This window comes from Acinetobacter sichuanensis (assembly GCF_003024515.2).
Classification (GTDB): domain Bacteria; phylum Pseudomonadota; class Gammaproteobacteria; order Pseudomonadales; family Moraxellaceae; genus Acinetobacter; species Acinetobacter sichuanensis.
The window spans coordinates 1-57,671 of the sequence record NZ_PYIX02000011.1 but is presented as its reverse complement, the minus strand read 5'-3'; the positions used below and the strand labels follow the sequence as shown (position 1 = coordinate 57,671).

The following is a 57,671-nucleotide window of genomic DNA, read 5'->3' as shown; positions in this document are numbered from 1 at the left end:
ACGTTACGACAATCTTCACCTGCCTGATTGGTATTGCCTAAAATCACATCTTCAATTTCATGTCCTGAAAGCCCTGTTTTTTCAATCAGCTTTTGAATGACTAAACCTGCTAGATCATCAGGGCGAATGCTACTGAGTGCACCACCATGACGACCAATCGGTGAGCGAATACCATCGTAAATATAAGCATTTAACATGTTTAAAATCCTTTTAAGCTGGTGAAAATGTAAGTGGTAAATTCAGGGCAACACGACGTTGTAACCATGGGCTAGGGCGGTAACGTGGGTCAAAAGTAATAGTGCTTATACGCTGTAAGATCAGTAAAATTTTTTCTGCCCCTAAATGATCTCCCCATGCAATTGGACCCAATGGATAACCTAAGCCTAGCCGCACAGCGTCATTTATGTCGTCAACAGAAGCAATCTGTTGTTGGGCAATATCACAGCCGAGGTTAATGATCATAGCTAAAACCCGTTGTGCGACAAAACCTACACTTTCCTGAATAATGGTCAGGGAAGTTTGATCTGCGCTGAAAATGGCATGTGCTGCTTCAGTAGATTCTGATGATGTGAGTAACGAAGGCATCAACGTACGGTGTTGGGTAAAATCATAGAGCATGTCAATTGCCACGCTCTTTGCAGGGTCAGTGGCATAACGCAGACAGGCATGTGTGGTGTCTTCACCATAAAATGCCAAAATACATAAGCTCTTTGGATTTGGAATTTCCGCAGCATTTATGGCGATGTTTAAATCTGTTAAATATTTTTCTAAAATTTGACGATCTTTCAGGAAGTCTGCACCAATCCATATTGTTGGAAAGTTTGCTGAGATATGGACCGATACGGTCGAGTCGATCGATTCTTTTTCCTGTGCAGGATAAGTATAAAAACCTTGCTGTGTCTTTCGCCCGAGTGTGCCTGCTTCCAACATCTGACGGGTCAAAGGATTGGGCTTATAACGTGGTTCTTCATAGTATTGATGATAAATCGACTCCATCACAGGATGAGAAACATCTAGACCTGTTAAGTCGAGTAACTCAAATGGTCCCATTTTAAAGCCTGCACCATCTCTTAAAATACGATCAATGTCCTCAATAGTACTGACATTTTCATTTAAAATTTTTAAGGCTTCGGTACCATAAGCACGCCCTGCATGGTTAATAATAAAACCCGGTGTATCTTTGGCAATGACTGCACGATGCCCGAGTTTTTCTGTGAGCAACTTTAATTGCTGAACAATGTTCGGTGCTGTTTTTAAACCACCAATCACTTCAGCAACTTTCATGAGTGGAACAGGATTAAAAAAATGTAATCCTGCCACACGTTCAGGCTGAGCACATTTGGCTGCAATACTAGTGATTGAAAGTGATGATGTATTTGAAGCTAAAATGGTTTGCGGTGAAACAAGGCTTTCAAGTTCTTGAAAAAGCTGTTGTTTGACTGTCAGATTTTCAACAATCGCTTCAATAATCAAATCACAATCTGAAAGTTCTGCTAATGCATTCGCAACAGACAGATGTTGAATAGCGGTCTGACACTGTGTTTCTGAAATTTTATTTTTTACGCATAATTTTTCAAAAGTTTGGCTGAGTTTGTCTTTGGCAAGCTGCGCCGAACCTTGCTGAGCATCATATAAAACAGTAGAAAAATGGGCTTGTGCAAAAAGTTGTGCAATCCCACTGCCCATAATTCCTGTGCCAATAATGGCGACTTTTTTAATGTCATACGTCATTGCATAGTACTCATTATATTTTAAGACTAATTTTTTAAACGTTTGTTTAATCAGTTTTTATTGACCTGAATAGTGCGGACGACGTTTTTCTAAAAAGGCATTCGCCCCTTCTTTTTGATCTTCGGTGGAAAACATCAATTGAAACGCTTTACGTTCCATTGCCAAACCCGCTTGCAAAGGCACGTCTTCGCTCCATAGCGCCACTTCTTTGAGTTGTTGTAATGCGATGGGTGGAAGTTTGGCAAGATTTTCTGCCATCTTGATTGCGGTTGTGATGGTTTGATCATCCTCAGTGATTTGAGAAACCAGACCGATGCGATAGGCTTCCTCTGCAGGCACCATCATACCTGTCATCAGCATGCGCATGGCATGAAATTTCCCAACAGCTCTAAACAATCGTTGTGTTCCACCTGCACCAGGGATCACACCCACCTTAATTTCAGGCTGCCCAAAAATTGCACTTTTACCCGCAATAATAATATCGGCATGCATTGCCAGTTCACAACCACCACCTAAGGCATAGCCATTTACAGCTACAATCACAGGTTTAGGGCATTGTGCAATTGCATTCCAATAGCGTTCTGTATGTCGCAATATCATCTCAGTTGAACTTGCTGTTGCCATTTCCTTTAAATCTGCACCTGCGGCAAAGACATGATCGCCGCCAGTCAGCACAATGGCATGAATATCATCAGCAAAACTCAGAGTGCTGAAAATTTGAGCCAGTTCTTTTCTGACTTGTGTATTCAGGGCATTTTTAGCCTCAGGACGGTGAATTTTGATGACCGCAACTTGAGCAATGCTGTAATCGACCTGAATATCGGTAAAGTCCATTGTTTTGTCTTTAAAATCCATTTTTGTTTCGCAATGCAAAATATATTTAAATTAATATTGCCTGATTTTCATCAATTTTCAAGATTAAATTACTTAAATTTTCCTTATAAACGCTTATTTTTAAACTAACATATTGAAAATAATATGAATAAATATTTAATTTCGCAATGCAAAATAAATTTAATAAAAATATTGTTTTTTGTGTATTTTTTTGACTTAATAATAGTGAAATGGAATTAACTCGGTTTAAGTCTGAAATTGAGCAGCTTGAACCTAAAAATTGAAAATGAGGAATATAGTGATGATTCGTGATCAGGATTTATTGGAACAATTACTTGGAACAATTCGTGATTTTGTCAAAAATGAACTGGTGCCTTTGGAACATCAAGTTGCAGAAACCGATCAAATTCCTGAAAGCATTGTGCAACAAATGCGTGAGCTTGGATTATTTGGTTTGACCATTCCTGAAGAATTTGGTGGTTTGGGCATTACCATGGAAGAAGAGGTCAATGTGGCGTTTGAGTTGGGGCATACCTCACCTGCATTTCGTTCTTTAATTGGGACAAATAACGGCATCGGTTCAAGTGGAATCATCATTGATGGTACGGATGAGCAAAAACAGAAATATTTGCCTAAATATGCCAGCGGTGAAATTATTGGCTCATTCTGTTTAACTGAGCCTGACGCAGGTTCAGATGCTGCATCATTAAAAACCTCAGCAGTCAAAGACGGTGATTATTATATTTTAAATGGCACCAAGCGTTTTATTACCAATGCGCCACGTGCAGGTACATTTACCGTGATGGCACGTACCAATCCTGAAATTAAAGGTGCATCGGGTATTTCAGCATTTTTGGTTGAAGCAGGTACAGCAGGTCTGAGCCTTGGCAAGATTGATCAAAAAATGGGGCAAAAAGGTTCGCATACCTGTGATGTGATTTTTGAAAATTGTCGTATCCATAAAGATCAATTGATTGGTGGCGTTGAAGGTGTGGGCTTTAAAACTGCCATGAAAGTTTTAGATAAAGGACGTTTACATATTGCTGCGTATAGCGTAGGTAGCGCGGAGCGTATGTTGGAAGATGCTTTGAATTATGCCATTGAGCGTAAACAATTCGGTCAGCCGATTGCCAATTTTCAGTTGATTCAAGCCATGTTAGCCGACTCAAAAGCTGAAATTTATGCTGCAAAATGTATGGTTTTAGATGCAGCTCGCCGCCGTGATTTGGGTGAAAATATCAGTACCGAAGCATCATGCGCCAAAATGTTTGCCACGGAAATGTGTGGACGAGTTGCAGATCGTTGCGTACAGATTCATGGCGGAGCGGGCTATATCAGTGAATATGCGATTGAGCGTTTTTACCGTGATGTCCGTTTGTTCCGTTTGTATGAAGGTACAACGCAGGTTCAGCAAATCATTATTGCCAAGAATATGATTAAAGCCGCAACAGCTTAATTTTTATGATGAGAGGTGGAGGGATGCTTCATCTCTTTTTCAGTCATCAAGGTTTTGACAATTAGGTTGATGGATCATGATCAATAAAATTACAGGCGATATAGAAGCCATTTTAAAAAAAATACCAGATGGTGCCACCATTATGACCAGTGGTTTTGGTTTGGCAGGACAACCCATTGAACTGATTGAAGCTTTAATTGATGCGGGTCCAAGAGAACTGACTTTAATTAATAATAATGCATCTTCAAGTGAACGAGGCATTGCCAAATTATTACTGTCGGGTTTAGTCAAAAAAATAGTCTGTTCATTTCCGCGTTCGTCAGGTTCGACTTTATTTGGCGAGCTGTATCATGCAGGAAAAATTGAACTCGAACTTGTCCCTCAAGGCAATTTAGCCTGTCGTATTCAAGCCGCAGGGGCAGGTTTAGGCGCAGTATTTACCCCTACAGGCTATGGCACAAGCTTGGCGGAAGGTAAAGAAACTCGCAGCATTCATGGTAAAAACTATGTTTTAGAATATCCTTTAAGCGCTGATTATGCCTTGATTTATGCAGATCAAGCCGACCGTTGGGGCAATCTCGTGTATCGCAAAGCCGCGCGTAATTTTGGACCGATCATGGCAAAAGCAGCAACAACCACTATTGCACAGGTCAATAACATTGTAGAACTTGGCACATTCGATCCTGAAGCGATTATTACTCCTGGAATTTTTGTGCAGCATGTGGTGAAAGTTGAGGATATTGTATGAGTTATCAAAAAAGAACACGCCATGAAATTGCCCAATTGATTGCACAGGATATTCATGAGGGAACGTATGTCAATTTGGGTATTGGCTTGCCCACTTTAGTGGCTCAATATTTACCGAAAGACAAGGAAATTATTTTGCATTCTGAAAATGGCATCTTAGCTTTTGGTCCGCCACCTTTGCCAGAAGATGAAGATACCGATTTGATTAATGCAGGCAAAGAATTGGTTACTTTAAAAGATGGTGGTTGTTTCATGCATCACGGTGATTCTTTTGACATTATGCGTGGTGGGCATCTAGACGTTTCAGTGTTAGGTGCATATCAAGTGGCAATCAATGGTGATTTAGCCAATTGGCATACAGGCAAGGACAAAGACGTTCCTGCGGTAGGTGGGGCAATGGATTTTGTTGTGGGTGCAAAATCGATTTATGTATGTATGGAACATACCACCAAAAATGGCATTGCCAAGATTGTTTCTAAACTGAGTTATCCCGTGACAGGGCAGCAATGTGTAGACCGTATTTATACCGATTTATGTACCATCGCACTGAAAGACCAACAGGCTTATGTGACTGAAATGGTAGAGGGTTTGACATTTTCTAGGTTGCAGTCAATGACGGATTGTTTGTTAATTAATGAGATAGATTGAATGGAAGCATAAGGAGCTGTATTGAAAGGTATGATTCTTTATAAATATTTTATTTTAAATTGTAATTTTTTAAAAATGGAAATTTTAGAGAGGGTTGCTTTAAAAAGAAAATATTATATTAATTGCTGACGGAAACCAATTATATCCTCGGGTAACACCCCTGAGGTTTGATGTAATTATAGATAGAATTACTTTATGCTGTTTCAGTAAGAGTTTCAAAAATCGAAGGATTTTTTCTTATTTTGATTTTATAAATAGCATTGTTCTAGAGGGGAAAATATTTCCCCTCTCAATAATTAAAACCTCATTCTTTACTTTGAAATAGATATGAAAAACCTTGTAAGGTTCGATCAACAAAACGTTCATCCGTTAAATCTTCAGGATAATCAAATACATGATGAATAACCAATGAAGTGAGTCCATGTGTATATGACCAACTAGCAAGCGCACCTTGTTTAACTTCAGGGCTATCTACATCTTTTTCAAGAACTTCTGCAATAATTTTTTTGAGCTCATGAAAAGCTGTATCTCTTGCATGTTGTAATTCTGAGATTTCATTTCTTTCAGCATTTGATAGCTCAGGACCAAACATTAATTGATATAAAGCGGGGTTTTTACGGGCAAATTTAAAGTAAGCCAAGCTTGAATTTCGCAGTAAAGCAAATTTATCTATATTTGCTTCACGGTTTAGCAGCACTTTTTCGAGTTCATTAAATCCCTGAGCTGCAAGATGGCTGAGTAAATCCACTCGATTTGCAAAATGATGATAAGTTGCCGTCGCACTTACACCAATCTTTTCAGAAATTGCACGAATAGAGAGCTTCGCAGGTCCAACTTCTTCAAGCATTTCCCGTGCGACTTGTATTAATTGTGGTGCAAGATTACCTACATGATAGGTATTTCTTGAACGTCCAGTAGTTTTACTCATCAAATCATCTCTTTCATGAATTATATCAAGGATAATCTATTTTTTTAATCTTTACATTGATAAGAATATTGACACTGTAAAGATTAGAGTCTATTTTATTGCTTATAGATTAGCCATTGAGTTTTTTGATTGCTGGATCAGCCAGAAAAATCAAAAAAAGATATTTATTTATGCACTCGCATAAAGGAGCAAGCTGTGAACGCAAGCAATTTCAATTCTATGCCACAGTCAGAGCCAAACTCTGCAGCAGTCAATGAACTTGAGCGTATCTTTCAGTCACAAAGAAAGTATGCTGCTGTTGTAAAGGCTTCAACAGCAGGGCAACGTATAGATAAAATTAATCGACTTAAACTCAGTATTCTGAGCCGTATCAAAGAATTACAACAAGCTGCATTTGACGATTTTTCCAAGCCTGCCGCAGAAGTGGATTTTTGGGAAGTTACAGCAACTGTGCTTGAAGCAAATTATGTGATGCGTAATTTAAAAAAATGGATGAAACCTAAGTCGGTACCTACCAATATGGCGCTGATGGGAACAAGTAGCCAGATAATTTATGAGCCGAAAGGTGTCTGCTTAATTATTGCGCCCTGGAATTATCCATTTAATCTAAGTTTTGTTCCTTTAATTGATGCGATTGCAGCAGGAAATACGGTCATCCTAAAGCCTTCAGAACTAGCCCCACGCATGTCTGCACTGATCGCGGATATTATTCGTGATAATTTTGATGAACAGGAAGTTGCAGTTGTGGAAGGGGATGGTGAAACAGCGCATTTACTGCTACAAAAGCCATTTGATCATATTTTCTTTACAGGCAGCCCACGCTTGGGCCGTGTAGTTATGCAGGCGGCTGCACAGCATTTATCCAGTGTGACACTGGAGCTTGGAGGAAAATCCCCCGTTATTGTGGATAAAACAGCAAATTTAAAAAAAGCGGCTCAACGGTTAATCTGGGCAAAATTCAGTAATGCAGGACAAACCTGTTTTGCTCCAGATTATGTACTTATTCATGAGGACGTGAAGCAGTCTTTTGAACAGGAATTAAAACAACAGTTGGGAAAAACTTATGGTCGGACTTTTGACGCACGTCAAAATAATCAGGACTTAGCCAGAATTGTAAATCATGCACATTTTCAGCGTCTAAATGGTTTGGTGCAAAATGCGCTGCTGCATGGTGCTCAAATTATAACGGGGGGCGGCAGTGATGAAAGCCAGCGTTTTATTGAACCCACCATTATTACCGATCTGGCAGAACAGTCAGAAATATTATCTGAAGAGATATTTGGTCCCATTTTGCCTTTGATTGGCTTTCAGCATATTGATCAAGCCATTGAACACATTAATCAGAGGACCAAACCGCTGGCGCTCTATATTTATGGGCGGAATCAAGCGCAGATTGAATATATTTTAAAACAGACCACTGCAGGAGGAACATGTATCAATGGTTCGGGACTGCAAGCGATGAATCCGTCTTTGCCTTTTGGGGGTGTTAATACCAGTGGCATGGGGTCGTATCATGGACTATTTGGTTTTAAAACTTTTTCTCATGAGCGCGCAGTGGTCAAGGTTCATTTTACAACTTTAGATATGTTTCAGGCGCCTTATACGCCTTTGGTTAAAAAAATGATTTCTGTTGCAACCCGTTGGTTTGTTTAATTTAACTTGATTTGATCATCATTTTATAGCGTAAAGGAAGAAATAAAAATGCCGAACTATGAATGTTTTGAAGTCTCTGTCGCAGATGGCATTGCCCATTTACAACTTGCCCGGCCAAAGCAAGTCAATAGTTTGACGCAGGCATTCTGGAGTGAATTTCCAGAAGCACTTGAGGAACTCAGTCGCTCTGGGCAAGTGAGAGCCATGGTCATTACAGCGCAGGGCCGAGTGTTTTGTGGTGGTCTGGATCTGAACATGTTTTCAGATGCACAAGAATTTCATGCTGTAAGCCCTGTACAGCGTGAAGCGATGCAAGCGGGTCTGGAAAAAATGCAATATGCAATCAATGCTCTAGAGAGGGTTCGTTTTCCTGTGATTGCGGCAGTTCAGGGGGTATGTATTGGGGCAGGATTTGATCTGATTGCCGCATGTGACTTTTGTCTGGCAACTGAAAATGCTGAATTCAGGATTGAAGAAACAAATGTCGGCATGATGGCTGATCTTGGAATATTACAGCGTCTGCAAAGATTGGTTCCAGCGGGATTCGCGCGTTACCTGGCTTTGACTGGAGACACCCTGAATGCTGCTGATGCAGAGCGACTGGGATTAGTGATCAGGCTATATTCCAGTGCTGAGCAGCTGGTGGAAGGTGCTTTTCAGATGGCTAAAACCATTGCTCAACGTCCGCCGATTGCAGTAACCGGAATTAAACGTGCAATGCTCTATAGCCGCGATCATGGGGTATACGAGTCACTGGAACATACTGTACTGCTGCAAAGTGCTTTTCTGAATGGTCAGGACATTCTGAGATCTGTGCAGGCAAGAATGTCTGGTCAAGCAGCACAATTCGATGATTTATTGCCATTAGGGAAAACCCTTTAATTTTTTTAACTTTAACTTATCAGTGTTAAGATTTGGGAAGTCACATGAAACATTACCATACTGTTGTCATTGGTGCAGGAAATGCCGGTCTGACAGCTGCAACAGCTCTACAGAGAGGCGGCAGTGAAACACTCTTGCTGGAACGTCATAATATCCCTGGCGGCTGTGCAACTTCTTTTGTACGGGGTGAATTTGAGTTCGAAGTTGCATTACATCAGTTGAGTGGCCTGGGAACAGAAGATCAGCCATTTGTCATGCGTAAACTTTTTGAAAAGTTAGGGGTCATGGACAAGGTTGAATTTGTTCAGGAGCATGCACTTTATCGACTGGTGGTTCCTGGTGAAATTGATGTCACCTTGCCAGCAAGTTGGTCAGGAATTAAAAAAGTTTTAAATGATCTTTTTCCTAATGAGCAACAGGCAATCGAGCATTTTTTATTGATTTGCGAAAAAGTAACCATGGAAAGTTTCACCTCATTTCCGCAGGCCAGAAGAAGCAATAATGAAGAGGTGCTCAAATCAACGTGTCCTTACTACGTTCAGTATGGCTTCCGTACTGTCAAAGATGTGCTGGATGAGTTTTTTGTTGATTCAAAACTTAAAAGTATTTTGGCAACGTACTGGCTTTATCTGGGTGTGCCACCGGCAATGCTGCCTTTTCCAGATCTGGCTGCCATGATTTATGCCTATGCCGTGTTTAAACCCTGGCATATTAAAGGTGGTTCACAGGCAATGTCGACAGCACTGGTGGACTCCTTTATGGAAGCAGGCGGTGAGGTCCGTTTTAATTGTGGCGTGGAGAAGATACTGACTCAGCATGGAAAAGTATGTGCTGTACGCCTGGAAACGGGGGAAACCATTTCCTGTGATGCAGTTGTCTCAAATGCAAGCCCTCTCATTACCTTTAATGAACTTCTGGATATTGAAACACTGCCATTGCCAGTTGAGCAGGACTTTAAATCACGCCGGATGGGGACTTCAGCTTTTGTTATTTATCTGGGACTGGATTGCACCCCACAGGAACTGGGTATAGAAACTGCATCGAGTTTTATTTATGAAACTCTGGATGAAGAACTGATCCATCAAAGAATGGAAAGTTTGGAAGCGCCATTGGGTGGAATGTTGACATGTTACAACCTGGAGGATCCTGATTTTGCTCCGCCAGGGAAAAGTCAGGTTGTACTTGTTTGCTTGCAGTATGGGGATGTCTGGCAGTCAGTGGCTCCTGAAAATTACACGAAGACCAAGTATCAATTTGCTGAAAAACTTATAGAAGTCATCGAAAAAGTGTTCCCTGAAGTTCGTCAGTACATTGAAGAAGTGGAAGTTGCTACGCCTTTGACCATGATGCGTTATCTGAATACGCCTGGTGGAGCAATCTATGGCTTTCAGCAAACGACTCAGGACTCGGCTCTGCTCCGTGACCGACTGGATGGTATACCCGGCTTATATATTGCAGGTGCATGGACCTCGATGGGAGGCTTTCAGCCAACGTATATGGCAGGTGAATCTACTGCTCGTGCGGTACTTAAACAATTGAAAGCAAAGGAGCTGGAAAATGTCTGAGCATAATGTCTTAAATATTGTGACAGGTTTTACTGAAGCCATTCAGGAGAAAGATGAACTTGCGAAAACAGGGACTGATTTTAAGGAAATCAGAGGGCAGGTTCAGCAAACAGTGAACCAGCTGCACCCCAAACGACTTAAACTGAAAGTCATTGAAATTGTCGAAGAAACGCCGACCACAAAAACATTGCGCTTCGCCACGGTTGATGGTGGGACTTTACCACCATTTCAGGCAGGGCAGTATATCAATCTGTTTGTGGATATTGATGGGGTATTAACTGCTCGACCTTACGCCATTTCGTCTTCACCACTGCAACGTCATTTTTATGATTTAACTGTGAAACGTGCTCAAGGTGGATTTGTGTCTGGTTTTTTACTTGATCAGGTTTGTGCAGGGCAGCATTTTTTGAGTACTTCACCCATGGGGACATTCTGCTATAACCCTTTATTTCATGGTGATGACCTTGTGTTTCTGGCAGGTGGCTCAGGCAGTGCGCCCGCCAGAAGTATGTTGCTTGAAATTTTAGAGCGTCAGTTGCCTTATCAGTTTCACCTGATTTATGTCAACAGTTTTGAAGATGATGTGATTTATGCACAAGAGCTACAGGCGCTGGCTGAACAATATCAAAATTTTAAATTAACTACTTTCGTTACCCGTCCTGGTGAAAATTACCAGGGACGCAGTGGCCGACTTAGTACTGAAATTTTACAACAGTTGTTAGGCCGTGACCTTGAACACAAGATGTTTTACATCTGTGGTCCCACACCATTTAACGAAACTTCAGCCATGCAACTTCAGCAACTCGGGATCAAGTCCCGTCGCATTCGTATTGAAGCCAATGGTGCACCCAAGCAACCAGATGCTAATCCAGGCTGGCCAGCTCAGCTCAGTCTGGAAGATGAAGTCGTAGTGACAGTCAGAGGGCGTGGCAGCTTCAAAACCACAGCTGGTGAACCCTTACTGAACAGTCTGGAGCGTCATGGTTATTCCGCTGAAAATGCCTGTCGCTCAGGAGAGTGCAGCCTATGCCGGGTTAAACTGGTATCGGGTTCGGTATTCAACCCGCCCGAAGCACACTTACGCAAATCGGATAAAGATTTCGGCTGGATTTATTCCTGTGTGGCATTTCCAATCGAAAATATTGAAGTTCAGCTTTAGTGATCAGTACAGCCAGGCATTCAATGCCTGGCTGTATCAGCACTTACCTGTTTATCTATTTCTGATATGGATACTTTATTTATGCAACTCCTGTATTCAGCAAAAAGTGTTTTGCAGGGTCAATGGGCATCTCCGCTGTTGTTGGCGATGGGCTTAATGACCATACCTTTGAGTCACGCAGCAGATTGGCGTATGGATACTCAGCAAGCAAACATGAGTTTTAAAACTACTGGAATGATGTCAGTCGAAGGCGTATTTCCAGCATTTGAAAGTAGGCTGCAAGGTGATTTGTTCAAACCTGAAAACTTGCAAATCGAGGTGAAAATTTACACTGATCAGGTTGTTACAGGAAAAAGGATTTCGGATGAAATGTTAAAGGGAGCCTCGTTTTTTAATGTCAAAAAATATCCATATGCAACATTCAGTAGCAACCGTATTCAGATCATAGATCAGCAACACTCAAAAGTTCAGGGTGATTTAACCCTCGCGGGGATCACCAGATCAATTGAATTTAAAGTCAAGCTGAGTAAACCACGAATAGATGCCAATACACAGATAATGACTGTATATGCATCAGCAGATATTGTGATTAACCGTAACAACTGGGGAATGACTAGTTTCAGTGGACTGGTTGATCCTATGGTTATCCTGCATCTAAAAATTCCATTTGTTTCCACAGGGAAAGAGAGTCCCTGAAAAGTTAAATAACAGTCAAACTTTATTTTTAAAGCAATTGAAACAGCAAGGAGCTATATCATGTCAATGAACAAAATTTGGGAAACATCGTATCCAGATACATTAAAGAATTATCAGTTTGAACCAGAACTGCTCACTGAAACAGCCGCAAAAATTATCAAAAATTCGGTACAGCATTATTTATTGCAGCCTGCGTTTACCGTAGTACTGCCTAATGGCTTTAGTCATACTTTGAGCTATCAGCAAGTCGATCATCTGTCTGATGCATTTGCCTGTTATTTAAAACATGAGTTGCATTTAAAACAGGGTGATGTGGTGGGGATTCAGCTTCCGAACGGTTTACATTATCCGATTGCCGTCTTTGGTATATGGAAAGCAGGGCTGATCGTGACTAATATCAACCCACTATATACTGCAAAAGAGTTAGGCGATCAGTTAAAGGATTGCAAAGCCAAGTTACTGATCGCAAGTGATCTCTTTGTCCAAAACGCAATGGATGTGGTTGATGAGCTGAATATAAATCTCATGGTGGCTAATATGAAAGATTTCTTTCAGTTTCCAGTCGGCCTGATGATTGATATTCAGCGAACAAAGGAAACCATAGTGCCCGATATTCTATATCAGACATTTAACCATGCCTTAACTGAGGGGCAGAAAACGCTTGAACAGTTCCTTCCTGTTGAGCATCCAGTTGCACTTTATCAATATACCGGCGGGACGACAGGGAAAAGTAAAGGCGCGGTCATTTATCACAGCAACCTGTTAGCCGTGATTAAAATGGCTCAGGATATGCTTCAGGCTTATTCGGAGCGTTTTGCCATTCAGCCAGGCGATACGATTTTAACCGCACTGCCGATGTACCATATATTTGCCTTTAACTTTAATTTTCTACTGTTCTTTAGCCAGGGCGGACACAATATTCTGATTCCGAATCCACGACCATTGGAAAATCTGGAAAAAGCATTCCAGAAGTTTGATGTGAACTGGATCACTGGTGTCGATACATTGTTTGCAGGATTATTACAGCAGGAGTGGTTTATTCAGCATCCACCACGCTTAAAACTCGCGATTTCTGGGGGAACATCTTTACGCCAAAGTACAGCTCAGGCATGGAAAAAACAGATTTCGACCATTGTCGAGGGTTATGGCATGACTGAAAGCAGTTGCTTTGTCTCAGTGAATCCTCCGCTGGATCATCCATTAATCGGCTCAGTTGGACTGCCTTTGCCTGCCAGTGAACTCAAAATTGTTGATGAACATGGAAAAACGCTGGGAGTGGGACAGGCAGGAGAGCTTTGGGTCAAAGGTCCGCACATTATTGAACAGTATCTGAATCGCCCTGAAGAAAATGAAACATCTTTTGACAATGGATGGTTCAAAACAGGTGATATTGCCACAATGGACGCACAAGGTTTTCTGACGATTGTAGACCGCAAAAAAGACCTGATTATTGTTTCGGGATTCAATGTTTATCCCAATGAAGTGGAAGATGTGATATCTGGTCATCCTGAGGTCATTGAAGTTGCGGTGATCGGTTGCCCAGATGAAGCCAGCGGCGAGTCAGTCAGGGCATTTGTGGTGACTAAGAATAAAAATCTGACCCAGCAAGAGCTGATCGCTTTCTGCCGAAAGAGCCTGACCAATTATAAAGTTCCAAAACAAATTGAATTTCGGGAACAACTGCCAAAATCTGCAGTTGGAAAAATTTTAAGGGCTCAGTTACGTCATGAGATGGGAAAAGCATAAGTCATAGATACAAAGGAATTATTCATGTTCAATCGTCCAATCGATGTGTTGTGCAGTCCAGTTTTACTGGCACAGGGTTTATATACTTTATTGAGTGTATCTGGTCGTTTAGCTGAACCTTTGGGCGCAAGAAAAGGGGTCTTGGGCAATGCTGAATTGAAGCCGCTTCGGATTTTGATTACAGGTGATTCAGCAGCAGCAGGTGTCGGTGTAGATCAGCAAGTGGATGCTTTGGCAGGGCAAATTGTTCACCATTTACAGGATACTTTTTATTGTGAGTGGGAGTTGCATGCCAAATCAGGGTTCACCAGTAAGGATATTTATCAGTATTTAGACATTATGCCTCAGTGTACATTTGACATCGCAGTTGTTTCCATTGGTGCAAATGATGTAACAAAACCACTTTTATTGTCTCATTGGAGCAAAAGGCTCAATGCTTTACATCAGATCTTCAAAGATAAGTTCGCAGTGAAATATATGATTTATACATCATTACCACCCATGCATTTGTTTCCTGCAATACCACAACCTTTACGTTATTTTTTAGGTGAGACAGCTCGGCAATTTAATGATGTGTTGAATAAAAAATTTGCAGAACAGAAAGACAGTACAGTTTTAAGCATAGATATTCCATTTGATGCTGCATATATGGCGACGGATGGTTATCACCCCAGTGCAGCAGGGTATCAGATATGGGCAGCCTCAGTTGCTGAGCTTGTGAAAAACATGCATGAACATAAATTTACACCGTCTGTTCAAAATGAGGAAATTTAAAAAAGCAATTTCAAATGGAATGAAAGAAAATTTCGATTCAAATACAGTACAAAATTTGAATCATATTTTCAGTTGAATGTCATGGATGGGGGAATCGAATTATCTCACTATTAAAAATGCTACGAAAAAAAAGACTTTAAACAAGACATTATATGGTTTAACAGAAAATAGATATTCAAGGAATGAGCGATATGAAACTAACCTATCTCACAGTAGTTATGGTTGTTGGAACAATCACGCCATTAACATTACAAGCAGCGGGAATTGACCGTTCGGGGCAGCCGATCTCGGCATTTTTACAAATAGGGAATTATTTCGAAGCTGGATTGTCGATGCTTGATCCTACTATTGTAGGACAAGAGGCAGGGACAAGTAAAACTCAGCGTTTGATCAGTGATATGGCAGAAGATTATTATTTTCCAAGTGCAGCTTTAAAATTACAACTCACAGATCAGATTTCTTTCGGTGTGTTGTATGATCAACCTTTTGGTGCTAAAGCAGCATATAAAGGGCGCAATAATTTTGTATCTAGTCCTAAAGATCCTGTTCTGGGCAATTTACCAATGACTGTAGGTGATTTGACAAATATTATTGGAGGGACTGAGGTTGAGGTTAATAGTCAAAATATTTCAATGATTTTAGGTTTTCAACCCAATAAAAATTTAAATATATATGGCGGAGGTGCTTATCAGTCTATTAGAGGAGATTTACATTTAAGAGGCTCAGCATATAGCATTTATAATGGTTATGATGCGACCTTTCATAATGATAGTGCAGTAGGATGGTTGGCAGGTTTAGCTTATCAGATCCCTGAAATTGCTCTAAAGGCTGCAATTACTTATCGTTCTGAAATAGATCATAAGATTCGCACAGATGAAACCATTAAACTTGCTAATGCACTCACTGCAAATGTCACTGCATTGGATAAGACATTAGATCAACTCGCTACAACAGGTCAATTATCATCAAATCAGGCTGATGCAATACAGAAGACAATTAGTGACATTGTGACTGCAAATCGGCAACAAGGGCAATCCCAAATTACAACGCCTCAATCTGTCAACATAGATTTTCAAACAGGGATAATGAAAAACACAGTGTTATTTGCCACTATGCGTTGGGTTGATTGGAAAAATTTTACGATAAGACCATACAAATTTGGAAAGGTGACAGAAGCTGTTGGTTCTATGACTGGAAAGATGAATGGATTTAACTTAGTTGAGTATTCCGATGATCAATGGTCAGCCAATGTTGGAGTTGGGCGAAAAATAAATGAATATTGGTCGGGTAATCTTTCAATAGGTTGGGATTCAGGGGCTGGTAATCCAATAACAACACTTGGTCCTGTGAATGGCTATTGGAATGTGGGACTTGGTCTACAATACAGTCCAACTGCTCAAACTTTTATTGCTGGTGGTATTAAATATTTTTGGTTAGGAAATGCCAATGCGCAATCAGGTTCACAGTTTGGTACAAATGATTATATTGCTCAGTTTGAAGATAATAATGCAATCGCATATGGTCTCAAAATTGGTTATCGCTTTTAATAAATAGGTTTCAACGACTTTTTATTTAATGCCCAATGATTCTAAGTAGCATTTGTACTTTTAACTCATTTATGCCCATTGGTTTTAGAGCAATTGTAAATCATATGGGCACTTAGACAGGAATCTAAGAAGAGCAGTGAATAGTATGAAACTTATATTTTTAGAACCAATCATTTTAACAATATTCTACTCTAGCTTTGTTTATTTTACTTGATAACTACCCTTCTATTATCAATGGTTTTTGTTGTAAAAAGAGTGAATCTTTTTTACTGAAAAAGTATCCGTAAAAATAATTATATCATATAGAGTCTTTCATAATTTTCTAAGAAAATACCTATTTTAATAAAATTCTCAAATTTATAAAAAATGACTAAAATTTAAGTTATTGAAAATAATAATAAAAATATTTGGCACGCTGTTTGCAATATAACTAATGTAAGTGATTAAGGAACTTCAATCATGCTAAACGATGCTACGCCACCGCCAGTATGTTTTGTTCATGTCACAGGGACACAAAATAATAAGTTCGTAGAATTTGAATTTTCAATTGGAGATCCAGATTTGTCAGTCGAACTCATTATGCCTTTTGATGCATTTGAAGAGTTTTGTACTCAACATAATGTTCAAAAGCTCAGTGCAAGTGAACAGGCAAAAATTGAATTTGATCGTATGAAATGGCGTTATGGTCAACCAGGTATAAAAGAATAGTAAAGATCAGGGAGTTTGATCATGCAAATAGATATTAAGACATCCACAGTACAGCCAATTCGAAATACATATAAGTATGTAGAAGAACGTTTTGGTGATAAAATAGCAACACGTTATCAAGAAGCGAGCTATGACCTTCAGGAAGAAATAAATTTTCATTATCGCCCACTTTTTAATTCTGATTACGAAATTTTTGATAAGGAAAAAACTGTAATCAAAATGCAAGATTGGTATGCCTTAAAAGACCCGCGCCAGTTGTATTATGGAACTTATACGTTAGCGCGTTCACGCTTACAGGAAGTACAGGAAAGTAATTTTACTCTCACTGAGAAAAATAACTTATTGGCTTATATTCCTGAACAAGTTTTAGCAAAAATTAGTACATTGTTAATACCTCTACGTCATTATGAGTGGGGAGCAAATATGAACAATAGCTATATTACTGGTGAAGGTTATGGTGCAGTTTTAACCAATGCTGCAATGTTCTGTACCATGGATCGTTTAGGTAATGCACAATTTTTGACTCGTATAGGACTTATTATTGGTGAAAACCAAACTGTCTTTTTACAGGAAGGTAAAAATGACTGGCTAATGAATCCACACTGGCAGCCACTCCGTAAAAGTATAGAAGAACTTTTTCTTATCAAAGATTGGTTTGAATTATTTGTTGCGCAAAATTTTGTTTTAGATGGCTTTATTTTCCCATATGTAAAATATGTTATTCATAATAAATTTGTCCCTAACGGTGCAAATACCATCGTTATGTTAACTGCATTTTTAAACGAATGGTTTGATGATACATCGAATTGGATAAACGCTGTATTAAAAACCACAGCAGCCGAGTCAGAGAATAATAAGACTCAATTAATCGAATGGATTGAGAAATATCGACCACAAGCATTTGAAGCAATTACACAATTGAATGAAGCATTAGGGTTCGAAGATCAAATCATTGATTTTGTTAAAGATCAATTTCAGACTCGTCTAGAAAAATTAAAATTGGTTTAAGGAGCAAAAAAAATGGCTGGAAATGTTTTTATTGCTTTTCAGGCAAATGATGACACACGTCCAATTGTAGATGCAATTGAAAAGGATAATCCTGACGTAGATATTCAATATTTACCAGCAATGGTAAAAATTAACAGTAATAAACCATTGGTAATAAATCGCGAGTCAGTTGAAGAAAATATTGGACGCTCTTGGGATATTCAGGAAATCCATATAAATCTAATCAGTATTTCAGGTTATATCGACGAAACGGAAGACTGTTTCACCATAGCATGGAAAAATTAAAAGCAAGGAAATGCAAACATGAACTCAAAGATTAAAGATACGGCAAAAGCTAAATTAAGCTTAAAAGACAAATACAATGTAATGACTCGAGATTTAGGTTGGGATACAAGTTATGTAAAAATGGATGATGTATTTCCCTATGATCAATTTGAAGGGATTAAAATTCATGATTGGGACAAATGGGAGGATCCATTTCGACTTACTATGGATTCTTATTGGAAATATCAGGCAGAGAAAGAACGTAAACTTTACTCGATTATTGATGCTTTTGCGCAAAATAATGGGCATTTAAATGTAACTAATGCTCGATATATAAATGCACTAAAACTGTTTTTAACAGGTGTTACGCCGCTTGAATACAATGCTCATCGTGGTTTTGCTCAGGTAGGTCGACGTTTACGTGGTGTAGGTCCACGTGTTGCTTCACAAATGCAGGCAATTGATGAGTTGCGTCATTGCCAGACTCAAATTCATACGATGAGTCATTACAATCGTTACTTTAATGGATTTCATTCATGGCCTCAAAATTATGACCGTGTATGGTATTTATCTGTTTCAAAATCATACATTAATGATGCAATGACAGCAGGACCATTTGAGTATCTTGTTGCTTTTTCTTTCTCATTTGAATATGTATTGACTAATTTACTCTTTATGCCATTTATGTCAGGTGCTGCCTACAATGGAGATATGGCAACGGTTACTTTCGGTTTCTCTGCACAGTCAGATGAAGCACGTCATATGACACTTGGAATTGAGGTGATCAAGTTTATTTTGGAACAAGATCCAGAAAATATTCCAATCGTTCAAAAATGGATTGATAAATGGTTCTGGCGAGGTTACCGCTTACTTACACTTGTTGGCATGATGATGGATTATATGCTACCAAAGAAAATCATGTCTTGGCGTGAAGGTTGGGAAATCTACTTTGAGCAAAGCGGTGGTGCATTATTCAAAGATTTAGAGCATTACGGTATTCGTATGCCGAAATATTGGGAAGAAAGCGTTGCTGAAAAGGAACATATTACCCATCAAGCTTGGAGTATGTTTTATCAATATGGTTGGGCAACAGGTCTTCATTCATGGTTGCCAAGTGATGAAGAAATGGATTGGTTCAGTAAAGAATACCCAAATACTTTTGATAAGCTATATCGACCTCAATATGAGAAATGGCGTGAGTTGGAAAAAGAAGGAAAACGGTGGTTTAACACCAGTCTACCTTGTTTATGTCAAACTTGTCAGATTCCATTGATTTTCACTGAAATTAATGAACCAGAGGTTCGTCGTCATCGATTCTCCGTCTATAAAAGTGAAAATTATCATTTCTGTTCTGATGGTTGTAAGGACATCTTTGATAATGAACCTGAAAAATATGTGCAAGCATGTTTACCAGTACAACAAATGCTGCAAGGCAAAGCAGGAGGACCTTCTCCTGAGGAAATTATTACTTGGATGCATTTAGTGCCAGGTCAGGATACTGGACCATTTGAAACTTCTCCTGATGCTAAAAATTGGGCAGAGTGGAAAGGGCTGTAAGCATTTCAGCTTAATTAATCGCAACTAAAAATTCAAATTCTTAAATTTTCGGTGCTATCAAATGCACCGATAGGAGATTTCTATGCCTGTAGTTTCTTATCAGTCAAATTATGTAGGACAAGTTCGTGATAGCCAAGATCAATTCAATGGTCATCAATTATTGTTCATCGAATGGCTTGGGCACTTTAGTATTGCTTCACCAATTGCCGTCTTAGTGAAACCTGAGATGACTTTTCAAAATTTAATTGACCAAGTTCTAGCAGCGAGCTCTTTCGTGAATGTAGATGATTGGAAAAATATCGATTGGTCTAAGGTGAAGTGGACGCATTTTAAAAAGTCAATGATTGTGGAATTAAATTCAAGCTTAGCACAAGCTGGGATTAGCCATAAATCAATGCTTACTTTTGAAACTCCTGCATTAACAGGAATATAGGAGTTTCCCATGTCTTATGAATTAACGATTGAGCCTGTTGGGCAAGTCATTGAAATCGAAGAAAATCAAACTATTCTTGATGCTGCATTGCGTGCAGGAATTTGGCTACCTCATGCTTGTGGACATGGATTGTGTGGAACATGCAAAATTCAAGTTGTTGAAGGTGAGGTGCAGTTAGGTGAAGCTTCTCCATTTGCTCTAATGGATATGGAGCGTATGGAAGGCAAAGCCCTTGCATGCTGTGCAACACTTGAATGCGATGTCACTATAGAAGTCGAAATGGATGAAGATGCTGATGCAAAGGGTTATCCATTGCAAGACTTCATTGGCACTGTAGTAAAAATTGAAGACCTAACACCAACGATCCGAGGTATTTATTTAGAAGTGGCGGCAGGCTTTCAATTTCAGGCAGGTCAATACATTAATTTGTATGTACCTGGTTTGGAAGAGCCTCGTGCATTTTCAATTGCCAGTGCACCTTCTGACGCGAATTTAATTGAACTGAATATTCGTAAAGTCCCTGGTGGTAAAGCCACAATGTGGTTACATGAAGATCTACAAGTGGGGAAGTCTCTTAATTTTAGTGGTCCTTTAGGTCGATTTTACACCCGTCATTCAGATCCGAATGCAGCATTGTTTATTGCTGGTGGTTCAGGTTTATCTAGCCCTAAATCTATGATTTTAGAATTGCTTGAAGCTGGTGATACACGGAATATTACTTTGATGCATGGCGCACGGAATCAGGAGGAGTTGTATTACAGTCAACTCTTTGCAGATTTAGAAAAACAATATCCACAATTTAAATATATTCCAGTCTTATCGGACGAAGCATTGGAAAGTAATTGGACAGGTGAACGAGGTTTTGTACACGATGCTGCAAACAAAATTTTCAATCAGGATTTCCGTGGACACAAAGCTTACCTTTGCGGACCACCAATGATGATAGAAGCGTGTATTCGAGTTTTGATTCGTGGGCGCTTATTTGAGCGTGATATTCATATGGAAAAATTCTTGAATGCAGCAGATGCCAACAGTCAAATGGTTAAGAGTCCTTTATTTAGAAATATTTAAGGAGCATCGCTTATGTATTGCATACGGATTTTAAATAATGATGAAGAGTTTAGCTGTATCGAAAACTCTTCAGTGCTACAAAGTATGAAATCATTGAATCGGAAGGGAATTCCAGTCGGATGCAGAGGCGGTGGATGCGGTATTTGCCGTATCCAGATTCAGCAAGGTCAGTTCAAAAAGAAACGTATGAGTAGAGCCCATATCAGTGAGTTAGATGAACAACATGGAATTGTTTTAGCCTGCTGTATTTATCCACGGTCTGATCTCGAAATTACTGTACTAGGGTTAAAACAAATAGATAAGAAGAAGGAAATAGAAAATGAGTAATCAAGGTGTATTGCGTCCTGGGCACGTCATTATTCGTGTTTTGGATATTCATGAAGCAAAAGATTATTACGTCAATGTGCTTGGATTAATTGAAACTGCACAAGATGCGAATGGCAAAGTGTATTTAAAGGCTTGGGATGAGCATGATCATCACAGTATCGTTTTACAGGAAGCTGATGAGCCAGGAATTGAAGTCATGGCATTTAAAGTTAGTGATGAGGCAACTTTAAAACGCTTGGCAAATGAGATTGAAAATTTTGGTATTAAAACAGAGCTTTTTGCTGCCAACACTCATTTAGCGACAGGTAAACGTGTACGTTTTACAGCACCTACGGGTCATGTCTTTGAACTTTATTCAGAAAAGGAGCTTGTAGGCAATGGTATGCCTGTTGTTAATCCAGGCGTTAAAGCGCCAAATCTCAAAGGCATTCATCCAAACAACTTCGACCATTGTGCTTTGATTGGTGATGATGTTGAAGGAAGTTATAAATTATTTGTGAATGTCTTAGGTTTTCAACTAGCTGAACGTGTCATAGCGGGTGATAACATGATTGCAGCATTTCTCTCCTGTAGTAATAAACCACATGATGTTGCATTCATTCATGCACCAGTCAAAGGAAAACTCCATCACTTATCTTTTGCAGTTGATTCTTGGGCGCATGTCTTAAATGCGGCAGACAAAATTGCAGAAAATGAAGTCCCTCATGAAATTGGTCCAACTCGTCACGGTATTACGCGTGGGGAAACCATCTATTTCTTTGATCCATCTGGTAACCGCAATGAAATTTTTAGTGGTGGATATCTGTGGTATCCAGACCGTCCAATTTTGACATGGACTGTTGATGAACTGCCTAAGGCTTTGTTCTTTCATGAACGCAAACTTAACGAGACTTTTTTAAGTGTAATGACCTGATTACATAGCAATCAAATATTGAATAGGACATTTAAATATGAATAGCAATCCAGAACTCGCAAAAAGCTTAAAAACAGGAAATTTTGCAACCAATTACCATGATTTAGGTGAAGGCTTTCCTGTTGTGATGATTCATGGTTCAGGTCCTGGTGTGACTGCTTGGGCAAATTGGCGCTTGATTATGCCTGTACTGGCACAAAAGTTTCGTGTAATTGCTCCAGATATGGTGGGTTTTGGTTACAGTGAACGCCCGAAAGGGATTGTATATAGTAAAGAAGTATGGGTGCAGCAGCTCAAAGATTTATTGGATGAATTAAATCTTGAGCAGGTTGATTTAGTTGGTAATTCATTTGGTGGTGGTATTTCGATTGCATTTGCCATTGCATATCCAGAACGAGTTAGACGGTTAATTTTGATGGGAAGTGCAGGAACACCTTTTGAGCTTACTGATGCTTTAGATAAGGTTTGGGGCTATGAACCATCATTTGAAAGTATGCGTGAGATGCTCGATATTTTCGCTTATAACCGTAACTTAGTAACAGATGAACTTGCAGAATTGCGTTACCAAGCCAGTATACGTCCAGGCTTTCAGGAGGCTTTTTCTGCTATGTTCCCTGCACCAAGGCAGCGTTGGGTTGATACTTTAGCTAGCCCTGAAGCTGATGTTCGTAGCTTACCACATCAAACTTTAATTATTCATGGACGTGATGACTTGGTCATTCCACTTGAAAGTTCAATTACTTTATTGAATTGGCTACAACATGCTCAATTGCATGTGTTTGGAGAGTGTGGTCATTGGGCGCAAATTGAACATGCAGGTCGTTTTAGTCAGTTGGTTGAAAACTTTTTATTAGAATAATTCAAAAATATTTTAAACCCGCATTTAAAAGGATATTTAAATGAAAAAATTATATAAAAATATAATCGTAGCCATTTTATTTGGCTTAGCAATGGTGGATAGCTATGCAACGGAAAATGGTGTGGATTCAGCAGCGCTTGGTGCTGAAGGATTCACCGCAGGAGCACTGCCGCCACCAGGAGTGTATTTATTATCTTATTATCAAAATTATCATGCAAATAAAATGCTAGATAACCAAGGCGATGTTTCTGTACCTGATTTTCATGTTGATTCAAATGCTTTAGTTACACGTTTAGTATGGATGACAGACAAAAAAATTTTAGGTGGTAATTTAGGTTTTTACGCTGTACAGCCATTTGCGGATTTAAGAATTTCTGTTGCTGGTATGTCTGATAGTAACAAAGGCTTAGGTGATTTAATTTTTGCACCATTGTTGTCATGGCATTCAGGCAATCATCATTGGGCTACGTCCATTGAAGGTGTATTTCCAACGGGTGACTATGATGCACCAACAATTGTAAAACCGATTGTGGCAAATTTAGGAAAAAATTATTACACAGTTCGACCCATGTTCGCTTATAGCTACTTAGGTCATGGCTTGGATTTATCCACTAAAGTTTCATACAGCTTTAACACTGAAAATAATGATACAAATTATCAATCTGGTGACTATCTGGCAGCAGATTACAGTTTTGGTTATAAAGTTACCCCCTCATTGACATTTGGTGCCCAAGGCTATGTTTTTAAACAGCTTACCGATGATGAAAGTAATTATGTCGATATTGGAAATAAGGGGCAAGTCATTGGTGTTGGTCCTGGTATTCATTATCAACCTGAGCCGAATTGGTATTTGGAAGGTAAATACATGAAAGAAATTGAAGTCAAAAACCGTCCAGAAGGTAGTGCCACTTGGATGAAATTTGTTTGGACATTCTAACCTAAAGGGTGAAAAAGATGGATTCAAATTTAGTCTTATTGGCTGATGCGCTGCATCATGCTGAAGAGACCCAACAGCCTATAGCCCCCATCCGTGCAGAACTGGGAGAATATGCCACAGTAGATGATGCCTATAGCATTCAGGACATCAATACCAAACGTGCTTTGCAACAAGGACGCCGTTTAGTAGGCCGAAAAATTGGTCTGACTTCTGTTGTTGTGCAGAAGCAGTTGGGTGTGGATTCTCCAGACTTCGGCATGTTGTTTACCGACATGGCTTATGGTGATGGTGAAGTGATTCCTACAAGTAAACTGATTCAGCCTAAAGTTGAGGCGGAAATTGCTTTGGTACTCAAAGCCGATCTCACTCAAGCCAAGCATACCTATGCCGATATTATCAGCGCAACGGATTATGCTTTAGCAGCTATTGAGGTGGTGGATAGTCGCATCGAAAACTGGAAAATCTCACTGCTGGACACAGTTGCAGACAATGCTTCATCTGCCGCTTATGTGCTGAGTTCGCAGCCAGTTTTACTTGCAAATGTTGATTTAGTGAATTGCAAAATGCAGATGACCCGAGCGGGTGAAGTGGTATCGGAAGGCATCGGCAAAGCCTGCTTAGCTAATCCTTTAAATGCTGCTGTGTGGCTAGCTGATGAAATGGTGAAACGCGGTCGTCCATTGCAAAAAGGTGATTTGGTGCTGACTGGCGCTTTGGGGCCAATGGTTGCGGCACATCCAGGCGATGAGTTTCAGGTACAGATTGAAGGTTTTGGTTCAGTGACTGCTGTATTTGCATCGTCCAATACATAAGGAAAACAACATGTCAAAAATTAAAAGCGCCATTATCGGTTCGGGCAATATCGGCACTGACCTGATGATTAAAATCATGCGCAATGCCCAATATGTTGAAATGGGCGCAATGGTCGGGGTTGATCCAAACTCCGACGGTTTAGCCCGCGCTGCGCGTTTCGGCTTTGAAACCACAGCAGAAAGTGTGGAAGGCTTACTGCATTTACCTTGCTTTAAAGACATAAAAATTGTTTTTGATGCGACTTCAGCAAGTGCACATGCACATCATAATGCAGTGTTACAGCAGCATGGCATTCAGGTGATTGACCTGACTCCTGCTGCCATTGGTCCTTATGTGGTGCCTGTGGTCAATCTGGATGAACACATGAATGCGCTAAATATCAACATGGTGACATGTGGCGGTCAGGCAACCATTCCCATGGTGAAAGCAGTTTCCCGAATTGCCAAAGTACATTATGCCGAAATCATTGCCTCAATTGCCAGTAAATCGGCAGGGCCTGGCACACGCGCCAATATTGATGAATTTACCGAAACCACCTCTAAAGCGATTGAAGAAGTGGGCGGTGCGCAAAAAGGCAAAGCCATCATTATTATGAACCCAGCTGAACCACCTTTAATCATGCGCGACACAGTGTATTGCCTAGCAGAGCTGGGTGCAGATCAAGAGGCAATCCGCCAATCGGTCAAAGAGATGGCAGATGCCGTTCATGCTTATGTTCCGGGTTACCGCCTGAAGCAGGAAGTGCAATTTGAAGAGTTTGGCACAGACCGTCCTTTAAATATTTCAGGATTAGGCAAATTAACTGGTCTAAAAGTGTCGATTTTTCTAGAGGTTGAAGGCGCAGCACACTACTTACCCGCTTATGCAGGCAACTTAGACATTATGACCAGTGCGGCTTTGGCGGCAGCAGAACGCTTTGCTGAAACACAACTGAATCAAAAACTAGACTCAAATTCCATAACAACAGAAGGAGCATAAAATGATAGATCCGCAACGTAAAATTTATGTTTCTGATGTGACTTTACGCGATGGTATGCATGCCATTCGCCATCAGTATTCCCCAGATCAAGTTCGTCAAATCGCGCGCGCTTTAGATGAAGCGGGTGTTGACAGCATTGAAGTGGCGCATGGTGACGGTCTGCAAGGTTCCAGTTTCAATTATGGCTTTGGTGCACATAGTGATTTAGAGTGGATTGAAGCGGTTGCCAGTGAAGTAAAACATGCCAAAGTAGCGACATTGCTTCTACCAGGCATTGGCACTATTCATGATTTAAAAGCTGCTTATGATGCAGGTGCACGCGTGGTGCGTGTGGCGACACATTGTACCGAAGCAGATGTATCTAAACAACATATTGAATATGCACGTGAACTGGGGATGGACACCGTGGGTTTCTTGATGATGAGCCACATGAATACGCCAGAAGGCTTGGCACAGCAAGGAAAATTGATGGAAAGTTATGGTGCAGAGTGTATCTATGTGGTGGACTCAGGTGGCGCCATGAATATGTATGACATAGCGGACCGTTTTAAAGCCATGAAAGATGTACTTAAGCCTGAAACTGAAACCGGTATGCATGCACATCACAACTTGAGTTTAGGGGTAGCCAACAGTATTGTGGCACTTGAGCATGGCTGTAACCGTATTGATGCCAGCTTAACAGGCATGGGGGCAGGTGCAGGCAATGCACCATTGGAAGTGTTTATTGCTGCGGCACAGCGTATGGGCTTAAACCATGGCTGTGATGTAAAAAAACTGATTGATGCTGCCGAAGATATTGTACGTCCATTGCAAGAGAGACCAGTACGAGTAGACCGTGAAACGTTGGCTCTTGGTTATGCAGGAGTTTATTCAAGTTTTTTACGTCATGCTGAAACTGCTGCTCAGAAATATGGTCTGTCAGCATTTGACATATTGGTTGAACTTGGCAAACGGCGTATGGTAGGAGGGCAGGAAGATATGATTGTCGATGTTGCACTGAATATGCTGAAAAATAAGAAAGTAGTTTAAATTTGTAAGGCAGTTGAGCGATTTCGACTGTCTTTTTTTTAACGAAAAGGAATAAAAACATAGGGATCTTAAGATGAATAATTATGATGAATTACCGCGTACACCTGCCAACTTTGTAGCATTGTCACCGTTGCGTTATTTAGAGCGTGCTGCTTATATTTATCCACATCAGGATGCGATCGTACATGGTGCTCGTCATATCTCATGGCGTGAGACTTACACCCGTTGTCGCCAGTTTGCACATCAATTACAAAATCTAGGCATCAAAAAGAACGATACTGTTTCTGTATTGCTCCCAAATATTCCTGCGATGGTTGAAGCACATTTTGCAGTGCCTATGTCAGGTGCTGTACTCAACACCTTAAATACCCGTTTAGATGCAAAAACCATTGCTTTCATGCTTGAGCATGCCGAAACCAAAGTACTTTTGGTCGATCCTGAATTTGCAGCATTGGCGCAAGAAGCTATCGCGCTGATTGATCAGGAAATCTATATCATTGATGTAGCAGATGTAGAATACGAAGCTACTGATACAACCGCACGCATTGGTCAGATCGAATATGAAGACTGGCTCAAAAACGGAGATGAAAACTTTGAATGGCATTTACCGCAAGATGAATGGGATGCAATCAGTCTAAATTATACTTCAGGTACGACAGGCAACCCGAAAGGTGTGGTCTATCATCATCGTGGTGCCTATATCAATGCAGCAAGTAATATCATTGCCTGTGGCATGACCCCACGTTGTAAATATTTATGGACATTGCCTCTGTTCCATTGCAATGGTTGGTGCTTTGCTTGGACTGTGGCGGCAAATGGCGGTACCAATATTTGTTTACGTAAAATTGATCCTGAACTGATTTTTAAATTGATTGATCAATACAAAGTCGATTATTTCTGTGGTGCACCGATTGTATTGTCTATGCTGATCAATACACCGAAAGAGCAACAAATCAAATTTACCCATCGTGTTGAAGTCATGGTGGCAGGTGCTGCACCGCCTGCGGCAATTATTGAAGGCATGCATCATATTGGTGTACAGGTCAATCATGTTTATGGTTTAACTGAAACCTATGGTCCATCTGCACTATGCGCCTCACAAGCAGGTTGGAGTGAACTTTCAATCAGCGAACAAGCACAGTTACATTCCCGTCAAGGCGTACCTTATCCATTACAAGATGGTATGCGTGTGCTTGACCCTGAAACCATGCAGCCCGTTCCTAATGATGGAACCACCATGGGCGAAATCATGTTCCGTGGCAATATTGTCATGAAGGGTTATCTGAAAAATACGCAAGCGACTGAAGAAGCCTTTAAAGGCGGATGGTTCCATACGGGTGACCTTGCGGTTTGCCAACCTGATGGTTATGCCAAAATTATGGATCGCTCGAAAGACATTATCATTTCTGGGGGAGAAAATATCTCTTCTCTTGAAGTTGAGGAAGTACTTTATACCCATCCAGCTATCATGACGGCGGCTGTGGTGGCAAAACCTGATCCACGTTGGCAGGAAGTACCTTGTGCCTTTATTGAGCTTAAAAATGGGGCGGAAACCACACCTGAAGACGTGATCGAGTTCTGCAAACAACACTTAGCGCGTTTTAAAGTCCCTAAAGATGTGGTGATTGATGAAATTCCAAAAACGTCAACAGGCAAGTTACAGAAGTTCATCTTAAGAGATTGGGCGAAAGAACGTTCAGTCGGTGAGTAGAACTTATGATTCTTTAAAATGGACATGATTGCTAAAGTATAAGAGTTTAAATGAGATAACATTGTTAATGTATTAAAAAATACACAAGGATGTGTAATGCAAAAATATCAAAGATTAACGGGTTGGGATGAAAACTCTCCAGGGATTGCTGAAATTGCGTCTAAATTAAAATTTTCATTTGATACTGGGGAAATTTGGCTTGATGAAGAACGTATGATTTTACTACACTCATCATCGTTCATTGAATTGTATAAAGAGTTGATTAATACATTAGGCTCTCAACGAGCTAGAGGTGTTTTAACGCGTATTGGCTATGCTTCTGGTTTAAGGGATGCCGAAATAATAAAAGCTCGTTATAAAAATTTGCCAGACTTAGAAATGTTGCATAAAGGCACTCTATTACACTCTTTAGAAGGTATGGTTTTAGTAGAATTAAAAGAAGTCGAAATAGATATTAATGCAGGTAAATATTATGTTGATGCTATTTGGAAAAACTCTATTGAAAGTCAAATTCATAGTAATATTTTTAACCATACAGGTGTTCCCACAAGTTGGATTGAAACAGGATATGCCACTGGGTTTGTTTCAGGAATTACTGGGAAATTTATTCTACATAAAGATGTAGAGCATACATTAGAAGGTACTAGATTTATCGGTAAACCTTTAGAAGAGTGGGAAAATACAGAAGAATATTTAGAGTTGTATAATCCTGATTCTATTGTAGAAAAAATTTTAGATTTACAAGAGGAATTAGATCAATTAAAAGCAAGCATACCTCTAACTTTACCCTTTGACATTATTGGTCAATCTAAGACTTTTAAAGAGGCTTGGATGCTCGCCGAAAAAGCATCAAAAAGTCCAGTCACTGTATTGTTACTTGGTGAAACTGGTGTAGGAAAAGAAGTTTTTGCGCGGCAGTTACATCAGACGAGCTTAAGGTCTAATAACGCATTTGTAGCTGTAAACTGCGGGGCTTTACCTGATGACTTGATTGAGTCAGAACTATTTGGTGTGGAGAAAGGTGCTTATACTGGTGCGCATATTTCACGAATAGGACGATTTGAAAGAGCTGAAGGGGGTACCATTTTCTTAGATGAAATTGGTGAGCTAAGTTCAAGTGCGCAAACTCGATTGCTGAGAGTTTTACAAAATGGTGAACTTGACCGTTTAGGAGATACTCAAACCCGAAAAATTGATGTACGGGTGATTGCTGCAACAAATGTTAACTTACTAGAAGCAGTAGAAAAAGGTACTTTTAGAAGGGATTTATATTTTCGTCTAAATGTTTTTCCGATTGTGATACCACCTTTACGTGAACGTAAAGAAGATATTTATAGCCTTGCTCAATTATTTATTGAAAAATTTTCACAAAGAGAAGGGAAAAAAATTAAAGGATTGACTGACAAAGCTTATAAGCAGCTAAATACATATGATTGGCCAGGTAATATTCGTGAATTGGAAAATGCAATGGAGCGTGCAATAATTTTAGTGGATGATCATTGTTATATAGATGAGTCGATGCTTTTTCTAAATAGTAGTGAATACAAAGTTACTTTTTTAAATCAAGATGGCAATATTGAACTAAGTGAAAAAGATCCTGATCGAAAAATTATAGAAGAAATTATTAAAAGACAAATTCCGTTAGAGGTTTTAGAAAAGAAAATTGCAATTCAAGCCATTCATGAATGCGATGGAAATCTATCAGCCGCCGCACGGTTGATGGGTATTACTAGGGCTCAGATAGGATATCTATTTAAAAAGTTATCTTCTTAAGCTAAGCATTTAATGCAATAAGACAATGAAAAGAGATGTATCATTTTCTTAAAATAGCCCCTTTAGAATAGCGAAAAACATTCTCAACTTTTATGATAAAAAATATTTTTGAGAAAATATTTGCTCATTTAATTTTATTGTTTATATTAATGAGCAAATATATTCTCATTTTATTGAGTTTGTGATATTTTTGAGAAAATATTTGCTCACTTTATCTATGGAAAAATTAACGATTCAGGCGCTTCTCGATCAAGAATGGCAAGATATCGCAGAACTCAGGATATTAGATCCACATAAAGGGGCTGCAAGTGGGTGCGAGTTAGTCTATGAATTAGAATATGCCATTTCTCATCTAGAGAAGACAGATGAATACGCATGTAGCGTAGGACTTCCTGTGCAAATTATGATTCAACATGAGTCGAAAGTTTGGTTTGGTTTTTTAGATGATATTGCCCCGTCTGGTGCTGCTCGACGTTATTTAGTCCAATATTTAGGTCTGCAAAAACTTTCACCTGCTGAACAGGATTTTACGTTATTAGAAAAAGGCACAATTGCGCCTGTAGGAAATCTAAGAATTAAGGAATCAGTGCCATCAATTCATGCAGAGTCAACATTACACTTACGTAAATTTACTATAGATGATGTTACAGAACGGAATATTGATTTTCTTGAATACGCACAACAAATGGGTGCGATTAGTGGCGGTGCAACAGGTGCAGGGGGGGAGGCTCCAAAACTACTGATTCGAGTGTCAAGCAATCAACAAGTTTGGATTGATACTTATCAAAATTCTTTTGATGAACCAGATCAGTATTATCTAGTTAAATTTCCTCGAAATAAACGTAGTGCAATAGACTGTGACATTTTAAGGGCAGAGTATCATTTTTATCATATTCTTAATGAACTTGGATTTATAAGCATTGAAACTTCTCAAATGAGACTGATTGAAGGTCAGAAATATCCATCGTTATGGCTACCAAGATTTGATACAGAATGGCGTAATCAACAATGGTATCGACTCGGGCTTGAGTCGGTTTATTCTATATTGAATAAAGCATCAGGCAGTCATTTGAATCATTTTGAGGTGATAGATGCGCTTTGCCGTTTATTAAAATCGGTGAATAAAAACTTTGATGCTTCGAAGTTTGTTTGTGAATGGTTACAAAGAGATCTACTCAATATCATTTTTGGTAACTCAGATAATCATGGTCGTAATACGTCATTCTTAAAAAAATCAGGACAAATATTTCTTGCTCCAATTTACGATTTTGCTCCAATGAAAGCTGATCCTGAAGTTGTCACAAGGTCAACAACATGGGGAAGTCCATATGAGGAAGGGGGAGAATATCGTTGGGATGATATTACACAAAATCTTGCACATTGGTGCGAACCACATATTTCTTTAAATACTTTAAAAACATTGGCTCAGCAACTTATAGGGCTTAAACAGCAATTAATCAACAAAGGTGTTCCCCAAACCATTATAGATATGCCAGTTCTAGGATATGACTTTATTGAAGCCAAATTGACACGATGGGAGCTATTATGAAAAAGAACAATCAGCCAGTTGATCGTCAACAATTACTTATTGATTTATATACGCAATATTTATTCGGTAAAATTACATTGGGGCAACTGCTGAGCTATTTACGAAAAAATGTACTTGGATTATCGCAAGAAAAATATGCAGAAATGGTGGGCATTAGTCGGCGTACTTTAACTGATGTTGAACAAGATAAAGGTCAATTGACTCAGGTCGTTTTGGATAAGGTTTTTAAACCACTTGGCTTAAAAACGGGTCTTGTACCTACACATGAGCATATTATTCATAAAATTATTCAGTCATCTAATTGTCATGATTAAAATTTTGGTTGTGCTCTAAAAGTATATGCAGACAATAGGAAGCAATGAAAATTCGTTTATTTTAAATATGTGAAAATCTAAATGTATGATGCTAAATGTTAAGAGTAAAATAAAGGACATCATTTCATTTAATTTTCGACCAAAAAATGAAGTGATGTCCATTTACTCATTCATATTGTTGCTTACAGTTTTGATGTACGAATAAATAAAAAGCGCGATTTTTTGATTTAATTACCTCTGTTTAAATCTGTTTTTCTAGTACATAACGTACACTTGAGCTATCCGCAGGTGGATTTTTAACTGAATAGGATTTTATTCGAAGTGTTGCTTGTCGAGTAGGATTGTGTTCATAACCTTCTATTGGTGTATAAAGATTATACCAAGCACTGTTTTTATAAATTTTTTGACCATTTTCATCAAAAACAAATTTTTTATATTGCAAACACTCAGTTACACCTATGCCATGGCATACTCTTTTTTGAGGTGCTATTTCCATAAAAATAGTTTCATAATGAGCTTGAGGCGCAGTACTTTGAGCCATAAGATGAGATGTAATAACTAAAGAAAATGATAACGCTACGATTTGTTTTAACATAATTGTATCCTTCGGGCATTTATGTTTTAGGATCTTGATAACAGCACTGTGCTGTGAGTTTGAATTAGATGATGTCTATAATTCATAAGTCCAAGTAGATAAAGGTTGATGATGTAGGTGTAAGCAAATATTCTTAATGGATTCAATCTGTTGGATATTTGAATGATCCCATTCTTCTAGTGTGCTATAACAGATATGAATGCCTGTAGGCTGAAACTCTCTCGCTAAAGATTGTGATAATGCTCGCTTCGCTGCAGACAAACTTTGACTTAATAAATGATCATATTTTTCTTCAGTATGTGCTGCATCTAAAAAGATAAGGCTACCTTTTTGATTATTTAACATCTGTTGAATAACATGCTGTGCAATTAAAGTGGTGGTTAAACCCGTTTTTTTCCATTGAAAATTTTGCTGTTTGATTGAAGCTTCTATGGTGTCTGTTCTGTTGCTAAAACAAGGTAGAAAAACACACATTTCAATATGATATTTAATGTTTTCAATATATTGTAATAACTTATATAAAGCGGTTGGATGAGATAAGTCTAAGCTTAATGTAATGACATTATGATATATAGATGAAATAGCTTTGAATGAATATTGTTGTTCGATATGGACAATTTGATAAATCTTAGCAAATGGATGCGTTGTATTTTCCTGAGCAAATAACTGACTGAGGTTTTCAGCATCGTCACCTACAATAAAAATACAATTTGATTTAGCCTGATTTGAATGGAATAAGCGTAAAATAGGAAGTCCTGAACGTGTATTTTTCATATTAAAACTTCTCCTGATATGGACGTAAATCTAACTCATGTGTCCATAATTCTTTTTTCTGCTGATACAGCATCCAATAATTTTCAGCAATAGCATCAATATTTAAACCACCCGTTCCACGTGTTAAGCGTAACAATCTGCCAAAACCTAAAACTGCCTGATTCACTCGATCACCATCTACCATACCGTCAATGACAACATGGGCAATATGAATATTCAGGGGTTTGTAGATTTTTGCTAGATTTAAAGCATAGTTTCTCAGTGCCGATTTGCCCATGGTAAAGGCAGCAAAGTAGGGTTTACCACGCATAGAAGCGCTCGCACCTGTAAAAATGAGTGTGCCGTTTTGCTGGTGTTGAAAAACATTTAAACTGTATTGTGAAACAATATAAGCCGATGAGAACGTTGATTTCCACATTTTATTAAAGAAACCTGCTGTGGTTTTTAAGAAAATAGATGGAATATTTCCGCCAACATTATGAATAACGGCTTCGACCCGCTCTTGATGAATGCTATCAAATAATGCTTTTACTTCAGCTTGATTTTCGATATTGATGCAATGGGAAATTGCCTGCCCACCCAGATTGATAATTTCAGTCGTAACCCGATCTACTTTTGTGGCTGTACGACCTACAACATGAACTTTTAGCCCTTCTTGTGCAAAACGTCGGCATACTGCAGCACCAATTCCACGTTGAGCACCAACGCCAAAAACAACAACACTGGGTAAAGTTAAATCTTGATTTTGTATCATAATTTTTCTAACCATTGTGAAATATTTGCGTAGCTTAGGATAACGGTGCGAAAACTTTGATGAGTACGCACGATTTCTAAAAGTTGTGAGCCTACGGCAATATCAGCGATCGTTTTATTTTTTCCAACAAGCCAACCAGTTTGCTCTAACACAATATCAATTCGTTCAAGATGTCGAATAAATTCTGCATCTATCGTGCCATTAGGGATGCGTCCCAAACCTTGCATTTTGAGTTGTAATGTTAATGTTGTTTTGAGTAATGGTTTAACAAGTAGAGTTTCATGATAGGGACGCCCTTCTATGGCTTTTGCTACAGCAAGTTTAAAAGCTTGAGCATCATTTACACGATAGTGAACTTCATAAAAATATAAAAGCTCGTCTGCCCAGTCTTCCCATAATTCTACATACGCTTTTTCAAGAGGATCTTGAGGATAGAGCAGAGGAAGATCAGGAAAAGCACTATCTAAATATCGCGCGATTTGTGTACTGTCCTGAATACGTTGACCTTGAATATCAAGGACTGGTAATTTACCTACTTTACTTAGCATCGGTGCTTTTGCACCTAATACTCCATTATAGTTAATTGTTGAAAAAGGAATTCCTTTAAACTTCAGCATACGTGATACTTTTTGGCAAAAAGGAGAAATTTCCCATTGGTGCAATACAACTGAGTTAGACATTTTTGGCTTCCTGATCAATATTTTACTCACAATTAGACTTATTTTTTTTCACCAAAATATTTCTTCGTATCATTGATAAATGATTTAAAAATGAGTTCATTAATAATATTATTCACTTTAACAAATTGCTTAAAACCTGATCTTGGTTCAATCGCAAAACGCCATCTTAATCTAGAACCACCTTCTATGGCGGTCACTTGATAATCCTCTGCAAAGGATTCAAAAAAAGGCACATTCATGGTTTCAACATAAAATGAATGTCTACGTTCAGCATTGTTCCAATAAAAAAAGTTTTCTTTTAAGTTAAGAATATTTGCAATTTTTGCTATTCTTTTTGTCTCTACACCATAGGGTGGTGCAGAAATATAGTGACCTTTTATATTTTTACACCATGAAAGAGGGATTTGAGTTGTTAAGCCATCCCATACCGTATCTGCACTTGCAGCAAGTTCAACATCAAAAGACCACGTATAGAGTGCTGTATCAAAAAAAGAGTGGTCATATATTGGCTTCAATTGAAACATATAAACTCCAGTTTGAAAAAATGAGCTATATAGATATAGAACTATTTTCTATTATTGGCTTATAAATAGGGTTTACTGATCAAGCGCGTAAACCCTTTATTTAATCTGTGAAGCTAGATATTTTGTTTTATCAATGACTCGGCATAATTACATTTCAATCAAAGAAAAAAATAATGATGTCAGTCTTGTAAATAAATCCACAAAGTCATTTTAAAAATCAAAAAAATGAAGAAAAGATTTTATTTAGCTGTTCATTGAACTGAACTAAAAATAAATCTTAAACAAATAAAAAATACATTAACGACGAATAATCATATTCGTTGCAGTGGCATAAGCATAAAGCTTACCTTCTTCATCTCTTAAATATCCTTCTGTAATTACTAAGTTTTTTCCTGCATTGATCACTTTTGCCTCTGCAAATAATTTCGTCTTAAATGGCATAGGACGGCACATTTTGATCGAAAGGTCAGTTGTTCCATAACTTTCACCTGCTTGTAGCAGAGTATGTGTCGCACAGCCTGTGACTGAGTCGAGTACTGTTGCTGCAAAACCACCATGCACGCCGCCCATTGGGTTGGTATGACGTTCATCAGCGATTGCACTAAATACAATTCGACCATATTCAACTTCTTCTGGCTGCATAGGAATGCTTTGTGCAATACCTGCTGGTGGAATAAGTCCTTTACTAAATGCTTGCATAATTTCCAAGCCTGTCATGTCTTTTACGTTCATATAAATATCCTTTTTATCAATATTTTACTTTTGATTAATTAAAAAAAATGAGCTTTAGTTGAGTTTACGAGTGATTGTATCGAGGTTGATTCGTTTTTTGGTTGCTGCAACCAGTAAGGTTTCATCAGTCTGGTTAGGATGAAAGTCTCTACGATAATAAGTCATTAATTTAGGAATAATTTTACGATATTCTGATGCTGAAAAAGCAGTGAACTTTAACCACGATTTTAGGTTCAACAGTTGTCCATCTCTTGACATGAGGACAAATTGATATACATTCGAAAAGAGCGTAACCAATACCATACTAAAAGTGAATAAAGTAACACGTGGGATATAGGCATCTAGACCTTTACCATATAAATGTTCATACATATCATAAGCAACAGCTTTGTGTTCGGTTTCTTCAATACTGTGCCATAACCATAAATTTTTAATAGTTTGATCTGAAATTAAATTGTGAATTGTCTCCATCATTTCTACCACAAGCACAGCGGTATAGTGTTCCAGACCAACAGTCACCAGTAAATTCCATTTTTTAGGGAATATTTTTTCTATAGTCGTGAGAATAACGCCTGTGGCTTTCTCCAATGACTGAGGGTCTAAACCATACTGTTGGGCACTGACATGAAATGCATGATGTTCTTTAGAATGCATCGCTTCTTGCCCAATAAAAGCTCCAATATCACGATCAAGTGCAGGGTTTGATTTAATTTGAGGTCTTAATGCACGTACAGAACGAACAAAGTATGACTCACCCTCAGGAAATAAAGCCGATAACCCTGTAAAATAATGGGTAAAAGCTGGATCATTGTTGCACCAGTATTTAGGTGTTGCAAAAAATTCATAATCCATACGTCGTACAGGAAATGAAGTAGGCGCTTTTTTTATTTCTTTTTTTGCAATTGATGAGGACATAGTCTATCTCCATTATAAATTGTAAGTTCTAAAAAGGAACTTATAATTAAAATAGGCAATGATAGAGGCTATTGTCAATCTAATATTGAAACTTTAAAGTAAACTTGTCCTTAAATGACAATCCTGTACCTGTTATGATAATTTTTGAGGAGAAATAGAATGAAATGGCACGAACTCGGAGAATTGCAATGCCCAATTGCAAGAAGCTTATCGATCCTTGGAGATCGCTGGACACTATTAATTATTCGTAATGCTTTTATGTCAACCAAACGATTTGATGATTTTCAACGTGAACTTGGGATTACTCGACATCTTTTAACTGAACGAATCCAACGCTTGGTTGAACATAATATATTTGAAAAAGTTTTATATAATGAAGCACCTAAGCGTTATGAATATAAATTAACTGAAAAAGGATTAGCATTATATCCCATTATTTTGGCATTCAGTAGCTGGGGTAATTTATGGCAAAATGAAAATCAAGAATTTCCTGAAGTAAAATATAAACATAAAAATTGTGGTCATTTTACTCGACCTGAAATGACTTGTGACTGTTGTCATGAAAAAATTGACCCTAAGCAGATGCAGCTTATTCCATTTCCTGAAAATGAAAAATAATAATTTTGAATGATGGTGTGTTGGTTTAATTGAATTTGGAATCGTTTAATAGACAATTCTGATTGAACGATACTGTTTTTATGAATGGAATGACCTGAAAAGATATAAATGAGGATTATGAGGCTATATGAGTTCCTTTTTAGAACTTGATAGGCTTGTGTTAGTTCTAAAAAGGAACTTATATAATGCTGATAGAGTCATGGTGATAAAAATGGAAAATAGAGAAGCACTCAATCAATCCTCAAAAACATTCTGGCCAATGACTGTGCGCCGAGTCAGTTTTGATTGGGAAAAAACACCTTTACATTGGATTCCTCAGTCTGCTTTAGCAAGTCATGCTGTTAATCATTTTAGTTTCACCCTTGTTCGTGGCGAATATTTCTTTTGTCGTATTTTTAATAAAACGTTGCCCTATATTCACGACGAAAAGCTTAAAGCAGATGTTAAAACCTTTATACGTCAAGAAGCTATACATGCTCAGGCACATAAAGAATCTATAGAATTATATTTAAAACGCTATGGCGTAGATATTGAAAAACAATATGAAATGTCATTCAAGTTATTTGATCGACTCTTGGCAGATCAGCCTTTGGGAATAAAGTTACCTAAACGTTTTGAAAGAGAATGGTTAAACCTACGTGTAGGTTTGGTTGCCACAATTGAGCATTATACTTGTGCATTGGGTAAATATGTGATCGAAACCGCCCGTTGGGAAGAAAAAGGAGCTAATCCTGAGGTGAGTGATTTATTTACTTGGCATTGTGCAGAAGAAGTTGAACATAGAGCAGTTGCCTTTGATTTGTATCAGTATTTAAGTCAAGACAACTATGCTATGCGCAGTGGTTTGATGTTGATATTTGTTCCTATTTTTACTTTTATCATGGTGAAGGGAACAGTAAACTTAGCTGCAACAGATCAGAAAATACCGAAAACGCAAAGAAGTATATTACGTCGTGGTTTTTGGAAAGAGTGGCGCAATGCCAGTAAGCAAGAGCTTATTCCGAGTATATCGTGGTTTGTGACGACTTCTCGAAGTTTTTTTGCTAAAGATTATCATCCATTTTACGAAGCTTCTACGCAAATGGCTTTGGATTATATCCACCGTTCGCCAGCAGTAAAAGCTTATGAGCAAAGGAAGGCATCATAAATGACAATACAAAAAATTCAGCAACCGAATTTAAAAACACAAAAAATGATTATGGCAGATGATGTTCAATTATCTGTGTATGAATGGGGTGAAAGCTCACCAGAATTTGAAACGATTATTCTCATACATGGTTATCCTGATGATGCTAGTGTATGGGATAAAATGGCAGCGAAACTCTCTCACAATTTTCATGTTGTTAGTTATGATGTGCGTGGCACAGGAAATTTTACTGCTCCTATTTCCAGTAAGGGCTATGAATTTCAGTATTTATTATCCGATTTGAACTATGTAATTTCAAAGGTTAGCCCTAAACGTAAAGTACATCTTTTAGGGCATGATTGGGGGGCGTTACAGGGTTGGGAAGCTGTTTTTGATCATGATTTACAAACAAAAATTCAAAGTTACACAGCATTAGCACCAGGTTTGGATCATGTTGGTACATGGTTTAGGCAACATTTATTGAGTTTACAGCCACAACAGCAGTGGAAAGCCATTAAACAAATGATTTCATCAAGTTATATGGGGTTTTTCAATTTACCAATATTGCCTGAATTGAGTTGGAATGCTTTTTTAAATAAGCATTGGACTAAGTTGCTGTCTAAAATTGAAGACCAACAGCTTCAGCATTCTTCATCTCATCAATTGAGAAATGGAATCAATGGATTGGAACTTTATCGGAAAAATTTATTTTCTTCACTGATTTCTCAAAAGCATCGTATCACTCAAGTACCAGTGCATGTGCTATCTATGCGTCATGATCCATTTGTACCACAACATTTTTTGTTGGGAATAGAAGATACCGTAGATGCATTGTATAAAAATACTGAAATTGAAGCAGGTCATTGGGGAATTTTAACTAAAATAGAACTATTTATAGAACCCATTTCAACATTTATTTTTAGTATAAAATATGATGATATGTTGCAAGATTGACCTACTCCCCTTACTAAACCGTTGGTTATCGTGGGGGGAATCTATGCGCCCTATGTAATCATATTATTACACCTCTTGATGCTACATTGCATTGTAAGTAAACCAAGCGTAGCCAAAGTATTTTTCAATTAACACGCTTTGCTCACTATTTGGATAAATATGGCATTCGTCTAATGCCAGTCAGTTAAGCTTTTTTAATCCTCTCCTTGCGAAGCAGTGCTTCTCACCTTTTTCAAAGGAGGGAGATTCTTAGAAATTTATCTCATAATTTTGCTTAATTGATCAGTATTACGGTATTAGTTAGCTTTCATTAAAACCTCTTTCATGCTTTTTTTGAGTAAATGAATAACTTAGTATAAATACCAAGATTGGAAAATTGACCTGATTAAGTTCAATGATGGAGATTATCGTATCCATCCCCATCTAACGAGAAACACTGTTTCACAGGATTATAGATGGGGAGTTGAGTACAATTCATTAAAAAATAAAAGACTTATGTGCCACAATTCCTGTCATTGCACCATCACCTACAGATAAAGCAACAGAGCCACCAGAGCGAGTCACATCGCCACATGCATAAATACCTTTGATATTGGTTTCTTTTGCAGGAGAGGTTTTAATCGCTTCACCATATTCATTGCTATCAATGTCTAAGCCTAAATTCCGAATCCAATTTGCTTGTAAACGAGTAACTGTAGAAACGAATAAACCATCTAAAGTTGTACGTTCTTCATCTACAAACACGACATCACAATGGTTTTCAATACGAGCAACTTGACGAGTTTCAATGACAATTTGACGCTTAGATAGTTTTGCTAACAGCTCATCATCTAATTGTTCAGTTTTGATAGCATCATTTAAAAATAATGTTGTATTTCCCCAATCAGGCAACATCAAGGCTTGATGTAATGAATGCATACCCGATGCAAGTACACCGATTTCACCCATATTAAGTTCATATCCATCACAATAAGGGCAATGATAGATCGATTTACCCCAACGTTCTGTTAAGCCTTCAACTTGGGGGAGTTCATCTTTTATACCTGTGGCAATGATGATTTTTTCTGCTTGGAACTGTTGCTCGCCAGCAAAGACCACATACTGTCCATCTACAGCTTTTACATCCGTTACAGTTTCACACAACCATGAAACAGTTGAATATTTTTTAACTTGTTCTCTAGCTTCTTCAGCAATTGTATTAGGAGCTTGACCATCTTGGGTGAGAAAGTTATGTGAATACTCTGCAAAGCGATTTCTACGTTGTCCAGCATCAATAATCAAAATTTGACGACGAGCACGAGCTAAAGGCAATGCAGCAGAAAGACCTGCATAACTACCACCAATAATTACAACTTCATAGTTCATTCCAAAGACACTCAATATGTAACTTCAAAAGTTACTATATCATTTTTAAAATTGATATGAAACTTTTAATGTTACAATCTATCCCATCCATTTAGCTCTAGATTTAAATATGCGTAAAGACAGTAAACTTTCTCGAATGCTTCATGTACTTCTACATATGGCTCGTGAAGATAAACCTTTCACATCAGATTATATTTCAGAAATGCTCGAAACGAATCCTGTTGTTGTACGTAGAACGATGTCAGGCTTAAAGAAACATGGATTTGTTGATTCAGAGAAGGGACCTGGGGGTGGCTGGAGCTTGGTTAAATCTTTAAGTGAGATCTCTTTGTATGATATTTATGTAGCAGTGGGTGAGCCTTCAATTTTTGCGATTGGCAACGAAAATAAACAACCTGATTGTTTGGTTGAATTAGTCGTAAATCAAGCTTTGGATCAGGCATTTATTGAAGCACAACAATTACTCATCAATAATTTAAAGGCTACCAAATTAGATAAATTAGCACATGATTTTCAGATTGAATGGGATAAACATATGGCGAACAAATAGTCTTAGTGAACTAATGGACGTTATTCTTTGAAGCGTATGTTACTCCCAAGTAGAAATGAAGTCATTCATCATCACTAAAAATTAGGGTAGAAGACAAGGTAAATATGACAAAATACAGAGCTATTTATCATCAGTAGAGAGTTCAAAAAAGTTTTATCTAAATTTTTTGACAGCAGTCTATTTTGAAATTTCCATTTAAAAAGACTGCTGCATAATATTAGTTATTTAATAAAATCAATCAGATTCGAGTCGATTTTTAATCCATTGAGTCATGGTAGTAATTTTAGGTGTTTGCGACATAGATGTTGGATAAACCATATAATAAGATCTGTTTGTCTGCATTTCGTATGGCCAAACTTGCACTAATTCACCATTTTCTAGTTCTTTTTTTACAAAAAACTTAGGTATTAATGCGATTCCTGAGCCAAGAACTGCAGAGTTTACACATGCTGAAAATGTATCAAATCTTGGACCAATAAACGTTTTTTCATGACTGAAATCTTGTGCTTGAAAGAATTCATCCCAAGCCCGCGGTCTTGCACGAGATTGAATGAGTACATAATTTTGGAAATCTTCAATTTTGTTTAATGGTGTACTCATTAGGTCAGGTGCACTTACCGCAATACAGATTTCTTCAAATAACTTGATACTCGTCATATCACGCCAGACACCATTTCCATATAAAAAAGCAATGTCAATTTGACTAATATCAATATCTGAAGAGCTGATTTGCTCTTGAAACTCCAAATGAATCTGAGGGTTAGTGTCACTAAAACCCTTTAAAATTGGAATAAGCCAACGCGAACATAATGTAGGATGAGCTGCAAGGTTCAAAGTATCTGCTTCATTACGATGTGCGAGAACATTTAAGACAGATATTTCTATTTGATTTAGAATAATTTGTGTTTCTTTTAAAAATAGTTTTCCTGTAGGTGTGAGTTGTAAGCGTTGTAATGATCGTTCAAAGAGTTGAATATTTAGACTATCTTCTAAATGAGCCACTTGTTTACTAATTGCACTCTGTGTCATATGCATCACTTGAGCTGCTTTTGTGAAACTTAAATATCTGGCTGAAGCTTCAAAACACCGAAGTGACATAGTGGAAGGATATGTTCTTGAAGTCATCTTTTGCATAATCTATCCTCTGAAAATGCTTGCGGATCAAAAAAAATTTGATAGCACCCTTTGCCATCTGTATTTAATAAAATATGTAGCTTAATGCATTTATTCCAGTGTAATGCTGTCAAAAAAGTATTATCCTAATATTTTGAAAATAGTATAAATGTTTTTTATATCATATTTAATTTAAAAAAAATATAGAATACAAATCAATTGTTTAATTTTAATTGTATTATTTTTATAATAAGAATACAGTTTATAAAATATTTTAATATAAATGAATAAATCAATATGTATAAATAAAAACTATTTTAGTGTAATTGTTTTTTATTAAATATCAAGAGAAAATTAGGAATGATGTATTAACTTATTTTCTTGAGCTATTTTTTAAACAAAAAACAATATTATAATAATTTTTTAAAAAACTAAGTTATTGAATTTTAATATTATATTTTGATTTTATTGTTATTTTTTGATTAATTAAAATACATTTTATTATTTTAAACTGTGTTGACGTATTTTAACTCAACTATTATTTTGATTTTAAGCTATTCGGTATTAGCTAATAAGAAATTAACTTTAAAAAAAGGTAAGAACGATGACGACTTCAATCTGTCGTGTTGGTGTTGATATTGGCGGAACATTCACCGATATCGCTTTGGATTTAAATGGAGTCATCCATTCGACAAAAGTCCTTACTGACTACGAACTCCCTGAACGTGCAATTTTAAAAGGTGTGTCTCAAGTCGCTAAGATCGCAGGTGTAAATTTAGCAGACATTGATCAATTAATTCACGGTACAACATTAGCAACTAATGCATTGATTGAACGGAGAGGTGCAAAAACTGCATTTATCACTACTGAAGGTTTTCGTGACACTCTTGAGATGAGAACAGAAAATCGTTTTGAACAGTATGATATTAATATTTCATTGCCACCACCATTAATTGAGCGTGAACATCGCTATACGTTAAAAGAACGAATTGGTGTTGATGGTAATGTGTTAATCGAACCACAACAACAAGATATAGATGATGTTGTTGAAAAAATTGCTCAAGGTAACTATGAGAGTGTGGCTATTGGATTTATACATAGTTACATGAATGGAGAGCATGAACGTAAGTTGCGTGAAGCTCTCGTTGCTCGTTTACCACAAGTCTCAATTTCGATTTCAAGTGAAGTTTCTCCACAAATGCGTGAATTTGAGCGTTTCAATACTGTGTGTGCAAATGCTTATGTAAAACCGATTATTAAGTCTTATTTAGATCGTTTAGTTGTGGTATTAAAACAAGAAGGCGCTCAATGCCCAGTATTCATGATTCATTCTGGTGGTGGGATTATTTCTGTAGAAAGTGCTGCAGAGTTTCCAGTTCGCCTCGTAGAGTCAGGTCCTGCTGGTGGAGCAATATTTGCAGCAGATATTGCTCGAAAATATTCACTTGATTCAGTTGTTTCATTTGATATGGGGGGAACAACAGCAAAAATTTGTTTAATTGAACAGCAAGTACCAAAAACTGCAAAAACATTTGAAGTTGCCAGAACTTATCGCTTCAAAAAGGGAAGTGGAATGCCAATTTCAATTCCTGTTGTAGAGATGGTTGAAATTGGAGCTGGTGGTGGCTCAATTGCCAGTATTGATAGTATGCGCCAAATTCGTGTAGGACCACATAGTGCAGCATCTGAACCTGGTCCAGCCTGTTATAACCGTGGTGGGCGTGAGCCAACAATTACAGATGCGAACCTTTTATTGGGTCGTTTAGATGCTAATAATTTTGCGGGAGGAGAAATCCTACTTTCAGAAGAAAATGCAGATGAAGCTATGGCTAGAGTAATTAGTAATCCTTTACAGCTGACTGCAAAAACTGCTGCCTACGGTGTTTGCGAAGTTGTAGATGAAAATATGGCAAATGCTGGTCGTGTTCATGCTGTGGAAAGTGGTAAAGATATTTCAGATTTCACTATGATTACTTTTGGGGGTGGAGGTCCACTACATGCAGCACGTCTTTGTGAAAAAATGGGAGTATCACGCTTTATTGTTCCTGCAGGTGCGGGTGTTGGTTCTGCAATAGGCTTTTTACGCGCACCTTTTGGCTATGAAGCAGTGCGTAGTTCATTTGTACGTCTTTCAACATTTGATGCTAAACAAATCAATCATCTAATTGATGATATGACACAAGAAGCTATTGGTTTCTTACGTCAAGGGATGCCTGAAGGGGATGTTGAGAAAGAATGTACTGCCTTCATGCGATATGTCGGTCAAGGTTGGGAAATTCCTGTCCAATTAGGTTTTAAAACATTTAATCAAGATGATGGGGCAGCATTTAAAAATGCTTTTGAACAAGCGTATACCACATTCTTTGGTCGACCAATTGAAGGTCCTGATGTTGAGATTGTGAGTTGGTCTGTCAAAGCAAGCTCTCCTCTTGCTCCTGTAGTACCAGTGGAACAGATTGAGGCAACACATCAAGCTGAGCCAATAGCACAACGTAAAGTCTTTGATGTGGTTCAAGGTGATTTTATTGATGCAAATATTTATCAGCGAGAAAATTTAAATATTGGGGCTCAGATCGATGGTCCTGCGATTATTACTGAGCGAGAGACTTCTACATTTATTACATCTTCATTCACTGCAACTGTTCAACCAGACGGTTGCTTATTGGTTGTTAAGCGCTAGGGAATGCATTAGAGGTTATTACAATGACAACAAATTTAATTGATATTCAAATGCAGGTGATGTGGAACCGTCTAGTTTCAGTGGTTGAAGAACAAGCTTTAACACTGATTCGAACTGCATTTTCTACAAGTGTGCGTGAAGCCGGTGATTTATCAGCAGGTGTATTTGATCGCGAGGGGCGAATGATTGCTCAGGCTGTGACAGGTACGCCAGGTCATGTGAATACGATGGCTGAAGCTGTTGTTCATTTTATTAATGACATTGGTGCAGATAATATTTACGAAGGTGATGTTTATGTGACCAATGATCCGTGGAAGGGTACAGGTCATTTACATGATATTACGATTGTTTCTCCTTCATTTTATAAAGGTAAGTTGATTGGTTATTTTGCTAGTACTGCACATGTCGTAGATATTGGTGGTCGAGGTTTTGGTCCAGATGCTCGTGAAGTATATGAAGAAGGTCTATTTATTCCTGTGATGAAGTTGTTTGAACGTGGCAAGGTTAATAAAGATCTAGTGAATCTTATTCGCCATAATGTACGTGAGAATGATCGTGTCATTGGTGATTTTTATGCACTGTCAGCATGTAATGAAACTGGTCATTTACGTTTAATCGATATGTTACGTGAGTTCAATCTGAATGATCTAGACATGATTGGTGGTTTTATTTTGGAGCATAGCCGTAAAGCAACTTTAGATTGTTTTAAGTCTCTACCTCATGGTCAATATACCAATAGTATGACACTTGATGGCTACGATATACCAGTGACACTTTCAGTGACATTAACAGTTGGACCAGATGGTATTTTAACTGATTTTATAGGCACTTCAGGCATGAGTCAGTTTGGTATTAACGTGCCTTTAGGTTATGCCAAAGCCTATGCTTGTTATGCATTGAAATGTATTTTGGCACCAGAAATTCCAAATAACACAGCATCCCTTGAGCCTTTTGAAGTCGTTGCACCAGAAGGTTGTATTTTAAATGCTAAACATCCCGCTCCAGTATCAGTACGTCATGTTTTAGGTCACTTTGTACCTGATCTTGTCCTAGGCGCATTACATAAATGTTTACCTGGATCTGTGCCAGCTGAAGGTGCAAGCGCCCTTTGGAACTTACATATGAGTGTTCGTCCTCTGGCAACGAACCCAAATGGTCGTAATTCAGAAATGTTGATGTTCAATAGTGGTGGCATGGGAGCTCGTGCGAACCTTGATGGTTTAAGCGCAACTGCATTCCCAAGTGGTGTACATACAATGCCTGTTGAAGCAACAGAACATGCAGGTCCAGTTATTGTTTGGCGTAAAGAATTCCGTAATGGTTCTGGTGGTGCTGGTACTTTACGTGGTGGTCTAGGTCAAGAAATTGAGATCTCAGCTTCAGAAGGCTATGAATTCCGTTTTAGTGCAATGTTTGACCGTATTAACTATCCAGCACGGGGACGTGAAGGTGGTTTAGATGGCACAAAAGGATTTGTAGGATTAGATGATGGCACTGTGTTACGTGGAAAAGGTCAACAACAAGTGCCTTCCAATCGTCGTCTAGTACTAAGTTTACCTGGCGGAGGGGGATATGGTGACCCTCGAAAACGCCCATGGGAGTCGGTGGAGCGTGATGTGCGTTTCGGATATATCAGCCCAGAGCAAGCTGAAGCAGATTATGGTTATATACCTGTAGGGAGTGAAAAATAATGCAATTTCAAAGTACTCGAGTACAAAAAGTAAAGAGTTCCCCAAGTATGGTAGTTTCTGTTTTAGCAAAACAGATGGCAGCAGCAGGTGAGCCAGTTATTAATTTAAGTTTAGGAGAACCAGATTTCTCCACACCCACTCATGTGGTAGATGCTGCATACAAAGCAATGCTTGATGGGCATCATTTATATACTGCACCAAATGGTTATTCCGAGCTTCGTGATGCAATTGTAGAAAAATTTAAAAGAGATAATAACTTAGATTATTCTCAAGATGAAATTTGTATTGGGAATGGCGCTAAACAAATTATTTTCAATGCATTCTTAGCGACCTTAGAATCGGGTGATGAAGTCATTACACCAGCACCATATTGGGTTTCTTATACAGATATGGCTTTACTAAATGGTGGAGTACCAAAGGTTTTATCATGTGGAACTGAACAAAATTTTAAAGTTCAACCTGAACAGTTAGAACAAGCAATTACTTCTAAAACGCGTTGGATAATGTTGAATTCTCCAAGTAATCCGACAGGTGTAATTTATAGTAAAGATGAATTAGCAGCATTAGGAAAGGTACTTGAGCGTCATCCGAATATTTTCATTTTATCTGATGAAATTTATGAACATATCATATTGAGTGATAAGCCATTTGTTTCATTCGCAGAAGCATGTCCTACACTTAAAAACCGCACATTAATTGTAAATGGTGTTTCTAAAGCGTATGCAATGACTGGCTTCCGTCTAGGATATGCTGCAGGACCAAAAGAATTAATAGCTGCAATGAATAAAATGCAGTCTCAAACAACAACTTGTCCTTCTTCAGTATCTCAACAGGCTGCAATTGCTGCTTTGAACGGTCCTCAAGATTTCATTGCTGAATCAACAAAAGAATACCGTGAACGTGGTCAGATGGTGACTCAAGCTCTTTCCGAAATCAAAGGATTAGAATTAAAGATGCCAGAAGGTGCGTTTTATGCTTTTCCTAAATGTGAAGGATTTATTGGTAAAAAAACGCCTAAGGGTGATGTAATCAAAAATGATACCGATTTAGCTAACTATCTACTACAAGAAGGAAAAGTAGCAACTATACCTGGCGTTGCATTTGGGATAGAACCTTATATTCGCTTGTCATTTGCAACATCCCAGAAAAAACTGCAACAAGCGTTAACGCAATTGCGTTCTGCACTAGCAGCACTCGTATAAATTACATTTGGAGTACATAACATGGCTAAACAATTCAAACGAATTTTAATTACAGGTGCGGCAGGACGTTTAGGGCGTGTTTTGCGTGAGGCTTTGAAAGATTATGCCGAGATTTTACGATTAACGGATATCGCACCTTTGGGTGATTTAGCTGAACATGAAGAGGGTATCTGTTGTGATTTGGCAGATTTTGAACATGTTTTACCTTTAGCCAAAGACGTTGATTTAATTATTCATGCAGGTGGTGTACCTGTTGAAAACACGTTTGAACTAATACTACAAGGTAACATTCGCGGTACATACAATATCTATGAAGCAGCACGCCAACATGGTGTTAAACGAGTTATTTATACCAGTTCAAATCATGCTATTGGCTTTTATGATCGTACTGAAACTATTGATGCGACTGTTGCTCATCGTCCTGATAGTTTATATGGTTTGAGTAAATGTTTTGCAGAAGATTTGGGTCGTTATTATTGGGATAAATTTGCTATTGAGTCAGTCAATATTCGTATCGGTTCTTCATTTGAAGAGCCTCTTGATCGAAGAATGCTAGCAACTTGGTTATCTTTTAAGGATTTTACTCAAATTGTAGTGAGGGCAATGCAGGCACCTCGTGTGGCACATATGATTGTATATGGTATGTCTAATAATCGTGAAACGTTATGGGACAACCGTTTTGCATCTTCGCTTGGATACATTCCTGAAGATAGTGCTGATAATTACCGAGAGAAAGTATTTACAAATCATCCACCTTTAGATCCGAATGATGCAGCAGCACGTTATCACGGTGGTGCATTTGCGGGTGCTGGTCATTTTGAAGATAAGACATAACATTCAGAAAAAGATTTAAGGTGAATATAGCCATGGCTACAACAGCAAAAAAACCAAACTATGATGTCATTATTGTTGGTGGTGCAGTAAACGGTAGTTCTACTGCGTACTTTCTTGCAAATAATCCAGATTTTAATGGTTCAATATTAGTAATTGAGCGTGATCCAACCTATGCACAATCTGCAACTGCGTTATCGAGTAGTTCAATTCGTGTACAGTTTTCTAACCCAATCAATATTCAAATTTCAAAATACGGTGCTGATTTTATCCGTAATTTTCATGAAACTATGCAAGTTGATGATGATAAGCCAGATTTAACTTTTCATGAGAATGGATATTTATTCTTAGCTGATGATAAAGGATTTGATGTACTTAAGCGTTTGCATAACACACAAATTGAGAATGGTGCCCAAATTGATTTATTAGATGTTGAGCAATTAAAACAAAAATTCCCATGGGTGAATACCGAAAGTCTTAAAGGTGCAACTTTTGGGCGTGCTGATGAGGGCTGGTTTGATAACTATGGAATGGTAAATGGTTTCCGTCGCAAAGCACGCTCTTTGGGAGTTGAGTATATCGAGAATGAGGTTGTAGATATCATCCGAGAGGGCAATAAGATTAAAGGTATATGCCTTAAAAATGGTGATGTGGTCGGTTGTGGAACTTTAGTCAATTGTGCGGGAACACGCGGAGCTAAAGTTGCTCGCATGGCAGGACTAGAAATTCCGGTTGAACCGCGTCGTCGCTCACTTTTTGTATTTGCATGCCGAACACCCTTAGAGGGGAATGTCCCTTTAACAATTGATCCAACAGGTGTCTTTTTCCGTCCAGAAGGTCAGTTCTATTTAGGGGGCACTTATCCTAAGGTTGATCCAGAAGTAGATCCAGAGGACTTTGGCGTATTGCATGAAGAATTTGATGAAGAAGTATGGCCAATCTTAGCTGAACGTGTACCCGCATTTGAAGCAATTAAAGTCGTAAACTCATGGGCAGGTCATTATGACTATTGTGTTTTAGATCACAATGCAATTGTTGGACCTCATAATGAAGTAGATAACTTCTTGTTCTGTAATGGCTTTAGTGGTCATGGATTACAACAAGCTCCAGCGATCGGGCGTGGATTAAGTGAGCTTATTACTTATGGTAATTACCGGGCTTTAGATTTAAGTCCACTTTCTTTCCAACGTGTCATTGAAAATCGTCCATTCCTTGAAGATTCTGTAATTTAAAACCTGATTGAGAGATATTATAAATGACTATTGAAAATAAAGTTGGTCGTACAGGCGGTCAGGTGTTAGTTGATGCCTTATTGGTAAATGGTGTTGAAAGAGCTTTCTGTGTACCTGGTGAAAGTTACTTAGCGGTATTAGATGCCTTACATGATGTAAAAGAAGATATTGATTTAATTGTATGTCGCCAAGAAGGTGGCGCTGCTTATATGGCAGAAGCTTATGGCAAGCTTACAGGTAAACCGGGTATTTGCTTTGTTACACGTGGTCCTGGTGCTACAAATGCATCTGTAGGTATTCATACGGGATTTCAAGATTCAACGCCAATGATTCTGTTTATTGGGCAAGTTGCTCGTGATCAAATCGATCGTGAAGCTTTCCAAGAAATTGATTATCGTCGAATGTTTGGTGAAATGGCTAAATGGATTGTTCAAGTAGATGATGCAAAGCGTTTACCTGAATTGATTAATCAAGCTTTCTATCGTGCTATGAATGGTCGACCGGGTCCAGTAGTCGTTGCACTGCCTGAAGATATGTTGACAGATATTGTCCATGTTGCAGATGCACTACCTGCAAAACATATCGAGCCATCAGCATCTAATGCAGAATTACTTGAATTACAACAGTTAATTAAAGAGGCAGAAAAACCATTAGTAGTGTTAGGTGGTGGTGGTTGGAATGAAGCTGCGGTAGAAAATATTCGTCAATTTATTGAAACTCAGAATTTACCAGTTGCAGCATCATTTCGTTGTCAGGATTTAGTGGATAATAAATTATCACAATATATTGGTAATTTGGGGCTAGCTGCTGGACCAGCTCTACAAAATGCGGTTAAAAATTCAGATCTCTTAATTGTACTCGGTGCGCGATTGGGTGAAATGACGACTGGTAGTTATAGCTTAGTAGATATTCCAACACCAAAGCAAAAATTAGTACATGTACATTTAGGTATTGAGGAGTTAGGTCGAGTTTATCAACCAACTTTAGGTATTAATGCTGGGATGCAGAAAATAAGTGCTCAGTTAGCTGAATTACCAGCAATTAAGCCATCATATTTCAATACCCTAGTGCATTCATTGAATGAGGAATATTTGGAAGGTTGTACATTTCCAACAGCGCCTGGTTCAGTACAAATGGGTAAAATTATTGAATGGCTCAATGAACAATTACCAGATGACAGTATTTTAACTTGTGGTGCTGGTAATTATACGGGATGGATACACCGTGGCTATCAACACCGTAAATTCAGAACATTACTAGGTCCAACCAATGGTTCTATGGGATATGGGGTACCAGCAGCAGTTGCAGCAAAGCTAACTTATCCAGAACGAATGGTTATCGCATTCGCTGGTGACGGATGCTTCTTGATGAATGGTCAAGAATTAGCGACTGCAGCTCATTATGGTGCAAATTTAGTGGTTATTGTTGTAAATAATGGAATGTATGGAACAATTCGTATGCATCAAGAGCGTGCATATCCTGGACGTGTGTCAGGTACAGAATTATTTAATCCTGACTTTGCTGTATTTGCTGCTGCGTTTGGTTTTCATTCAGAAACTGTGAACGAAACTGAGCAGTTTGTTCCAGCATTTGAGCGCTGCCAAAATTCAGGACGACCTTCTTTAATTGAAATTCAAATTGATCCTGAAGCATTAACACCGAAAATGAGTTTAACGCAAATTCGTGAAAATGCACTTGCATCACGTTAAACAGAACAAAGCACAGTCATGCAGATCACTGTGCTATTCATAACGAACTTTGATGAGTGACTTACAATAATGAAAGTTTCTAATACTACTTTATTTAAAACACAATGTTTTATTGATGGTCAGTGGTGTGATGCAATTTCTGGTCTCAATGTTGATGTTTTTAATCCTGCAACACAGGAAAAAATTGGTACAATTCCAAATATGGGAACTAAGGAAACTCAGTTAGCGATTGAAGCTGCTGAACGTGCCTTACCCGAATGGAGAAATCTAACAGCTCAAGAAAGAGCGCGAAAACTATTAGCTTGGCATAAATTAATTATTGAAAATCAGGAAGATCTTGCAAAAATTATGACGATGGAACAGGGCAAGCCTCTATTTGAGTCACGTGGTGAGATTAGTTTTGCTGCCTCTTACTTAGAATGGTTTGCAGAAGAGGGTAAACGGATTTATGGGGATGTAATTCCATCAAATCAAAAAGGTCGCCGTCTTATTGTTACAAAAGAGCCTATAGGCGTTTGCGCTGCAATTACACCATGGAATTTTCCATCAGCAATGATTACACGAAAGGCTGCGCCTGCATTAGCGGCTGGTTGTACAATGGTACTAAAGCCTGCAAGTCAAACCCCATATTCTGCATTAGCATTAGTTGCATTGGCTGAACAAGCAGGTATTCCAGCTGGTGTAATCAATGTTGTAACGGGTAAGTCTAGTGAAATAGGAGGTGAACTAACCTCAAATCCTATTGTTCGTAAATTATCATTTACAGGGTCGACACCGATTGGTATTCAGCTCATGCGGCAATGTGCTGAAACCATGAAGAAAGTCACCATGGAATTAGGTGGTAACGCACCATTTATTGTATTTAATGATGCAGATATTGATGCTGCAGTCGAGGGTGCTTTAATTGCAAAGTATCGTAATGCAGGACAAACTTGTGTTTGTGCAAATCGCTTCTATGTACAGGAAGATGTCTATGAGCAATTTGTCACAAAATTTGCTCAACGTATTGCTGCATTACCTGTTGGCAATGGGATTGAACTTGAAACAATTATTGGTCCGATGATTGATGAAAAGGCAGCACAAAACACGCAAATTTTAGTAGATGAGGCTGTCAATCAGGGGGCAGAAATTTTAGTTGGTGGCAAGCGACATTCGTTAGGTGGTTCTTTCTTCGAGCCAACCTTACTCACAAATGTGAATGTAGATATGCGAGTTGCCCGAGAAGAAATTTTTGGACCTGTGGCACCTGTCTTTAAATTTGTATCAGAACAGGATGTGATAGAAGCAGCCAATGATACTGAGTTTGGATTAGCATGCTATATCTATTCGCGAGATGTTGGTCGAATTTGGAATGTATACGAAGCTCTAGAATATGGAATGGTTGGTGTTAATGTTGGAGTTTTGGCAACAGAAGTTGCTCCTTTTGGTGGAATTAAATCCTCTGGTCTTGGACGGGAAGGTTCTAAATATGGCATTGAAGATTATATAGAAATCAAATATATGTGTTTAGGGCTCTAAATTTATCCGTAGCTAAAGAATCAAAATTTAAGCTGCGGATTTTTATTTCAAACTTATATATTCAAAAAATAAAATGCTGAGTATTAGGAGGTATTGACACTGATTTTATAAAAAACAACAAGATAATAAAATCAAAGCACCAACACTAATTCTACTTTCTTTACGCCTTATATCATACTGAATGATCAACACGAATCTAGTCTAGGTTAATTTTTTATCAGAAATGGAGTCAATTGATCTTATCTCACATCATTATCAAACATTTGTGATCATTGAGTTGCTGTTATTTACTTCATTGAACAAATCAAATATTGACTCATATTACAGGTTGTAGACCTGTTTTAACTTCAATATATCTCCTTGATTAATAGAACTCGATGTCATAGTAAGATTATGAAATTTATGAAAAAAAGGAATAATCTTCATCGTAAATGGAATTTAAATTATTCATCCACATTAACTCTATTCTTTTATAATTACATTGTTTTCAATTGAACTTAGTAGAATCAGGAGTCTTTGTAATGGAAGTTATTGATCATCAATATAGCTCAGATCCTATACGTTTTTTGAGTCCTAATATACGTACATTACAGCCTTATGTATCTGGTGAACAATCAAAGAATGACTATACCTTAAAACTCAATACCAATGAAAACCCATATCCTCCGTCACCTCAAGTTGCTAAAGCCATACAACAACTCCTTTCTAACTCAGCAGATTGTTTAAGATTATATCCAGATCCTGATGTAAAAATGCTTAGAGCTAACATTGCACAACAACAACATGTAGATATTAATCAGGTCTTTGTAGGAAATGGTTCAGATGAAGTATTAGCCTTTATTTATAAAGCTTTCTTTAGCCACCCAGCTAAATCTATTCTGTACCCAGATATTAGTTATAGTTTTTATCCTGTTTACAAACAGTTTTATTGTTTGAATGCAATTGCTATACCTGTAAATGCAAATTTTCAGATACAACCTCAAGATTATGATCAAGAAAATTGCGGTATTATTATCGCAAACCCAAATGCTCCAACTGGAATTGCTCTCGAATTAGTGCAAATTGAAGAAATTTTAAAATTAAATCAGAACAGTGTAGTGGTCATTGATGAAGCTTATATAGATTTTGGAGCACAGTCTGCAGTTGAACTTATTCCTCATTATGATAATTTAGTTGTATGCCAAACGACCTCTAAATCTCGCTCATTAGCAGGATTAAGAGTTGGATTTGCAATCGCCCAAGCTCATCTTATTCATGCTTTAGATAGTGTTAAAAACTGTTTCAACTCTTTTACAGTTGACCAAATTGCCATTGCAGCAGCATCAGCCTCTTTTGAAGACCAAAGTTATTTTGAACAATGTTGTCAACAAATTATTGAGAACAGGGAGTTCTTAATTCATGAACTAGAGCAATTAGGATTTCAAATTCTTCCATCTAAGGCAAATTTCATTTTTGTTCATCATCCAAATACAGATGCAAAACATCTTGCACAACAATTAAAGCAACAAAATATCTTAATTAGGCACTTTAATCAGCCAAGAATCAATCAATATTTACGTATTAGTTATTGGCACATTGAATGATAATATGCGATTAGTTAATGCACTAAAAACGATATTGATCAATTGATTTTTTAATCAAATAGCTTTGTTGCTGACAAAGCGATCTGAAATTTATTTTATCCATTGAAGTATAAAACTCGGGATTTAGCCCGAGGATATAAGCAATAGCAGGCTGAAATTAAATAGTTTAAAGTCTATGATTCAGAATCTGAATAGGATGAAGAGGCTGTTCCTGCTGAAGTCGCTTAATCTGACTGCGACAAGAATAACCTGTGACAAGAAATTTTAGTCCATATTCAATTTGTTTTTCCTGCCAAGATTGTTGATAAATTTGCGTAGAAAGTTGGCGATGTTCAGCCTCATGACCATAAGTTCCAGCCATGCCACAGCATCCTAGAGCCACTGTTTCAAGCTCAATGTCAAAAGCTTTAAAAATAAATTGCCATTGTTCAGTCGATGCAGGTACTTGTGTACGCTCAGTACAATGACTTGCTAAAATATATTTTGGACTAGAAATGATTGGTAAAGGCGGTAGCGAATGTGATTGTAACCACTCTTTTAGCCATTCTTGCAACATTAAGACTTTAAAAGAATATTCTGGTAATTCACCATCATATTGAGTTTTGTATTCTTGTCGATAAACTAAGGTCATTGCTGGATCTATCCCCACCAAAGGAATGCCGCTTTGAGCAGCTTTATTCAGCAGTAAAGAAGCTTTTAATCTGAGGTCTTCAAACTCTCTAATAAACCCATGAACATGTAAAGGTTTACCATTTGGGAAATATGGCAAAATACAAGGTTGTATACCCAATTTACGAATAAATTGAATTGTTTCAATAAATACAGGTGTATCGAAATACCGAGTAAATGCATCTTGGACTAAAATTACCGCTTTATCTGATGACTTAGGTAAGTTTGATAAGTCGTTATTTAGTAAAATAGCACCTAGTTCAGATAAATCTGCTTTGGCTTGACTATGAAATAAAGGGATATCAACTACTTTAAATAAGTCTCGTTGAACAATTTGAACTAATTTCATTTTCTGAAAAAAGTTATATAAGGCAGAAAAATGAGACATTAGTGGCGTAAAGCGCTCAAGATTACTAATTAAATAATCACGAATTGAATGTCTATATCTCTCATGATATTTTTGTAAAAATCGTGCCTTACTATCAGGAATATCCACTTTCACTGGGCATTGACCAGCACAAGATTTACACGATAAACAACCATGTAATGCATCATAAACTTCGATATCAAATTCCTGACTTTGTTCTTCTGAGTTTTCACGACGTAACCATTCTTTGATTAATGTTGCACGACCTTTTGGAGAGTGGATGCGATCACGTGTCACTTTATATGAAGGACACATTGGATCATCTACATCAAAATTAAAACAAGCACCATTGCCATTACAATGCATCGTCGTGGAAAATTTTTGCCAGTCTTTTCTTGCAATTTGTCTATCAAAGTTTCCTCTTAATGGAGCTTCTAACAATTTGATCAAATTTGCTTTTGGTTGAGTATCAGGTGTTGCTATTTTACCTGGATTAAGTTTATTTAAAGGGTCAAAAAGAGCTTTTACTTTTTGAATTAATGGATATGATTCACCAAAAAAAATGGGGGCATATTCTGAACGTAGACCTTTGCCATGTTCACCCCAAATTACACCACCATATTTATGAGTAAGATCAACTATTTTATCACTAATCAATTGAACTAACTCTGCTGCATGGGCATCCTTCATGTCTAATAATGGTCGTACATGTAGAACACCAGCATCCACATGTCCAAACATTCCATAGTCTAGACCATTACTATCGAGTAAAGCTCTAAATTCTAAAATATAATCTGCCAAATTCTCAGGAGGAACAGCTGTATCTTCTACAAAAGGCTGTGGGCGTTTTTCTCCTACAATATTTCCAAGTAGTCCAA

Annotated in this window: 54 protein-coding genes and 1 pseudogene (1 of these 55 running past the window's edge); 40 read left to right on the top strand and 15 right to left on the bottom strand. The window is 38.0% G+C overall.

Annotated elements, in window-relative coordinates; genetic code table 11:
• The 3 genes in view from C9E89_RS08935 to C9E89_RS08925 are tightly spaced (at most 57 nt apart) and all read right to left on the bottom strand, a layout consistent with a single transcriptional unit that may run on beyond the window.
• On the bottom strand, window positions 1-197 hold the beginning of the coding sequence (locus C9E89_RS08935; RefSeq protein WP_107007905.1) for a 3-oxoadipyl-CoA thiolase. The gene continues 1,012 nt to the left of window position 1, outside the view; the window shows 197 of its 1,209 coding nt (coding positions 1-197); its start codon is at window positions 195-197; the stop codon falls past the left edge of the window.
• 13 nt (window positions 198-210) lie between these two features.
• Window positions 211-1,731 carry a 3-hydroxyacyl-CoA dehydrogenase gene (locus C9E89_RS08930; protein WP_107007904.1) on the bottom strand — a complete coding sequence of 507 codons (1,521 nt, stop codon included), beginning with the start codon at window positions 1,729-1,731 and terminating at the stop codon, window positions 211-213.
• 57 nt (window positions 1,732-1,788) lie between these two features.
• On the bottom strand, window positions 1,789-2,565 hold the full coding sequence (locus tag C9E89_RS08925; RefSeq protein WP_107007937.1) for an enoyl-CoA hydratase: 777 nt from the start codon (window positions 2,563-2,565) through the stop codon (window positions 1,789-1,791).
• Between the two features lie 301 nt (window positions 2,566-2,866).
• On the opposite strand from C9E89_RS08925, the gene C9E89_RS08920 reads away from it, so the two are divergent.
• The 3 genes from C9E89_RS08920 to C9E89_RS08910 all read left to right on the top strand — a co-directional run bounded on the left by C9E89_RS08920 (window position 2,867) and on the right by C9E89_RS08910 (window position 5,416).
• On the top strand, window positions 2,867-4,021 hold the full coding sequence (locus tag C9E89_RS08920; protein WP_107007903.1) for an acyl-CoA dehydrogenase family protein: 1,155 nt from the start codon (window positions 2,867-2,869) through the stop codon (window positions 4,019-4,021).
• A gap of 76 nt (window positions 4,022-4,097) precedes the next feature.
• Window positions 4,098-4,769 carry a 3-oxoacid CoA-transferase subunit A gene (locus tag C9E89_RS08915; RefSeq protein ID WP_107007902.1) on the top strand — a complete coding sequence of 224 codons (672 nt, stop codon included), beginning with the start codon at window positions 4,098-4,100 and terminating at the stop codon, window positions 4,767-4,769.
• Window positions 4,766-5,416 carry a 3-oxoacid CoA-transferase subunit B gene (locus C9E89_RS08910; RefSeq protein WP_107007901.1) on the top strand — a complete coding sequence of 217 codons (651 nt, stop codon included), beginning with the start codon at window positions 4,766-4,768 and terminating at the stop codon, window positions 5,414-5,416. Before C9E89_RS08915 ends, C9E89_RS08910 begins: the two co-directional genes overlap by 4 nt.
• Window positions 5,417-5,720: 304 nt before the next feature.
• Here C9E89_RS08910 and C9E89_RS08905 read toward each other — a convergent pair whose 3' ends face one another.
• Window positions 5,721-6,344, bottom strand: coding sequence for a TetR/AcrR family transcriptional regulator (locus C9E89_RS08905; protein WP_107007900.1), 624 nt, complete (start codon window positions 6,342-6,344; stop codon window positions 5,721-5,723).
• Between the two features lie 195 nt (window positions 6,345-6,539).
• Here C9E89_RS08905 and C9E89_RS08900 point away from each other — a divergent pair, with 195 nt between their 5' ends.
• The 25 genes from C9E89_RS08900 to C9E89_RS08780 all read left to right on the top strand — a co-directional run bounded on the left by C9E89_RS08900 (window position 6,540) and on the right by C9E89_RS08780 (window position 32,611).
• Window positions 6,540-7,997, top strand: a complete 1,458-nt coding sequence (locus C9E89_RS08900) for an aldehyde dehydrogenase family protein (protein ID WP_213069633.1) — start codon at window positions 6,540-6,542, stop codon at window positions 7,995-7,997.
• 48 nt (window positions 7,998-8,045) lie between these two features.
• Window positions 8,046-8,879, top strand: coding sequence for an enoyl-CoA hydratase-related protein (locus tag C9E89_RS08895; protein ID WP_107007898.1), 834 nt, complete (start codon window positions 8,046-8,048; stop codon window positions 8,877-8,879).
• Between the two features lie 44 nt (window positions 8,880-8,923).
• A complete protein-coding gene (locus C9E89_RS08890; RefSeq protein WP_107007897.1) occupies window positions 8,924-10,444 on the top strand; it encodes a phytoene desaturase family protein in 1,521 nt (506 codons plus the stop codon).
• Window positions 10,437-11,603 carry an FAD-binding oxidoreductase gene (locus tag C9E89_RS08885; protein WP_107007896.1) on the top strand — a complete coding sequence of 389 codons (1,167 nt, stop codon included), beginning with the start codon at window positions 10,437-10,439 and terminating at the stop codon, window positions 11,601-11,603. Before C9E89_RS08890 ends, C9E89_RS08885 begins: the two co-directional genes overlap by 8 nt.
• An 81-nt stretch (window positions 11,604-11,684) precedes the next feature.
• Window positions 11,685-12,299, top strand: a complete 615-nt coding sequence (locus C9E89_RS08880) for a YceI family protein (protein ID WP_171405110.1) — start codon at window positions 11,685-11,687, stop codon at window positions 12,297-12,299.
• Window positions 12,300-12,359: 60 nt separating this feature from the next.
• Window positions 12,360-14,045, top strand: coding sequence for an AMP-binding protein (locus C9E89_RS08875; RefSeq protein ID WP_228199005.1), 1,686 nt, complete (start codon window positions 12,360-12,362; stop codon window positions 14,043-14,045).
• A 24-nt stretch (window positions 14,046-14,069) separates the two neighbouring features.
• Window positions 14,070-14,819, top strand: coding sequence for an SGNH/GDSL hydrolase family protein (locus C9E89_RS08870; RefSeq protein WP_107007893.1), 750 nt, complete (start codon window positions 14,070-14,072; stop codon window positions 14,817-14,819).
• A 191-nt stretch (window positions 14,820-15,010) separates the two neighbouring features.
• A complete protein-coding gene (locus tag C9E89_RS08865; protein ID WP_107007892.1) occupies window positions 15,011-16,366 on the top strand; it encodes an outer membrane protein transport protein in 1,356 nt (451 codons plus the stop codon).
• Window positions 16,367-16,825: 459 nt separating this feature from the next.
• Entirely contained in the window at window positions 16,826-17,074 is a 249-nt protein-coding gene (locus C9E89_RS08860; protein WP_107007891.1) for a phenol hydroxylase subunit, read from the top strand.
• A 21-nt stretch (window positions 17,075-17,095) separates the two neighbouring features.
• Window positions 17,096-18,082: an aromatic/alkene monooxygenase hydroxylase subunit beta gene (locus C9E89_RS08855; RefSeq protein ID WP_107007890.1), complete on the top strand. Its 987-nt coding sequence runs from the start codon at window positions 17,096-17,098 to the stop codon at window positions 18,080-18,082.
• 12 nt (window positions 18,083-18,094) lie between these two features.
• A complete protein-coding gene (locus C9E89_RS08850; RefSeq protein ID WP_107007889.1) occupies window positions 18,095-18,367 on the top strand; it encodes an MmoB/DmpM family protein in 273 nt (90 codons plus the stop codon).
• Window positions 18,368-18,385: 18 nt separating this feature from the next.
• Window positions 18,386-19,903, top strand: coding sequence for a YHS domain-containing protein (locus C9E89_RS08845; protein ID WP_107007888.1), 1,518 nt, complete (start codon window positions 18,386-18,388; stop codon window positions 19,901-19,903).
• 82 nt (window positions 19,904-19,985) lie between these two features.
• Window positions 19,986-20,336, top strand: a complete 351-nt coding sequence (locus tag C9E89_RS08840) for a phenol hydroxylase subunit P4 (RefSeq protein ID WP_107007887.1) — start codon at window positions 19,986-19,988, stop codon at window positions 20,334-20,336.
• A gap of 9 nt (window positions 20,337-20,345) precedes the next feature.
• Window positions 20,346-21,407: an NADH:ubiquinone reductase (Na(+)-transporting) subunit F gene (locus C9E89_RS08835; RefSeq protein ID WP_107007886.1), complete on the top strand. Its 1,062-nt coding sequence runs from the start codon at window positions 20,346-20,348 to the stop codon at window positions 21,405-21,407.
• Between the two features lie 12 nt (window positions 21,408-21,419).
• A complete protein-coding gene (locus C9E89_RS08830) occupies window positions 21,420-21,734 on the top strand; it encodes a 2Fe-2S iron-sulfur cluster-binding protein (protein WP_107007885.1) in 315 nt (104 codons plus the stop codon).
• Complete coding sequence (locus tag C9E89_RS08825; RefSeq protein ID WP_107007884.1) at window positions 21,727-22,647, top strand: catechol 2,3-dioxygenase; 921 nt, start codon at window positions 21,727-21,729, stop codon at window positions 22,645-22,647. The genes C9E89_RS08830 and C9E89_RS08825 overlap by 8 nt, the downstream gene beginning before the upstream one ends.
• A gap of 37 nt (window positions 22,648-22,684) precedes the next feature.
• Complete coding sequence (locus tag C9E89_RS08820) at window positions 22,685-23,506, top strand: alpha/beta fold hydrolase (protein ID WP_107007883.1); 822 nt, start codon at window positions 22,685-22,687, stop codon at window positions 23,504-23,506.
• Between the two features lie 40 nt (window positions 23,507-23,546).
• Window positions 23,547-24,443 (top strand): SphA family protein, encoded by an 897-nt coding sequence (locus tag C9E89_RS08815; protein WP_107007882.1) that lies wholly within the window; start codon window positions 23,547-23,549, stop codon window positions 24,441-24,443.
• A gap of 17 nt (window positions 24,444-24,460) precedes the next feature.
• A complete protein-coding gene (locus C9E89_RS08810; RefSeq protein WP_107007881.1) occupies window positions 24,461-25,255 on the top strand; it encodes a 2-keto-4-pentenoate hydratase in 795 nt (264 codons plus the stop codon).
• 10 nt (window positions 25,256-25,265) lie between these two features.
• The gene (locus C9E89_RS08805) at window positions 25,266-26,234 is read left to right on the top strand and encodes an acetaldehyde dehydrogenase (acetylating) (protein ID WP_107007880.1); all 969 of its coding nucleotides are present in this window, start codon (window positions 25,266-25,268) and stop codon (window positions 26,232-26,234) included.
• A gap of 1 nt (window position 26,235) precedes the next feature.
• The gene (dmpG, locus tag C9E89_RS08800) at window positions 26,236-27,264 is read left to right on the top strand and encodes a 4-hydroxy-2-oxovalerate aldolase (protein WP_107007879.1); all 1,029 of its coding nucleotides are present in this window, start codon (window positions 26,236-26,238) and stop codon (window positions 27,262-27,264) included.
• Between the two features lie 73 nt (window positions 27,265-27,337).
• Complete coding sequence (locus tag C9E89_RS08795) at window positions 27,338-28,975, top strand: acyl-CoA synthetase (RefSeq protein ID WP_107007878.1); 1,638 nt, start codon at window positions 27,338-27,340, stop codon at window positions 28,973-28,975.
• Window positions 28,976-29,071: 96 nt separating this feature from the next.
• Window positions 29,072-30,748 (top strand): sigma 54-interacting transcriptional regulator, encoded by a 1,677-nt coding sequence (locus C9E89_RS08790; protein WP_107007877.1) that lies wholly within the window; start codon window positions 29,072-29,074, stop codon window positions 30,746-30,748.
• 217 nt (window positions 30,749-30,965) lie between these two features.
• Complete coding sequence (locus C9E89_RS08785) at window positions 30,966-32,297, top strand: type II toxin-antitoxin system HipA family toxin (protein ID WP_107007876.1); 1,332 nt, start codon at window positions 30,966-30,968, stop codon at window positions 32,295-32,297.
• Complete coding sequence (locus C9E89_RS08780; RefSeq protein WP_228199004.1) at window positions 32,294-32,611, top strand: helix-turn-helix domain-containing protein; 318 nt, start codon at window positions 32,294-32,296, stop codon at window positions 32,609-32,611. Before C9E89_RS08785 ends, C9E89_RS08780 begins: the two co-directional genes overlap by 4 nt.
• 241 nt (window positions 32,612-32,852) lie before the next feature.
• Here C9E89_RS08780 and C9E89_RS08775 read toward each other — a convergent pair whose 3' ends face one another.
• From C9E89_RS08775 to C9E89_RS08745, 7 genes are all read right to left on the bottom strand, one after another.
• Window positions 32,853-33,206, bottom strand: coding sequence for a DUF4377 domain-containing protein (locus tag C9E89_RS08775; protein WP_107007874.1), 354 nt, complete (start codon window positions 33,204-33,206; stop codon window positions 32,853-32,855).
• Between the two features lie 75 nt (window positions 33,207-33,281).
• Complete coding sequence (locus tag C9E89_RS08770) at window positions 33,282-33,980, bottom strand: Rossmann-fold NAD(P)-binding domain-containing protein (RefSeq protein WP_107007873.1); 699 nt, start codon at window positions 33,978-33,980, stop codon at window positions 33,282-33,284.
• A 1-nt stretch (window position 33,981) separates the two neighbouring features.
• Window positions 33,982-34,734 carry an SDR family NAD(P)-dependent oxidoreductase gene (locus tag C9E89_RS08765; protein ID WP_107007872.1) on the bottom strand — a complete coding sequence of 251 codons (753 nt, stop codon included), beginning with the start codon at window positions 34,732-34,734 and terminating at the stop codon, window positions 33,982-33,984.
• Window positions 34,731-35,414: a glutathione S-transferase family protein gene (locus C9E89_RS08760; protein WP_107007871.1), complete on the bottom strand. Its 684-nt coding sequence runs from the start codon at window positions 35,412-35,414 to the stop codon at window positions 34,731-34,733. The genes C9E89_RS08765 and C9E89_RS08760 overlap by 4 nt, the downstream gene beginning before the upstream one ends.
• 38 nt (window positions 35,415-35,452) lie before the next feature.
• On the bottom strand, window positions 35,453-35,938 hold the full coding sequence (locus C9E89_RS08755) for an SRPBCC family protein (protein WP_107007870.1): 486 nt from the start codon (window positions 35,936-35,938) through the stop codon (window positions 35,453-35,455).
• 297 nt (window positions 35,939-36,235) lie between these two features.
• Window positions 36,236-36,670 carry a PaaI family thioesterase gene (locus tag C9E89_RS08750; protein ID WP_107007869.1) on the bottom strand — a complete coding sequence of 145 codons (435 nt, stop codon included), beginning with the start codon at window positions 36,668-36,670 and terminating at the stop codon, window positions 36,236-36,238.
• Window positions 36,671-36,724: 54 nt separating this feature from the next.
• Complete coding sequence (locus tag C9E89_RS08745) at window positions 36,725-37,585, bottom strand: metal-dependent hydrolase (RefSeq protein WP_107007868.1); 861 nt, start codon at window positions 37,583-37,585, stop codon at window positions 36,725-36,727.
• A gap of 159 nt (window positions 37,586-37,744) precedes the next feature.
• Here C9E89_RS08745 and C9E89_RS08740 point away from each other — a divergent pair, with 159 nt between their 5' ends.
• The 3 genes from C9E89_RS08740 to C9E89_RS08730 all read left to right on the top strand — a co-directional run bounded on the left by C9E89_RS08740 (window position 37,745) and on the right by C9E89_RS08730 (window position 40,283).
• Window positions 37,745-38,203, top strand: coding sequence for a winged helix-turn-helix transcriptional regulator (locus tag C9E89_RS08740; RefSeq protein WP_107007867.1), 459 nt, complete (start codon window positions 37,745-37,747; stop codon window positions 38,201-38,203).
• A gap of 211 nt (window positions 38,204-38,414) precedes the next feature.
• Window positions 38,415-39,350 carry a metal-dependent hydrolase gene (locus C9E89_RS08735; protein WP_107007866.1) on the top strand — a complete coding sequence of 312 codons (936 nt, stop codon included), beginning with the start codon at window positions 38,415-38,417 and terminating at the stop codon, window positions 39,348-39,350.
• Window positions 39,351-40,283, top strand: coding sequence for an alpha/beta fold hydrolase (locus C9E89_RS08730; RefSeq protein WP_107007865.1), 933 nt, complete (start codon window positions 39,351-39,353; stop codon window positions 40,281-40,283).
• Between the two features lie 81 nt (window positions 40,284-40,364).
• Here the strand turns inward: C9E89_RS08730 and C9E89_RS24140 are convergent, their stop codons facing one another.
• Window positions 40,365-40,442: a helix-turn-helix domain-containing protein gene (locus tag C9E89_RS24140; protein ID WP_407641422.1), complete on the bottom strand. Its 78-nt coding sequence runs from the start codon at window positions 40,440-40,442 to the stop codon at window positions 40,365-40,367.
• Window positions 40,443-40,760: 318 nt separating this feature from the next.
• Window positions 40,761-41,648, bottom strand: coding sequence for an NAD(P)/FAD-dependent oxidoreductase (locus C9E89_RS08720; RefSeq protein ID WP_107007864.1), 888 nt, complete (start codon window positions 41,646-41,648; stop codon window positions 40,761-40,763).
• A gap of 109 nt (window positions 41,649-41,757) precedes the next feature.
• On the opposite strand from C9E89_RS08720, the gene C9E89_RS08715 reads away from it, so the two are divergent.
• Window positions 41,758-42,198, top strand: coding sequence for an Rrf2 family transcriptional regulator (locus C9E89_RS08715; protein ID WP_107007863.1), 441 nt, complete (start codon window positions 41,758-41,760; stop codon window positions 42,196-42,198).
• A gap of 234 nt (window positions 42,199-42,432) precedes the next feature.
• On the opposite strand, the gene C9E89_RS08710 is transcribed toward C9E89_RS08715, so the two are convergent.
• Window positions 42,433-43,296 carry a LysR substrate-binding domain-containing protein gene (locus C9E89_RS08710; protein WP_228199008.1) on the bottom strand — a complete coding sequence of 288 codons (864 nt, stop codon included), beginning with the start codon at window positions 43,294-43,296 and terminating at the stop codon, window positions 42,433-42,435.
• Between the two features lie 619 nt (window positions 43,297-43,915).
• Here C9E89_RS08710 and C9E89_RS08705 point away from each other — a divergent pair.
• The 8 genes and pseudogenes from C9E89_RS08705 (at window position 43,916) to hisC (ending at window position 55,803) form a co-directional block, all read left to right on the top strand.
• A complete protein-coding gene (locus tag C9E89_RS08705; RefSeq protein WP_107007861.1) occupies window positions 43,916-45,991 on the top strand; it encodes a hydantoinase/oxoprolinase family protein in 2,076 nt (691 codons plus the stop codon).
• 23 nt (window positions 45,992-46,014) lie between these two features.
• Window positions 46,015-47,682, top strand: a complete 1,668-nt coding sequence (locus C9E89_RS08700; RefSeq protein WP_107007860.1) for a hydantoinase B/oxoprolinase family protein — start codon at window positions 46,015-46,017, stop codon at window positions 47,680-47,682.
• Window positions 47,682-48,884 carry a pyridoxal phosphate-dependent aminotransferase gene (locus C9E89_RS08695; protein ID WP_107007859.1) on the top strand — a complete coding sequence of 401 codons (1,203 nt, stop codon included), beginning with the start codon at window positions 47,682-47,684 and terminating at the stop codon, window positions 48,882-48,884. The genes C9E89_RS08700 and C9E89_RS08695 overlap by 1 nt, the downstream gene beginning before the upstream one ends.
• 21 nt (window positions 48,885-48,905) lie before the next feature.
• Window positions 48,906-49,718: an NAD-dependent epimerase/dehydratase family protein gene (locus C9E89_RS08690; protein ID WP_107007858.1), complete on the top strand. Its 813-nt coding sequence runs from the start codon at window positions 48,906-48,908 to the stop codon at window positions 49,716-49,718.
• 32 nt (window positions 49,719-49,750) lie between these two features.
• Window positions 49,751-50,947, top strand: a complete 1,197-nt coding sequence (locus C9E89_RS08685; protein ID WP_107007857.1) for an NAD(P)/FAD-dependent oxidoreductase — start codon at window positions 49,751-49,753, stop codon at window positions 50,945-50,947.
• Window positions 50,948-50,970: 23 nt separating this feature from the next.
• Complete coding sequence (locus C9E89_RS08680) at window positions 50,971-52,656, top strand: thiamine pyrophosphate-binding protein (protein WP_107007856.1); 1,686 nt, start codon at window positions 50,971-50,973, stop codon at window positions 52,654-52,656.
• A 66-nt stretch (window positions 52,657-52,722) separates the two neighbouring features.
• Window positions 52,723-54,174, top strand: coding sequence for an NAD-dependent succinate-semialdehyde dehydrogenase (locus tag C9E89_RS08675; RefSeq protein WP_265935923.1), 1,452 nt, complete (start codon window positions 52,723-52,725; stop codon window positions 54,172-54,174).
• A 521-nt stretch (window positions 54,175-54,695) separates the two neighbouring features.
• Window positions 54,696-55,803 (top strand): annotated as a pseudogene (gene hisC, locus C9E89_RS08670) (histidinol-phosphate transaminase).
• Window positions 55,804-55,923: 120 nt separating this feature from the next.
• Here hisC and C9E89_RS08665 read toward each other — a convergent pair.
• On the bottom strand, window positions 55,924-57,671 hold a 1,748-nt coding region (locus tag C9E89_RS08665; protein ID WP_171405109.1), incomplete at its 5' end, for an FAD-linked oxidase C-terminal domain-containing protein.

Excerpts from the sequence above, each read along its gene's own strand:
- C9E89_RS08930 (WP_107007904.1), bottom strand. The coding sequence starts at position 1,731 with ATGACGTATGACATTAAAAAAGTCGCCATTATTGGCACAGGAATTATG.
- C9E89_RS08925 (WP_107007937.1), bottom strand. The coding sequence starts at position 2,565 with ATGGACTTTACCGATATTCAGGTCGATTACAGCATTGCTCAAGTTGCG.
- C9E89_RS08920 (WP_107007903.1), top strand. The coding sequence starts at position 2,867 with ATGATTCGTGATCAGGATTTATTGGAACAATTACTTGGAACAATTCGT.
- C9E89_RS08915 (WP_107007902.1), top strand. The coding sequence starts at position 4,098 with ATGATCAATAAAATTACAGGCGATATAGAAGCCATTTTAAAAAAAATA.
- C9E89_RS08910 (WP_107007901.1), top strand. The coding sequence starts at position 4,766 with ATGAGTTATCAAAAAAGAACACGCCATGAAATTGCCCAATTGATTGCA.
- C9E89_RS08905 (WP_107007900.1), bottom strand. The coding sequence starts at position 6,344 with ATGAGTAAAACTACTGGACGTTCAAGAAATACCTATCATGTAGGTAAT.
- C9E89_RS08895 (WP_107007898.1), top strand. The coding sequence starts at position 8,046 with ATGCCGAACTATGAATGTTTTGAAGTCTCTGTCGCAGATGGCATTGCC.
- C9E89_RS08890 (WP_107007897.1), top strand. The coding sequence starts at position 8,924 with ATGAAACATTACCATACTGTTGTCATTGGTGCAGGAAATGCCGGTCTG.
- C9E89_RS08885 (WP_107007896.1), top strand. The coding sequence starts at position 10,437 with ATGTCTGAGCATAATGTCTTAAATATTGTGACAGGTTTTACTGAAGCC.
- C9E89_RS08880 (WP_171405110.1), top strand. The coding sequence starts at position 11,685 with ATGCAACTCCTGTATTCAGCAAAAAGTGTTTTGCAGGGTCAATGGGCA.
- C9E89_RS08875 (WP_228199005.1), top strand. The coding sequence starts at position 12,360 with ATGTCAATGAACAAAATTTGGGAAACATCGTATCCAGATACATTAAAG.
- C9E89_RS08870 (WP_107007893.1), top strand. The coding sequence starts at position 14,070 with ATGTTCAATCGTCCAATCGATGTGTTGTGCAGTCCAGTTTTACTGGCA.
- C9E89_RS08865 (WP_107007892.1), top strand. The coding sequence starts at position 15,011 with ATGAAACTAACCTATCTCACAGTAGTTATGGTTGTTGGAACAATCACG.
- C9E89_RS08860 (WP_107007891.1), top strand. The coding sequence starts at position 16,826 with ATGCTAAACGATGCTACGCCACCGCCAGTATGTTTTGTTCATGTCACA.
- C9E89_RS08855 (WP_107007890.1), top strand. The coding sequence starts at position 17,096 with ATGCAAATAGATATTAAGACATCCACAGTACAGCCAATTCGAAATACA.
- C9E89_RS08850 (WP_107007889.1), top strand. The coding sequence starts at position 18,095 with ATGGCTGGAAATGTTTTTATTGCTTTTCAGGCAAATGATGACACACGT.
- C9E89_RS08845 (WP_107007888.1), top strand. The coding sequence starts at position 18,386 with ATGAACTCAAAGATTAAAGATACGGCAAAAGCTAAATTAAGCTTAAAA.
- C9E89_RS08840 (WP_107007887.1), top strand. The coding sequence starts at position 19,986 with ATGCCTGTAGTTTCTTATCAGTCAAATTATGTAGGACAAGTTCGTGAT.
- C9E89_RS08835 (WP_107007886.1), top strand. The coding sequence starts at position 20,346 with ATGTCTTATGAATTAACGATTGAGCCTGTTGGGCAAGTCATTGAAATC.
- C9E89_RS08830 (WP_107007885.1), top strand. The coding sequence starts at position 21,420 with ATGTATTGCATACGGATTTTAAATAATGATGAAGAGTTTAGCTGTATC.
- C9E89_RS08825 (WP_107007884.1), top strand. The coding sequence starts at position 21,727 with ATGAGTAATCAAGGTGTATTGCGTCCTGGGCACGTCATTATTCGTGTT.
- C9E89_RS08820 (WP_107007883.1), top strand. The coding sequence starts at position 22,685 with ATGAATAGCAATCCAGAACTCGCAAAAAGCTTAAAAACAGGAAATTTT.
- C9E89_RS08815 (WP_107007882.1), top strand. The coding sequence starts at position 23,547 with ATGAAAAAATTATATAAAAATATAATCGTAGCCATTTTATTTGGCTTA.
- C9E89_RS08810 (WP_107007881.1), top strand. The coding sequence starts at position 24,461 with ATGGATTCAAATTTAGTCTTATTGGCTGATGCGCTGCATCATGCTGAA.
- C9E89_RS08805 (WP_107007880.1), top strand. The coding sequence starts at position 25,266 with ATGTCAAAAATTAAAAGCGCCATTATCGGTTCGGGCAATATCGGCACT.
- dmpG (WP_107007879.1), top strand. The coding sequence starts at position 26,236 with ATGATAGATCCGCAACGTAAAATTTATGTTTCTGATGTGACTTTACGC.
- C9E89_RS08795 (WP_107007878.1), top strand. The coding sequence starts at position 27,338 with ATGAATAATTATGATGAATTACCGCGTACACCTGCCAACTTTGTAGCA.
- C9E89_RS08790 (WP_107007877.1), top strand. The coding sequence starts at position 29,072 with ATGCAAAAATATCAAAGATTAACGGGTTGGGATGAAAACTCTCCAGGG.
- C9E89_RS08785 (WP_107007876.1), top strand. The coding sequence starts at position 30,966 with ATGGAAAAATTAACGATTCAGGCGCTTCTCGATCAAGAATGGCAAGAT.
- C9E89_RS08780 (WP_228199004.1), top strand. The coding sequence starts at position 32,294 with ATGAAAAAGAACAATCAGCCAGTTGATCGTCAACAATTACTTATTGAT.
- C9E89_RS08775 (WP_107007874.1), bottom strand. The coding sequence starts at position 33,206 with ATGTTAAAACAAATCGTAGCGTTATCATTTTCTTTAGTTATTACATCT.
- C9E89_RS08770 (WP_107007873.1), bottom strand. The coding sequence starts at position 33,980 with ATGAAAAATACACGTTCAGGACTTCCTATTTTACGCTTATTCCATTCA.
- C9E89_RS08765 (WP_107007872.1), bottom strand. The coding sequence starts at position 34,734 with ATGATACAAAATCAAGATTTAACTTTACCCAGTGTTGTTGTTTTTGGC.
- C9E89_RS08760 (WP_107007871.1), bottom strand. The coding sequence starts at position 35,414 with ATGTCTAACTCAGTTGTATTGCACCAATGGGAAATTTCTCCTTTTTGC.
- C9E89_RS08755 (WP_107007870.1), bottom strand. The coding sequence starts at position 35,938 with ATGTTTCAATTGAAGCCAATATATGACCACTCTTTTTTTGATACAGCA.
- C9E89_RS08750 (WP_107007869.1), bottom strand. The coding sequence starts at position 36,670 with ATGAACGTAAAAGACATGACAGGCTTGGAAATTATGCAAGCATTTAGT.
- C9E89_RS08745 (WP_107007868.1), bottom strand. The coding sequence starts at position 37,585 with ATGTCCTCATCAATTGCAAAAAAAGAAATAAAAAAAGCGCCTACTTCA.
- C9E89_RS08740 (WP_107007867.1), top strand. The coding sequence starts at position 37,745 with ATGAAATGGCACGAACTCGGAGAATTGCAATGCCCAATTGCAAGAAGC.
- C9E89_RS08735 (WP_107007866.1), top strand. The coding sequence starts at position 38,415 with ATGGAAAATAGAGAAGCACTCAATCAATCCTCAAAAACATTCTGGCCA.
- C9E89_RS08730 (WP_107007865.1), top strand. The coding sequence starts at position 39,351 with ATGACAATACAAAAAATTCAGCAACCGAATTTAAAAACACAAAAAATG.
- C9E89_RS08720 (WP_107007864.1), bottom strand. The coding sequence starts at position 41,648 with ATGAACTATGAAGTTGTAATTATTGGTGGTAGTTATGCAGGTCTTTCT.
- C9E89_RS08715 (WP_107007863.1), top strand. The coding sequence starts at position 41,758 with ATGCGTAAAGACAGTAAACTTTCTCGAATGCTTCATGTACTTCTACAT.
- C9E89_RS08710 (WP_228199008.1), bottom strand. The coding sequence starts at position 43,296 with ATGTCACTTCGGTGTTTTGAAGCTTCAGCCAGATATTTAAGTTTCACA.
- C9E89_RS08705 (WP_107007861.1), top strand. The coding sequence starts at position 43,916 with ATGACGACTTCAATCTGTCGTGTTGGTGTTGATATTGGCGGAACATTC.
- C9E89_RS08700 (WP_107007860.1), top strand. The coding sequence starts at position 46,015 with ATGACAACAAATTTAATTGATATTCAAATGCAGGTGATGTGGAACCGT.
- C9E89_RS08695 (WP_107007859.1), top strand. The coding sequence starts at position 47,682 with ATGCAATTTCAAAGTACTCGAGTACAAAAAGTAAAGAGTTCCCCAAGT.
- C9E89_RS08690 (WP_107007858.1), top strand. The coding sequence starts at position 48,906 with ATGGCTAAACAATTCAAACGAATTTTAATTACAGGTGCGGCAGGACGT.
- C9E89_RS08685 (WP_107007857.1), top strand. The coding sequence starts at position 49,751 with ATGGCTACAACAGCAAAAAAACCAAACTATGATGTCATTATTGTTGGT.
- C9E89_RS08680 (WP_107007856.1), top strand. The coding sequence starts at position 50,971 with ATGACTATTGAAAATAAAGTTGGTCGTACAGGCGGTCAGGTGTTAGTT.